The 57,671-nt window shown below is 59.7% G+C and carries 49 protein-coding genes and 1 pseudogene (1 of these 50 running past the window's edge); 25 read left to right on the plus strand and 25 right to left on the minus strand.

Going from position 1 to position 57,671, the window contains the following annotated elements:
- Positions 1-217 precede the first annotated feature (217 nt).
- The 3 genes and pseudogenes from KHQ26_RS08190 to KHQ26_RS08200 form a co-directional block, all read right to left on the minus strand.
- Positions 218-3,318, minus strand: a pseudogene (locus KHQ26_RS08190) (efflux RND transporter permease subunit).
- A 13-nt stretch (positions 3,319-3,331) separates the two neighbouring features.
- Entirely contained in the window at positions 3,332-4,411 is a 1,080-nt protein-coding gene (locus KHQ26_RS08195; protein ID WP_014907946.1) for an efflux RND transporter periplasmic adaptor subunit, read from the minus strand.
- Between the two features lie 52 nt (positions 4,412-4,463).
- Positions 4,464-7,187: a cation-transporting P-type ATPase gene (locus KHQ26_RS08200; protein WP_004152949.1), complete on the minus strand. Its 2,724-nt coding sequence runs from the start codon at positions 7,185-7,187 to the stop codon at positions 4,464-4,466.
- Between the two features lie 502 nt (positions 7,188-7,689).
- Here KHQ26_RS08200 and KHQ26_RS08205 point away from each other — a divergent pair.
- On the plus strand, positions 7,690-7,938 hold the full coding sequence (locus KHQ26_RS08205) for a DUF1158 domain-containing protein (protein WP_002893037.1): 249 nt from the start codon (positions 7,690-7,692) through the stop codon (positions 7,936-7,938).
- Between the two features lie 17 nt (positions 7,939-7,955).
- Here the strand turns inward: KHQ26_RS08205 and KHQ26_RS08210 are convergent, their stop codons facing one another.
- Together KHQ26_RS08210 and KHQ26_RS08215 are read right to left on the minus strand one after the other, a co-directional pair.
- On the minus strand, positions 7,956-8,297 hold the full coding sequence (locus tag KHQ26_RS08210; RefSeq protein WP_002893035.1) for a RamA family antibiotic efflux transcriptional regulator: 342 nt from the start codon (positions 8,295-8,297) through the stop codon (positions 7,956-7,958).
- A gap of 30 nt (positions 8,298-8,327) precedes the next feature.
- The gene (locus KHQ26_RS08215; RefSeq protein WP_020804106.1) at positions 8,328-9,443 is read right to left on the minus strand and encodes an MBL fold metallo-hydrolase; all 1,116 of its coding nucleotides are present in this window, start codon (positions 9,441-9,443) and stop codon (positions 8,328-8,330) included.
- 179 nt (positions 9,444-9,622) lie between these two features.
- Between KHQ26_RS08215 and KHQ26_RS08220 the strand changes: the two genes are divergently transcribed.
- The 9 genes from KHQ26_RS08220 (at position 9,623) to KHQ26_RS08260 (ending at position 16,235) form a co-directional block, all read left to right on the plus strand.
- Complete coding sequence (locus tag KHQ26_RS08220) at positions 9,623-10,204, plus strand: TetR/AcrR family transcriptional regulator (RefSeq protein WP_004176968.1); 582 nt, start codon at positions 9,623-9,625, stop codon at positions 10,202-10,204.
- Positions 10,204-10,572: an MmcQ/YjbR family DNA-binding protein gene (locus KHQ26_RS08225; protein ID WP_004142557.1), complete on the plus strand. Its 369-nt coding sequence runs from the start codon at positions 10,204-10,206 to the stop codon at positions 10,570-10,572. Before KHQ26_RS08220 ends, KHQ26_RS08225 begins: the two co-directional genes overlap by 1 nt.
- A gap of 119 nt (positions 10,573-10,691) precedes the next feature.
- Positions 10,692-11,345 (plus strand): oxygen-insensitive NAD(P)H nitroreductase, encoded by a 654-nt coding sequence (gene nfsB, locus KHQ26_RS08230; RefSeq protein ID WP_004178896.1) that lies wholly within the window; start codon positions 10,692-10,694, stop codon positions 11,343-11,345.
- Between the two features lie 247 nt (positions 11,346-11,592).
- Positions 11,593-12,027: a PTS sugar transporter subunit IIA gene (locus KHQ26_RS08235; protein WP_002893017.1), complete on the plus strand. Its 435-nt coding sequence runs from the start codon at positions 11,593-11,595 to the stop codon at positions 12,025-12,027.
- Positions 12,020-12,490, plus strand: coding sequence for a PTS sugar transporter subunit IIB (locus KHQ26_RS08240; RefSeq protein ID WP_002893014.1), 471 nt, complete (start codon positions 12,020-12,022; stop codon positions 12,488-12,490). The genes KHQ26_RS08235 and KHQ26_RS08240 overlap by 8 nt, the downstream gene beginning before the upstream one ends.
- Before the next feature lie 14 nt (positions 12,491-12,504).
- Positions 12,505-13,248 (plus strand): PTS mannose/fructose/sorbose/N-acetylgalactosamine transporter subunit IIC, encoded by a 744-nt coding sequence (locus KHQ26_RS08245; RefSeq protein ID WP_004183295.1) that lies wholly within the window; start codon positions 12,505-12,507, stop codon positions 13,246-13,248.
- Positions 13,249-13,250: 2 nt separating this feature from the next.
- Complete coding sequence (locus KHQ26_RS08250) at positions 13,251-14,105, plus strand: PTS system mannose/fructose/sorbose family transporter subunit IID (protein WP_020804109.1); 855 nt, start codon at positions 13,251-13,253, stop codon at positions 14,103-14,105.
- A 17-nt stretch (positions 14,106-14,122) separates the two neighbouring features.
- Positions 14,123-15,184 (plus strand): SIS domain-containing protein, encoded by a 1,062-nt coding sequence (locus tag KHQ26_RS08255; RefSeq protein WP_004183293.1) that lies wholly within the window; start codon positions 14,123-14,125, stop codon positions 15,182-15,184.
- A gap of 64 nt (positions 15,185-15,248) precedes the next feature.
- Positions 15,249-16,235 (plus strand): SIS domain-containing protein, encoded by a 987-nt coding sequence (locus KHQ26_RS08260; protein WP_004147471.1) that lies wholly within the window; start codon positions 15,249-15,251, stop codon positions 16,233-16,235.
- A gap of 52 nt (positions 16,236-16,287) precedes the next feature.
- Here KHQ26_RS08260 and KHQ26_RS08265 read toward each other — a convergent pair whose 3' ends face one another.
- From KHQ26_RS08265 to KHQ26_RS08275, 3 genes are all read right to left on the minus strand, one after another.
- Entirely contained in the window at positions 16,288-19,017 is a 2,730-nt protein-coding gene (locus KHQ26_RS08265) for a sigma 54-interacting transcriptional regulator (protein ID WP_020804108.1), read from the minus strand.
- Between the two features lie 96 nt (positions 19,018-19,113).
- Positions 19,114-20,148 (minus strand): DUF2157 domain-containing protein, encoded by a 1,035-nt coding sequence (locus tag KHQ26_RS08270; RefSeq protein WP_020804105.1) that lies wholly within the window; start codon positions 20,146-20,148, stop codon positions 19,114-19,116.
- A gap of 665 nt (positions 20,149-20,813) precedes the next feature.
- Entirely contained in the window at positions 20,814-21,680 is an 867-nt protein-coding gene (locus KHQ26_RS08275) for a helix-turn-helix transcriptional regulator (protein WP_004151823.1), read from the minus strand.
- 108 nt (positions 21,681-21,788) lie between these two features.
- Here KHQ26_RS08275 and KHQ26_RS08280 point away from each other — a divergent pair, with 108 nt between their 5' ends.
- Positions 21,789-23,216, plus strand: a complete 1,428-nt coding sequence (locus KHQ26_RS08280) for an MFS transporter (protein WP_020804834.1) — start codon at positions 21,789-21,791, stop codon at positions 23,214-23,216.
- A gap of 70 nt (positions 23,217-23,286) precedes the next feature.
- Positions 23,287-24,531 (plus strand): mechanosensitive ion channel family protein, encoded by a 1,245-nt coding sequence (locus KHQ26_RS08285; RefSeq protein WP_004142570.1) that lies wholly within the window; start codon positions 23,287-23,289, stop codon positions 24,529-24,531.
- Between the two features lie 3 nt (positions 24,532-24,534).
- Here the strand turns inward: KHQ26_RS08285 and KHQ26_RS08290 are convergent, their stop codons facing one another.
- A complete protein-coding gene (locus tag KHQ26_RS08290) occupies positions 24,535-25,515 on the minus strand; it encodes a LacI family DNA-binding transcriptional regulator (RefSeq protein ID WP_004176981.1) in 981 nt (326 codons plus the stop codon).
- Between the two features lie 248 nt (positions 25,516-25,763).
- On the opposite strand from KHQ26_RS08290, the gene KHQ26_RS08295 reads away from it, so the two are divergent.
- The gene (locus KHQ26_RS08295; protein WP_004183289.1) at positions 25,764-26,180 is read left to right on the plus strand and encodes an Exc2 family lipoprotein; all 417 of its coding nucleotides are present in this window, start codon (positions 25,764-25,766) and stop codon (positions 26,178-26,180) included.
- Between the two features lie 19 nt (positions 26,181-26,199).
- Here KHQ26_RS08295 and KHQ26_RS08300 read toward each other — a convergent pair whose 3' ends face one another.
- The 7 genes from KHQ26_RS08300 to KHQ26_RS08330 form a co-directional block, all read right to left on the minus strand.
- Positions 26,200-27,351 (minus strand): Gfo/Idh/MocA family protein, encoded by a 1,152-nt coding sequence (locus KHQ26_RS08300; RefSeq protein ID WP_032410173.1) that lies wholly within the window; start codon positions 27,349-27,351, stop codon positions 26,200-26,202.
- A 1-nt stretch (position 27,352) separates the two neighbouring features.
- Complete coding sequence (locus KHQ26_RS08305) at positions 27,353-28,375, minus strand: sugar phosphate isomerase/epimerase family protein (protein WP_020804837.1); 1,023 nt, start codon at positions 28,373-28,375, stop codon at positions 27,353-27,355.
- Between the two features lie 16 nt (positions 28,376-28,391).
- Positions 28,392-29,597 carry an MFS transporter gene (locus tag KHQ26_RS08310; RefSeq protein ID WP_004198867.1) on the minus strand — a complete coding sequence of 402 codons (1,206 nt, stop codon included), beginning with the start codon at positions 29,595-29,597 and terminating at the stop codon, positions 28,392-28,394.
- 187 nt (positions 29,598-29,784) lie between these two features.
- A complete protein-coding gene (gene pheP / locus KHQ26_RS08315; RefSeq protein ID WP_004151811.1) occupies positions 29,785-31,161 on the minus strand; it encodes a phenylalanine transporter in 1,377 nt (458 codons plus the stop codon).
- Positions 31,162-31,268: 107 nt separating this feature from the next.
- Positions 31,269-33,467: a TonB-dependent receptor gene (locus KHQ26_RS08320; RefSeq protein ID WP_004191460.1), complete on the minus strand. Its 2,199-nt coding sequence runs from the start codon at positions 33,465-33,467 to the stop codon at positions 31,269-31,271.
- Positions 33,468-33,526: 59 nt separating this feature from the next.
- A complete protein-coding gene (locus tag KHQ26_RS08325; RefSeq protein WP_004147457.1) occupies positions 33,527-34,609 on the minus strand; it encodes a YncE family protein in 1,083 nt (360 codons plus the stop codon).
- Between the two features lie 395 nt (positions 34,610-35,004).
- Entirely contained in the window at positions 35,005-36,489 is a 1,485-nt protein-coding gene (locus KHQ26_RS08330; protein WP_029497404.1) for an aldehyde dehydrogenase family protein, read from the minus strand.
- A gap of 158 nt (positions 36,490-36,647) precedes the next feature.
- Here KHQ26_RS08330 and KHQ26_RS08335 point away from each other — a divergent pair, with 158 nt between their 5' ends.
- From KHQ26_RS08335 to KHQ26_RS08350, 4 genes are all read left to right on the plus strand, one after another.
- Positions 36,648-37,949: an NAD(P)/FAD-dependent oxidoreductase gene (locus KHQ26_RS08335; RefSeq protein WP_004176990.1), complete on the plus strand. Its 1,302-nt coding sequence runs from the start codon at positions 36,648-36,650 to the stop codon at positions 37,947-37,949.
- 13 nt (positions 37,950-37,962) lie between these two features.
- Positions 37,963-38,328 (plus strand): cupin domain-containing protein, encoded by a 366-nt coding sequence (locus KHQ26_RS08340; protein WP_002892824.1) that lies wholly within the window; start codon positions 37,963-37,965, stop codon positions 38,326-38,328.
- Positions 38,329-38,700: 372 nt separating this feature from the next.
- A complete protein-coding gene (locus KHQ26_RS08345; protein WP_004183276.1) occupies positions 38,701-40,200 on the plus strand; it encodes an APC family permease in 1,500 nt (499 codons plus the stop codon).
- Complete coding sequence (locus tag KHQ26_RS08350; protein WP_016531823.1) at positions 40,178-40,771, plus strand: DUF3156 family protein; 594 nt, start codon at positions 40,178-40,180, stop codon at positions 40,769-40,771. Before KHQ26_RS08345 ends, KHQ26_RS08350 begins: the two co-directional genes overlap by 23 nt.
- Positions 40,772-40,777: 6 nt before the next feature.
- Here the strand turns inward: KHQ26_RS08350 and KHQ26_RS08355 are convergent, their stop codons facing one another.
- The 3 genes from KHQ26_RS08355 to KHQ26_RS08365 all read right to left on the minus strand — a co-directional run bounded on the left by KHQ26_RS08355 (position 40,778) and on the right by KHQ26_RS08365 (position 43,883).
- Positions 40,778-41,893 carry a class II histone deacetylase gene (locus tag KHQ26_RS08355; RefSeq protein ID WP_004176993.1) on the minus strand — a complete coding sequence of 372 codons (1,116 nt, stop codon included), beginning with the start codon at positions 41,891-41,893 and terminating at the stop codon, positions 40,778-40,780.
- A gap of 16 nt (positions 41,894-41,909) precedes the next feature.
- A complete protein-coding gene (locus KHQ26_RS08360; RefSeq protein ID WP_004151808.1) occupies positions 41,910-43,082 on the minus strand; it encodes an MFS transporter in 1,173 nt (390 codons plus the stop codon).
- 117 nt (positions 43,083-43,199) lie between these two features.
- On the minus strand, positions 43,200-43,883 hold the full coding sequence (locus KHQ26_RS08365; RefSeq protein WP_002892774.1) for a helix-turn-helix transcriptional regulator: 684 nt from the start codon (positions 43,881-43,883) through the stop codon (positions 43,200-43,202).
- A gap of 425 nt (positions 43,884-44,308) precedes the next feature.
- Between KHQ26_RS08365 and KHQ26_RS08370 the strand changes: the two genes are divergently transcribed.
- The 4 genes from KHQ26_RS08370 (at position 44,309) to KHQ26_RS08385 (ending at position 48,946) form a co-directional block, all read left to right on the plus strand.
- The gene (locus KHQ26_RS08370) at positions 44,309-45,496 is read left to right on the plus strand and encodes an anaerobic sulfatase maturase (protein WP_004176995.1); all 1,188 of its coding nucleotides are present in this window, start codon (positions 44,309-44,311) and stop codon (positions 45,494-45,496) included.
- Positions 45,497-45,540: 44 nt separating this feature from the next.
- Entirely contained in the window at positions 45,541-47,274 is a 1,734-nt protein-coding gene (locus KHQ26_RS08375) for an arylsulfatase (protein ID WP_004176996.1), read from the plus strand.
- A gap of 87 nt (positions 47,275-47,361) precedes the next feature.
- On the plus strand, positions 47,362-48,129 hold the full coding sequence (locus KHQ26_RS08380) for an SDR family NAD(P)-dependent oxidoreductase (RefSeq protein ID WP_211777873.1): 768 nt from the start codon (positions 47,362-47,364) through the stop codon (positions 48,127-48,129).
- Positions 48,130-48,154: 25 nt separating this feature from the next.
- Positions 48,155-48,946 carry a MoaF C-terminal domain-containing protein gene (locus tag KHQ26_RS08385; protein ID WP_004176998.1) on the plus strand — a complete coding sequence of 264 codons (792 nt, stop codon included), beginning with the start codon at positions 48,155-48,157 and terminating at the stop codon, positions 48,944-48,946.
- Positions 48,947-50,152: 1,206 nt separating this feature from the next.
- On the opposite strand, the gene KHQ26_RS08390 is transcribed toward KHQ26_RS08385, so the two are convergent.
- The 4 genes from KHQ26_RS08390 to KHQ26_RS08405 form a co-directional block, all read right to left on the minus strand.
- Positions 50,153-51,106 carry an aldo/keto reductase gene (locus KHQ26_RS08390; protein ID WP_004147443.1) on the minus strand — a complete coding sequence of 318 codons (954 nt, stop codon included), beginning with the start codon at positions 51,104-51,106 and terminating at the stop codon, positions 50,153-50,155.
- Positions 51,107-51,234: 128 nt separating this feature from the next.
- Positions 51,235-52,011, minus strand: a complete 777-nt coding sequence (locus tag KHQ26_RS08395; RefSeq protein ID WP_002892707.1) for an ABC transporter substrate-binding protein — start codon at positions 52,009-52,011, stop codon at positions 51,235-51,237.
- A 19-nt stretch (positions 52,012-52,030) separates the two neighbouring features.
- Positions 52,031-53,209: a M20 aminoacylase family protein gene (locus KHQ26_RS08400; protein ID WP_004142619.1), complete on the minus strand. Its 1,179-nt coding sequence runs from the start codon at positions 53,207-53,209 to the stop codon at positions 52,031-52,033.
- 215 nt (positions 53,210-53,424) lie between these two features.
- Complete coding sequence (locus KHQ26_RS08405; RefSeq protein WP_004217907.1) at positions 53,425-53,562, minus strand: hypothetical protein; 138 nt, start codon at positions 53,560-53,562, stop codon at positions 53,425-53,427.
- On the opposite strand from KHQ26_RS08405, the gene KHQ26_RS08410 reads away from it, so the two are divergent.
- On the plus strand, positions 53,525-53,650 hold the full coding sequence (locus tag KHQ26_RS08410) for a hypothetical protein (protein ID WP_002892703.1): 126 nt from the start codon (positions 53,525-53,527) through the stop codon (positions 53,648-53,650). The genes KHQ26_RS08405 and KHQ26_RS08410 overlap by 38 nt on opposite strands.
- A gap of 64 nt (positions 53,651-53,714) precedes the next feature.
- Here the strand turns inward: KHQ26_RS08410 and KHQ26_RS08415 are convergent, their stop codons facing one another.
- Both KHQ26_RS08415 and KHQ26_RS08420 read right to left on the minus strand, forming a co-directional pair.
- On the minus strand, positions 53,715-54,170 hold the full coding sequence (locus KHQ26_RS08415) for an RcnB family protein (protein ID WP_002892701.1): 456 nt from the start codon (positions 54,168-54,170) through the stop codon (positions 53,715-53,717).
- 168 nt (positions 54,171-54,338) lie between these two features.
- Positions 54,339-54,728: a hypothetical protein gene (locus tag KHQ26_RS08420; protein WP_002892699.1), complete on the minus strand. Its 390-nt coding sequence runs from the start codon at positions 54,726-54,728 to the stop codon at positions 54,339-54,341.
- Between the two features lie 271 nt (positions 54,729-54,999).
- On the opposite strand from KHQ26_RS08420, the gene KHQ26_RS08425 reads away from it, so the two are divergent.
- The 3 genes from KHQ26_RS08425 to KHQ26_RS08435 all read left to right on the plus strand — a co-directional run.
- Positions 55,000-56,118, plus strand: coding sequence for an ABC transporter substrate-binding protein (locus KHQ26_RS08425; protein WP_020803644.1), 1,119 nt, complete (start codon positions 55,000-55,002; stop codon positions 56,116-56,118).
- Positions 56,119-56,179: 61 nt separating this feature from the next.
- Entirely contained in the window at positions 56,180-57,208 is a 1,029-nt protein-coding gene (locus KHQ26_RS08430; RefSeq protein ID WP_020803645.1) for a FecCD family ABC transporter permease, read from the plus strand.
- A protein-coding gene (locus KHQ26_RS08435) for an ABC transporter ATP-binding protein (protein WP_002892698.1) crosses the window boundary here: on the plus strand, positions 57,205-57,671 show its 5' portion. 331 nt of this gene lie beyond the right edge of the window; 467 of the gene's 798 nt are visible here — the first part of the coding sequence; the start codon lies at positions 57,205-57,207; its stop codon lies off the right edge, out of view. Before KHQ26_RS08430 ends, KHQ26_RS08435 begins: the two co-directional genes overlap by 4 nt.

Consider the following 57,671-nt stretch of genomic DNA (forward strand, 5'->3'; position numbering starts at 1 on the left):
CGCTATGGTGTGGCTCCTGAAATCTACGGGCGTGCAGCAGGGCTGATTCCCGCTGAAATCGGCGAACCGAAGGTCGGCAGATAAGGCGGGGCTCACGCCCAAACGCAACGTGAACGCAAACCCCACCCTCACCCTACCCCTCTCCGAAAGGGAGAGGGGACCGCCCGGTAGTCGTTGCAGCCTGGAGTATCCCCGTTACCGACCGGTAGCGCCGCGCTTACCCCCGCCGATGCGCCCACTCGCGCATACGTTGAAACAGTACATACAGCGACGGGATAAACAGGATGCCAACCATCGTCGCCACCAGCATCCCGCTGAATACCGTGGTGCCGATGATCCGCCGGCTCTGCGCCCCGGCGCCGGTGGCGAGCATCATCGGCATGATGCCGATAATAAACGACACCGCGGTCATCATTACCGCGCGGAAGCGGCGGGTAGCCCCCTCGCGCGCAGCGTCGACTATCGACAGCCCCTCCTCGCGCCGGCTGCGGGCGAACTCAACGATCAGAATCGCATTCTTCGCCGCCAGGGCGATCAGCAGCACCAGCCCTATCTGAACATACACATCGTTGGCATAGCCCGCGGTCCACAGCCAGAGCAGCGCTCCGCCGATGGCGAACAGCACCGAGAGCATGACGCTCGCCGGCAGCGTCCAGCTCTCATACTGCGCCACCAGGAACAGCCACGCCATCGCCACCGCCGCCAGCACGATCCACACCGCCTGATTACCGGTCTGCTGCTCCTGCCAGGAGATCCCGCTCCAGGCATAGTCATATCCCGGCGGTAGATGGGCCTGCAAAATCTGCTCCATGGCCGCCATCGCCGTGCGGCTGCTGACCCCCTCGGCCGCTGAACCGCTCACCGACACGGACGGGAACTGATTGTACTGCTGAATAAACGGCGCCCCCACCGTCGGCGTAATGGTGACCAGATTGCTCAGCCGCACCCGCTCGCCGTCGCGGCTGCGGACGTACAGCTCGCTAATCTGCTCAGCCCGCTCGCGCCACTGCATCTCATTTTGCATCACCACATGATAGACACGATTGTTACGGCTGAAATCGCCGGCGCGCGTGCCGCCGAACGCCGTCTGCAGGCTGCTGAAGATCTGCGCCACCGGCACATCCAGCAGCGCCGCCCGGTCGCGGTCAACCGTCAGGGTCAGCTGCGGCACGTTGCTGCTCCAGGTGGTAAACACCCGGCTCAGCTGCGAATGCTGGTTCGCCAGTTGGAGGATCTCCCGCGTCACCTGCTCCAGCTCCGCCGACGACTGACCGGCCTGCGCCAGGATGCGCAGATCAAACCCCGAGGCATTGCCCAGGCCCGGCAGGGTCGGCGGTGCGAAGGTCATGATCGTCGCCTCCGGTAGCGACAGCAGCTGGCGCTGAATATCCGCCATCACCGCATCCAGCGGCGGCCGCTGATGCCAGTCCTTGAGCATTACCGAGATAAACCCGCCGTTAGAGGCGCTGGTGCCGTTGAGAATGTTGAACCCGGACACCTGAATCACATCCTCCACCGCCGGGTTAGCCATCAGCAGCTTGCGCGCCTGGGCCATCACCGCTTCGGTACGCTCCAGCGACGCCGCCTCCGGCAGCTGCACGCTGGCAAACAGGTAACCCTGATCTTCCTGCGGCAGGAAGCCTTTCGGCATCGAGGTGAAGCTGAACGCCACCAGCGCGCCTGCCGCCACCGTCGCCGCCAGCGCCAGCCAGGGACGGCGGTTCATCCTGCCTACCAGCCGGCCATAGCCGTCGCGGGTGCCGTCGAGAAGACGGTTAAACGCCCGCCACACCGCCGCCGGCCGGGCAGGACGCGGGCGCAGCAGCAGCGCGCAGAGGGCCGGCGTCAGGGTTAGCGCCACCAGGCTCGACAGGGCCACCGCGGTGGAGAGCGTCACGGCAAACTGCCGGTACAGCTCGCCGACGATCCCCGGGAGCAGCGCCACCGGCACAAACACCGCCAGCAGCACCAGGGTCGTGGCGATTACCGGCCCGGCGATCTGCCGCAGCGCCTGGGCGGTGGCCTGCAGGCGATCCAGCCCTTCCGCCATTTTGGTTTCCACATTCTCCACCACCACAATGGCGTCATCCACCACCATCGTCAGGGCGAGAATGATCGCGAACAGGCTGAGGGTGTTGGCGCTGTAGCCCAGCAGATAGAGCACCGCAAAGGTGCCGATCAGTGACACCGGGATCGCCAGCACTACGATCAGCGTCGCCCGCCAGCTCTGCAGAAACAGCGACACCACCACGACCACCGCCAGCAGGGTCAGCGCCAGCGAGACGCCGATCTCTTTGATCGTCGCCGCCACAAAGCGGGTGGTATCGAACTTCACCTCCCAGGTGAGATCCGCCGGAAAGCGAGTGTGCAGGCGGTTAAGCTCCGCACGCACTGCGCTGGCGACCTGCAGGGCGTTGGCGGTGGGCGTCGGATAGATCCCCAGATAGGCCGACGCTTTACCGTTCAGCTGGGCGCCGGAGCTGTAGCTGCGGGCGCCCAGCTCAATGGTCGCCACGTCGGCGAGGCGCACCAGCTGCCCCTGCGCGCCGCGGCGGATAATAATCTCGCCAAAGCTGGCCGCCTCGTTCAGACGCCCCAGCCCGTTGATGGTCAGCGTCTGCTGCTGGCCGTTAAATACCGGCGGGGTGCCCACCNNCCCACCTGCCCCGCCGCGCCCTGCACATTTTGCTCGCGCAGCGCCTGGGCGACATCATCCGTGGTGATGTTGAGCGCGTTCATGCGGTCCGGGCGCAGCCAGATACGCATGCTGTAATCCCGGGCGCCAAACATCTGCACCTCGCCGACGCCGGGCAGGCGGGCCAGCGCCTCGCGCACCTGGGTGCTGGCGTAGTTGCTGACAAACAGCGGCGTCAGTGTGCCCAGCGGCGAGTAGAGGCTTACCCCCATAAGCAGATTGCTGGCGCGCTTGCGCACCTGGACGCCATTCTGCTGCACCTCCGCCGGGAGCTGCGCCAGCGCCTGCGCCACCCGGTTTTGCACGTCGATCGCCGCCAGGTCGGCATCGGTGCCCGCCGCGAAGGTTATGCTCAGGCGGTACGTCCCCTCATCCGAGCTGGTGGACTCCATATACAGCATATGATCGACGCCGTTGAGCTGGGTCTCCAGCGGGGCGGCGATGGCTTCCGCCACGTCTGACGCGCTGGCGCCCGGCCAGCTGGCGCTGACGTTCACCACCGGGGGGGTGATCGCCGGGTACTGCTCCACCGGGATCAGCTTCAGCGACACCGCGCCGACAAAGGTCAGCAGCAGCGCGATCACCATGGCAAATCGCGGACGACGGATAAAAAAGGTCAGCATCCCTTCTCCTTAGCTAGTTCAGCACCTGCACCGCGGCGCCTTCGCGCAACCGCTGCGCGCCGTCGGTGATCACCTGCTCGCCCGCCTGCAGCCCTTTCTCGACCGCAAACTGCTGCCCCTGCTGCCCCGCGAGGGTCAGACGACGCTGCCCGGCGGTGTGGTCCGGCTTCAGCACCCAGCTGAAAAAACCCTGCGGATCCTGCTGCACGGCGGCGGCCGGGACCATCACTCGCGACGGCAGTTCCTGCGGACGGAACAGGATCGTCACGCTGCCGCCCGGCAGCAGACGGTGCTGCGGATTGGCGAACTCGGCCCGCACCGCTACGCTGCCGGTGCGGGCGTCGATCCGGTTATCGATAGAGGTCAACACCCCGTCGCGCCGTTTACCATCAACCTCAATCTGCGCCAGCCACGCCTGCTTCAGAGCGTGGATATCGGCGTGCTGGCCGGTTTTGCTGAAAAACGCGGCTTCGTCGAGGGCGAACGAGACCCGCACCGGATCCAACTGCACAATGTCCACCAGCACGCCGCTGGACGAATTGACCAGCGTCCCGACGTGAAAGGCGCTATGGCCCACGCGACCGGTCACCGGCGCCGCAATCTGAGTGTAGCTGAGCACAATCTGCTGGGCCTCGACGCGGGCTTTGGCCTGCTGTACGGCAGCGGCGGCGACGTCGCGCTGCATCCGGGCCGTATCGACGTCGTTGCGGCTGATGGAGTGATTGTTGATAAGCCGCTCGTAGCGAGTGAGCAACTGCTGCGACTGACGTAATGAGGCTTCGGCGCTTTTCAGCTCGGCCTGCGCCAGAGCCAGCGCCGCGCGGGGCTGCGCGTCGTCGAGGGTAAACAGCAGGTCGCCTTCGGTAACATACTGCCCGTCCTGGAAGTGGCGCTGAACAATCACCCCTTCGGTGCGCGCGCGAATGTCGACGGCGCGGATCGCCTCGACCCGCCCGGGGATAGCGCGTTCTTCAGCATGAGGAGCCAGTTCAACCGTGGCGACGCGGACCGGCACCGCCGGCGCGGCGGTCGCCGTCAGGGCGCCGCCGACCAGACCGCAGGCCAGCAGAGCAAAGCGGAAGGTTTTAATCATAGAGGATCCTTGCGACAGTAACGCGCGCCTGCAGCGAGGCGCGCGAGATTGTTCAGGCCGTTTTGCGGAACCGGCGCGTCAGACGCTTCTCGACTTCCACCACCAGGAACATGGCGACGCCGATGACCAGAGTGACAAACCAGTAGCGCAGCGGCAGCGCTTCCGTACCAAACATGCTCTGCATCAGCGGGACATAGATAATGACCAGCTGCATCAGCAGCAGGACGCCGGTCACCAGCCAGATGCCTTTGTTGCGCAGCAGGCCCATGCTCAGGGAGAAGCTGTCGCTGCTGCGGCAGTTGATCATGTAGACCCACTGCGCCGTCACCAGCATCTGCAGCAGCACGGTGCGGATAAACTCCGGACTGTGGCCGCGCGGCGCCAGCCAGGCCTCAAGGATAAAGGCGGCAATCGCGATCATCGACCCGACGAAAGCCACTCGCCACACGGCGAAACCATCCATCACATGCTGGCCGGTTTTACGCGGCGGACGGTTCATCACGTTGCGCTCTGCGGCCTCAAAGGCCAGGCCGAAGGAGAGCGTCGCCGACGTCGCCATGTTCATCCACAGGATCAGCACCGGGGTCAGCGGAATAATGTTCCCCGCCAGCAGGGCGATGATGATCAGCAACCCCTGCGCCAGGTTGGTCGGCATGATGAAGAGGATGGTCTTCTTCAGGTTGTCATAGACCCGACGGCCCTCTTTTACCGAGCTGGCGATGGTCGCGAAGTTATCATCGGTCAACACCATGTCGGCCGCCTCTTTGGTGACTTCGGTGCCTTTGATACCCATGGCGATACCCACGTCGGCCTGGCGCAGCGCCGGCGCGTCGTTAACGCCGTCGCCGGTCATGCCGACCACTTCGCCGTTATCCTGCAGGGCTTTAACCAGGCGCAGCTTATGCTCCGGGCTGGTACGGGCAAAGATGTCGTACTCCACCGCCGCCTTCGCCAGCGCCGCATCGTCCATGTGCTCCAGCTGGTAGCCGGTCATGGCCTGGCTGCTATTGGTGATCCCCAGCATCTGGCCGATGCTCATCGCCGTCTGCGGGTGGTCGCCGGTGATCATTTTCACGCGGATGCCGGCGGTCTGGCAGGCGTGGATGGCGTCAATGGCTTCCGGACGCGGGGGATCCATCATCCCGGCGATGCCGAGGAAAATCAGTCCCTCCTGCAGGTCCTCATGGTTGAGGGTGGTGGCATCAAGGCTGGCCGGCTTACAGGCCGCCGCCACCATCCGCAGTCCCTGACGGGCGAAGCGCGCCATCTCCTCTTCCCAGTACTGCGCCTCGAACGGCACCGCGCCGTGGCGGCTCATCTGCTCGCGGCACATGGCGAAGATAACGTCCGGCGCACCGGTGATCAGCACCCGGGCATTGCCATCGATGTGCTGCAGGGTCGACATATATTTGTACTGCGAGTCAAAGGGGATCTTGGCCACCAGACGGGCCTCCACCGCCGGGAGCTGCGCTTTCGCCGCCAGCACTTTAAGCGCCCCTTCGGTCGGCCCGCCGGTGATCCCCCACAGACCGCGCTCATCCTGGGTAAGCTGGCTGTCGTTACACAGGTCGATGGTGCGCAGCCAGGTCTCCAGCACGGTGCCGGGCTGAACCTGCACGGGCTCATCGCTCCCCTCGAGGAAGATCCGCCCCTGCGGCTCGTAGCTGTCGCCTTCCACCCGATAGCAGCAGTCGGCGGTGATGATCGCTTTGACGGTCATTTCGTTCATCGTCAGGGTGCCGGTTTTATCCGAGCAGACCACGGTCATGGCGCCGAGGGTTTCCACGGTCGGCAGCTTACGAATAATCGCCCGCTTGCGCGCCATCGTCTGCACGCCGAGCGACAGAATAATCGAGATGATCGCCGGCAGTCCTTCCGGTACCGCGGCTACCGCCAGGCTAATCAGCGACAGCAGCAGCTCGCCCATCGGGATATCCCGCAGCGCGAGGCTGAAGATAAACAGCGCCACCATCATGGCGAGAATAATGGCGAAAATCGCTTTGCCGAGCTTATCCATCTGCACCAGCAGCGGGGTACGGTGCTTCTCAATACCCGCCATCATCTGGTTGATATGGCCGAGTTCGGTCTGCGCGCCGGTGGCGGTCACCACGCCGACGCCGCCGCCGGCGCTGACGGTGGTCCCGGAAAAGACCATGTTCACCCGGTCGCCCAGCGGCAGATCGCCCTCCAGCGCGTCGGTGATTTTATCCACCACCGTCGACTCGCCGGTGAGGATCGCCTCTTCCACCCGCAGGTTGTGGGTTTCAATCAGGCGCATATCCGCCGGCACGCGGTCGCCGGCGCGCAGGATAACGATATCCCCCGGAACCAGGTCGCGCGTCGGGATAGTCTCATGCTTGCCGTTACGCTGGACGCGGGCATCGCTGGAGAGCATGTTGCGGATCCCCTGCAGCGATTTTTCGGCGTTGCTCTCCTGGATATGACCGATCAGGGCGTTAATCACCGTCACGCCGAGGATCACCAAGGTATCGACCCAGTGCCCCATGATGGCGGTCAGCGCCGCGGCGGCCAGCAGCACGTAAATCAGTACGTCGTTAAAGTGGGCGAGAAAGCGCAGCCAGCCCGGTTTGCCTTTCTTTTCCGGCAGCGCGTTCGGCCCACAGGTATTCAGGCGCTCGGCGGCGTCTGCGGAACTTAACCCAGCGGCCTGGCTTTTGGTCTGCGCCAGCACTGCGTCAACGGTCTGCTGCCAGACCTGCCGTGGCGCGGTGTCGCCCGAGGGCGTCGTAAACTTTGGGTTATTCATCTTGGTCAATTTACATTTTCCTTATAAATTCCGTGAGTCGGAAAGCCTGAAATCATTCCTGGCCAATGAAGTAAAAGAGGGCAAAAATGCCGATAAAAATGTGAACCAATACAAGTCTAAATTTTTCGCAAAATAAAAATTTTGTGATAAGTTAATTCCACAAACCAACTATTACAGAATATTAATAAACCAAAACTAAACGAGGTAAAATATGTTTGGAATCTACCGCGGGCGCCGACTGGCGCTGTACATCGCGCTAGCCATTATCATTGCTACGCTGGTGGGATATAGCACTTACAGTTTTGTAAAAGCGCTGGCATAATAATGACGTTAATTTACACCCGGCTGCAATTAACTTAATTACAAATTATTTCAGATTAATTAACATGAGAGCGAAAGGCAGGCGATAATATTTAAAATAGTCGTGTTATAGCGAGTAAAAAAACAAAGCATATTGCGTTAAGCATTATTTTACCGGACAATATGTTTTTTAACTGATGATTAACATGACATGAAACATCCACTGGAAACGCTGCTCTCCGCCGCCGGGATCTTACTGCTGGCCCTGCTCTCCTGTCTGCTGTTGCCCGCGCCTTCGCTGGGCCTGACGCTGGCGCAAAAGCTGGTTGAGACATTCCATATGATGGATCTCAACCAGCTCTATACGGTGCTGTTTTGTCTGTGGTTCTTAGCGCTGGGCGCCATTGAGTATCTGGTGCTGCGCTGGGTGTGGCGTCGCTGGTTTTCCCTCGAGCGGTAAACCAGGAGAGGCGCGCCTCAGTGGGCGCGACTGTGGTTCTCTTTGCGGTAGGCGCCCGGCGGCTGATTGAAGGTCCGGGTAAAGACGCGGGTAAAAGTCTGTTGCGAATCAAAGCCATACTTGAGGCAGATATCGTAGACCCGCTGATCGGTGTCGCGCAGATCGCGGGCGGCCAGCAGCAGCTTCCTTTCGCGAATATAGCGCCCCAGGCTCTCCCCTTTGTACTGTAAAAACAGCCGTTGCAGATGCCATTTCGAATACCCGGCATGGCGAGCGATATCATCAATACGCAGCGGTTGATGCAGGTTATCATCAATCCACTCGACGATAGTATCAATCACCTGAGCGGAAATCGTCATATGCTCTCTCCTCTGATACTGCACTGGCGCTTAGCGCCACCAGGCGTTAAATGATTGCGTCTTATCGGCGACCCACACCGGCTCGCCCTGCACAGGCGTCAGCAGACGCCAGGCCCTTCCTTCGCTGGCAGCCGCCAGCCGTTGATACGGTTCATCCCAGCTGTGTTTCGCCAAAACGAATCGTCCTGCATGCCCAGGCAGCACCGCGCGAGCGCGCAGGTCGTCGGCAGCCTGAGCCGTTTCATCCGGCATCATGTGGATATATTTCCAGTCCTGGTCATACTGCCCGTTCTCCATGATCGCCAGATCGACCGGACCGAACTCATTGCCTATTGCTTTAAAGTGCGGCCCATACCCGCTGTCGCCGCTGTAATAAATCTTTTGCTGCCGGGTAACAAACAGAAAACTGGCCCACAGCGTCTGGTTACGCTTCAGCCCACGGCCGGAAAAGTGCCGCGCCGGCAGCACGTGGACGGTGAGCTCGTCGCTGGCCGGTACCGCCTGCTGCCAGTCCGCTTCGGTAATCAGCGCCCCGTCCATTCCCCAGTAGCGCAGATGCGATCCGACCCCCAGCGGCGTAATGACCCGCTTAATTTTCGGCAGTAAGGCGCGAATGGTGGCGTAATCCAGATGGTCGTAGTGATCGTGGGAGATGATCAGCAGATCGATCTCCGGCATCCCTTCCGCCCGCCACGGATAGTCGCCGGGGAAGGCTTTATTGATAAAGGAGAACGGCGCCGCGTAATCGCTGAACACCGGGTCGATCAGGATGCGTTTTCCCGCCAGCTGCAGGTACCAGGAGGAGTGGCCGAGCCAGACCATCACGTCCTGCCCGAGGGGCAGCGTCGCCAGATCGGTCTTCACCAGCGGCAGCGGTTGCGCGGGACGGGCGTTTTCCCGTTTGGTCATCAGGAAATCCCACCACGCCGCCAGCATATTTTTCTGCCCGGTGAACCCTGGCGTGGGCAATTGGTTATGGAACTGGCCGTCCCGGTAGTGGGGAGACGCTTCCACCTGGCTAAGCTGTGCCCCCTGCGGCGCTTTACCAAAACCGGCATTAAGAACAAACGGCAATGTCGTTGCTGCTGCGAGTAACATGATGGCGACCACGCTGAAAGTGACACGGTTCATATCCTGACCAGACAAAAGCCCCCATCCCGGAGGCTTTATGATATAACTTGATTATGAGTGAGTACGCACTCATTATTAGGAAAGCGATGAAAGTCGTCAAGACGATTTTCAATTTTTGCGTTCCGCCGTTGCAGCGACCTGGTCAGACGTGCCAAGATCGGCGGTTTGTTTAAACCTGCGTGAGGAAAAAAGTAGTGGCTCGTCCAAAGAGTGAAGATAAAAAGCAAGCGTTACTGGAAGCTGCCACCGCGGCTTTCGCCCAGTCCGGCATAGCCGCCTCGACGTCGGCCATCGCCCGCAGCGCCGGTGTGGCCGAGGGAACGCTGTTTCGCTATTTCGCCACCAAGGATGAGTTGCTCAACGAGCTGTACCTCGCGATTAAGCTGCGCCTGGTGCGCACAATGATCGCCGGGCTGGATCCGGACGAGAAGCGCCCGAAAGAGAACGCGCGCAATATCTGGAACAGCTATATCGACTGGGGCGTGCGCAACCCGATGGAGCACAAAGCGATCCGCCGGATGGCGCTCAGCGAGCGCATCACCGACGAAACCCGCCGCCAGGTAAAAGAGAGCTTTCCGGAGCTCAACGAAATGTGCCAGCTGTCGGTGAAAGAGATATTCCTCAGCGAGGCGTACCGCGCCTTTGGCGACGCCCTGTTTCTGTCGCTGGCGGAAACCACCATCGAATTCGCCAGCCACGATCCGCAGCGCGCCCGGGAGATTATCGCCCTCGGCTTTGAAGCCATGTGGCACGCCCTGCATGAGGCGGACGCCTAATGACGCCGGAAACACTGCATCCCTGCGCTCACCGTATCGCCCTGACCTACCCGTTTACCGAACACTGCTGGCCCTTTGGGCCAGAGTACGACGTGTTTAAGGTCGACGGCCGCATCTTTATGATCACCATGACTATTCGCGGGCGGGCGCTGGTCAATCTCAAGGCCGAGCCGCAGAAGTCGCTGCTGAATCAGCAAATTTATCGCAGTATCGAACCCGGCTACCATATGAACAAGAAACACTGGATCACGGTGGTGCCAGGAGAGGATATCAGCGAGGATCTGCTGGCCGAGCTGATTGACGATTCGTGGCATCAGGTGGTGAACAAGCTGAGTAAAAAGGCGCAGCAGCGCCTGCGTCCGCGCTGATTTTCAGCCAAATGCGATAAGTGTTATCGCATTTTTCACCCTTATCATTTTGCGATCTTCGCTGTACTCTTCCTCTCCTGAACGCACCGGTAAGGTGCTGTAAACTGTGAGGAAGAGTTATGGATATCGTATCGGTCGCTTTGAAGCGCTATTCCACCAAGGCCTTTGACGCCACGAAAAAGCTGACTGCCGGGGAAGCGGAACAGCTGAAAACGCTGCTGCAGTACAGCCCGTCTAGCACCAACTCCCAGCCGTGGCACTTTATTGTCGCCAGCACCGATGAAGGGAAAGCTCGCGTGGCGAAAGCCGCCAGCGGCACCTACGTGTTCAACGAACGTAAAATTCTTGACGCCTCGCACGTGGTGGTGTTCTGCGCGAAAACCGCGATGGACGACGCCTGGCTGCAGCGCGTGGTGGATCAGGAAGAGGCCGATGGCCGTTTCGCCACCCCGGACGCAAAAGCCGCTAACCACAAGGGTCGCACTTTCTTTGCCGATATGCACCGCAAAGAGCTGAAAGATGACGATCAGTGGATGGCAAAGCAGGTGTATCTCAACGTCGGCAATTTCCTGCTGGGCGTAGCGGCGATGGGTCTCGACGCCGTGCCGATTGAAGGGGTCGATTTTGCGATCCTCGATGAGGAATTTGACCTGAAAGCCCAGGGCTACACCAGCCTGGTGGTGGTCCCGGTCGGCCACCATAGCGTAGAAGATTTCAACGCTACCCTGCCGAAGTCGCGTCTGCCGCAGTCGACGACCATTACCGAGATTTAATTCCCTTCTGCCGGGAACGCCCGGGCCATGGCGCAGCAGCGTCTCGCCCGGGACTTTCTTCACCCACTCTTTCCCCCTCTTTTCTGCCGTTTGTGCCAAGTTTCTGGCGCTCATAATCCCGCTTGTGCCAGGAATAACGACTTTAGTGTGAACCAGACGATTTAATTAATTGATAAATAATACTTTTCATTTCTGGCACGCCCTTTGCTCTTAACAGATACCGCTATCTGGATGAAGGAGAAACCGGGTGAAACATATCTATGTGGCCAGCCACGGCCATTTTGCTCGCGGACTGGTGAACAGTTTGTCGCTGCTGATTGGCGACGAACACGGCGTTATCCCGGTCTGCGCCTATGACGAAGATATCGTGACCACCGAACAGCTGGAGCAAACCCTGGAGCATCTCATCGTCCAGGCGAATGGTGATGAAGTGGTGATCTTCACCGACCTGCTTGGCGGCAGTATCAACAATAGCGCCGTGAGCGTCTTGATGCGACATCGCAACGTTTTCGTGGTCGCCGGCATCAATCTGACTCTGCTGCTGGAGTTTCTGCTGTGCGAAGAAGCCACTACCGAGGCCGCGATTATCTACGCCACCAGCGCGGCGCGTGAATCCATTGTTTTCATCAATCCTCTAATAACACAACCATCCTCTGACCCACAGGGAGAATCTCATGATTAAACTCGTGCGCATTGATTATCGGCTGCTGCACGGCCAGGTGGTTTTTGCCTGGACCCGAGCGCTGGATATCGACCATATCATCGTCGCCAACGCCAAAGCCGCGGCGGATGCCTTCATTACGATGTCGCTTAACCTGGCAAAGCCAGCGGGCGTCACGCTGGACATCGCCACCGTTGAACAGGCGGCGGAAAAGCTTAACAGCGGCAAGTTGGATCATAAAAAAGTCATGGTGGTCCTGGGCAATACTGCGGAAACCCTCGCGCTAGTGGAAAAAGTCCCAGGAATTAGCGCAATTAATTACGGCGGTCTGCCACAGAAGGAAGGGGCAAGACAATTCGGCAAGGCCATCTATCTGACCGAAGAGGAAATCGCCCATAGCAGAGTGCTAAAAGAAAAAGGTATTCGGCTGGAGATGCGTCAGGTACCCGCCCACTCGGCTGAACTCCTTAACGACCAACTTTAACTTCGGAGGTCACTATGTTGCTCACCGCAACGTTACTCGGACTGATCGCTGCCCTGGGGATACTTGATGGCCGCCTGCTTGGGGTATCAATGATCGATCGACCGCTGGTGATGTGCGCCCTCACCGGTCTGGTCTGCGGTAATTTACATGAGGGGATTCTGATTGGCGCTACGCTGGAGCTTATTTTCCTCGGCAACGTCGCCATCGGCGCCGCGCACCCGCCAGATATCGTGACCGGCTCCGTATTGGCCACCGCGTTTTCGATCATGTCCGGTCGTGGTCCAGAGGCTGCGCTCACCATCGCCATCCCTGTCTCAATGCTGGCGCAGACGCTGGGAATCCTGGTGCGCGTGGTGAACGCCCGCTTTGGTCATCTGGCGGACCGCTATGCGGCACAGGGTAATACCCGAATGGTCGGCCTGATGCACCTCGCCGGTCCGACGCTACTCTATTTTTTAAACGGATTTCTACCGGTATTTTTTGCCATTCTGCTTGGTTCTTCGGCGGTAAGCTGGTTCCTGGAGGCCATTCCGCCGGTGATAACCAATGGATTGATCGTCGCCAGTAAGATCCTGCCAGCGCTCGGCTTCGCCCTGCTGATCAGCATGATGCTCAGCAGCAAACTGATGCCGTACCTCGGTCTGGGATTTCTGATAGCGGCATATACCAAACTGGATATCATCGCCATCGCGCTGTTCGCTGTGGTGTTGGCATTTATCATCAGCCAGTTCCTTAATCTTAAGCAGCAGGAGAGCTAATCATGAGCGAAATGACGCAAACTGTGACTGGCGCTACCCAGCCGCAAAGCGATGATGCAAGCCGCATCACCGCCCGCGATTTACGCAGCGTGTTCTGGCGCTCCTTTACGCTACAGGGCTCCTGGAACTACGAGCGCCAGCAGCATATGGGCTATGCCTTCGCAATGTCGCCAGCCCTGAAGCGCATCTATCAGGACCCAACGGAGCTGGGGCGCGCCCTGCAGCGTCATCTGGTGCTGTTTAACACCACGCCCCATCTCTCGACCTTTATCTTCGGCCTGTCGATTGCCATGGAAGAAGAGAACCAGCGTAACCCCGAATTTAATGAGGAGTCGATAAACGCGATTAAAACCAGCCTGATGGGGCCGCTGGCGGGCATCGGCGACTCCATATTCTGGGGATCATTAAAGGTTATCGCCGCCGGGATGGGTATCTATTTCGCCCAGCAGGGCAGCCTGCTGGGACCGATACTGGCGCTGTTAGTTTATAACCTGCCGCATCTTTTGTGCCGCTGGTATGGCCTGAAGCTCGGCTACCGGGCGGGTACGACCTGGCTGATGAGAATTTACCAAAGCGGCCTTATGGACCGGGTGACCTATATCGCATCAATTGTTGGCCTCATGGTCGTCGGCGCGATGACCGCCAGCATGATAGATATCACCACCCCGCTCAGCTTTACCGCCGGGCAGACCACCATGAAGGCGCAGGAGTTTATTGACAAAATACTTCCTTCGCTGCTGCCGCTGCTTTTCACCCTTGGGATGTACAAGTTGATCCGCAAGGAAGTCAATATTAACTGGATCCTGCTAGGAACCGTCGCGTTTGGCATGGCGGCCAGCGCGCTAGGCCTGCTTTAAGAAGAGGAATATCACCCATGCACGTAGAAGACTATATGAATGAAACACCCGCCTGTCTGCTCGCTATGCTGACGCAGACGCGGGAAGATCTCTGGCAGGCGGCAAAAGCGCTAACGGAGCGCGGCGTCACGCGTATTATCCTGACCGGCTCCGGTACCTCTTATCACGGCGCGCTGACCGCCCGCTCGTTTATGCAGCAGTGGTGCGGGCTACCCGTTGATGTCTACTGGCCTTTTCTGCTGGATGATTCGGCGCTGACCCTCAGCGACAAAGCGCTGGTCATCGGTATTTCTCAGGGAGGCGGCAGCCTCTCTACCCTCGCCGCAATGGAACGCGCCCGGGCAGCCGGGCATCTTACCGCTTCCATGGCCGGGGAAGCGCCAGCCGTTATCGACCGGGCGGCAGATTTGGTCTTAACAGTACCCTGTGGAGAAGAGCGGGCTGGCGCCAAAACCAAAGGGTATCACTGCACCATACTTAATCTGATGCTGCTGGGGCTTGCTGTCGCCAGTCGCCAGCGGCGCCTGAGCGATGAGGAGCGCAAGGCGCTACTCATCCGCATGGATACCACGTTTAATCATTTGCCGACGCTCATTGAGGCCTCGCAGGCGTGGGTTCTCAATCATGCCCGACCGCTTATCGACAGCGCGGACATTCGCCTGACCGGTCCGGCAAGGCTGTTTGGCACCGTTCAGGAAGGTGCGCTAAAGATGCTTGAAACGCTACGCTGTCCGGTTGCCGGTTACGAATTTGAGGAGTTCATCCACGGGATCTATAACGCCTTCGACGAGCGCTCTACCCTGATCATGCTCGATCCGTTTCCCGATGAGCGTCAGGATCGCCTGGCGGAAATACTTGGCGGCTGGACTCAGCATATTTATCGCATTGGTCCACAAGTCGAAAATAACGGCAAAAATATGCCCTTCGCATTTATTAACGATCCCGACTTTGCGGTCTTTGAATATATTATTCCGTTACAAATGGTTTGTGCCCGACTGCCGCCAGTGAAGGGCATCGATCCCGCAATACCGAAGGATCCGCAGTTCCACCAGAAAATGAAAAGTAAACAACTCAATTAATTGACGCATAGTAAAAGTTATCCGCTATTCAGCGGAGGACCCGTTACATCCCAAGGAGACCAATATGTCTATAGCTCATCAAAACGCACATACTATTATTCGCGATATTTTATCTAAGCAGCACATTGAGCGCGTATGGTTTGTTGGCTGCGGTGGTTCATTAACCGGTTTCTGGCCGGGGAAATATTTTCTCGATTGTGAAGCTAAAAAGCTGGCCGTCGGCTATGTTACCAGTAATGAATTTGTCCATGCGACGCCGAACGCGTTAGGTAAAAACAGCGTAGTGATCCTCGCCTCGCAGCAGGGCAACACCGCTGAAACGGTGGAAGCCGCCCGCATCGCACGTCAGAAAGGCGCCGCCACTATTGGACTGGTATATACCCCCGGCACGCCGCTGTGCGAACACAGCGATTACACTATTGAATACTGCTGGGCGCGCTATCCCGAAACCGTCGATCCGACGCAGCAAAAAGCGGCATATAGCCTGTGGCTGGCGCTGGAAGTACTTGCGCAAACTGAGGGATACGCCCATTACGATGAGATGGTCAGCGCCTTTGCCAGTTTTGAATCCGTGGTACGCGGCGCTCAGCAGCAGGTTCAGGCGGATGCGCGCCATTTTGCCGAAGCCTGGAAGACCGAAAAGGTCATCTACATGATGGGCAGCGGCCCCTCATTCGGCGCCGCGCATCAGGAATCCATCTGTATTCTGTTGGAGATGCAGTGGATTAACTCCGCCAGCATCCACAGCGGCGAGTATTTCCACGGCCCCTTTGAGATTACCGAAACGGGAACGCCGTTTATTTTATTAAAAAGCAGCGGCCGCACCCGCCCGCTGGATGATCGCGCGATCCGCTTTATCGAACGTTACCAGGGAAAACTGCAGATTATTGACGTGGAAAAGGTGGGAATCGACGCACTGCACGCCAGCGTGCGCGAATATTTCTGCGGCCTGCTGCACAACTGCGTACTGGATGTTTACAACCTGGCGCTGGCCACCGCTCGCAACCACCCGCTGACCACCCGCCGCTATATGTGGAAAGTCGAATATTGATTCGCTAACCGCCTGCCAGCCCCGGCGTAATTCTCCGGGGCTGCGTTGAGGATTACCAGCTAAAATCTTCAATACGTAATTCAAAAATATCGTGAATATAGCCAATTTCCGCTACCGGTAGCGCCACGTTATAGAGTATTTTCAGGCGCTGGAACGAGTGATTCACCATGGCAATAAATTCGCCATGCTGGCTGGTAAATTGCTCAAGATCTTTATAATGGCTAATTTCATTACGCATTACCAGACGCTCAATCATACAGCTGAGATGCACATATAAACTGATAATTAAGTTATTATTAAAATGAAAATCAAGCGTATTTTGCCACTCAGCGATAATGGTTTCGATATGACCCATGGTTTTTCCAGCATTCAGTATCGTCAGAGAGTTGACAACGTTATGCAGTGAAAACTCACGAACCATATTTTTATTAATCAGCGCAATTTGCTTTTCATTAAGATAGCCGCTTAAGAGCTGACTCAGATGTCGATGCCCCTGCTCGCCAAGTAGTTCCTCAATGCCAACCCAGGGCACTCCGGCCAGCTGCGGGTCGTGGGTACCCACGACCGCAATAACTTCATACTGGTGGAGCAACGATACCGCCGTACGACTGTTTTTTAAGCGCGTATACTCGCAGGCGATGATGTTAATATCAAAATCGTTGAGCAGGCTCTTCTCCATCAGATTTTTAAATTTAAATGCGGTACCGATACCTGTAATACAGGTCACCAGCAGCACACGCTCTTTTTTTTCTGCGGGCCAGAACACATCCCAACGCGACTGATTAAGCGGCACGATCTCTTCGGCGATTTGTTCGATGTTTTTTCCCAACGCGATCTCGCTGGCAACGTTCAGCGCCATGCGGGTCGTGACGTTATCCACCACTACCAGCGGGCCGTTAATCACCGACAAAAGCGCATCGGCAATCTCCTTGGTGTAGCCCATATCAATAAGCACCATCACACCCGCACGCGTGTCCGTATGCTGGAGATAATCAACCACGGCGCGACTGACATCGTTAAACGCCACCTCCATCGGCATATCCATGGCCTGGTAGATCTTCTCGCCAATCAGGCGGTTGGCAACGCCGGCAATGCTGCTGGCGGTCGAATAACCGTGGGCGATTATCAGCGCTTTCACTTTTCCGCCGCTGGTCGCATCGATAGCATTACTGACAATGGCGGTAATCGCCAGACGGTCAAGCGTATCGATGAGCAGATCGTATTTATTATTGACGACATCCAGTAGTTTCTCCGCGATGCGTTGCGCCAGCCCCGCCGAGGAGTCCAGCCAGCGCTGCATCACCAGACGCACGGGCTCAGCAACGCTGCGCGGCGCCAGAGGGAGGCTGGTGAGGTAGCGGCCGGTAAGATAAGCCAATTCGACATTTAGCTGAAGGTCATAATTGACAGCGATTGCTTTGCCCACATCTTCAATAAAGCGCAGCCGTTTGTCCTGCAGAGAGACCGTACTCTCCTGATTCATCAGCGCATCAAGATAGAGCGTCACGTTCTGATAAATAAGCTTTTCAAAGGTCCGCACGCTAATATTATCCTGAGCCAACTCCTCGCACAGGCTACAAATATTTTCCGTTAGCCGTTGGTATTCATGGTGACGACCAGAAAAAAGAGGCTGCGCGTCGCCATCGCGGTAAATCATAACCCGCTCGCTATTTTGCTGAAGGGTAAAAGGCGCATCCGCCAGTAATCGGTCGGGCAGCAAACCCGCTTTTATATGTAAAAGACCGCTATCACGTTCGCCAAATGTCCAGGCGCTGGCGCAAATATTGCGAATCAAATTTTCCAGCCCACCGACATTTCCTTCAAGCGTTTCACGCATTAGCTGGCTGACGATTTCGCCATCCAGCTCCAGATCGTGGTTCAAACGCTGGGCTTCACGGCGGAAAAAGTGGTGGATAAACGCCAGCCGCTCGAATTGGCCGCGTTCAGCGATCGGCAGAATTTTTACAATCACCGGAATACGGCGAATAAAGGTCGCCAGGAAGTGTTTTTCCAGATCCTCGGTTGAAGCAAAAATTAGCCGCACCGTGGCGCTGCGCTCGTCGGCGCTCTCCCCCAGCCGGCGCCAGCTACCGTTATCCATAAAATGAAACAACTTTTCCTGGCCTTCGGGCGGCAGCCGATGAACCTCATCGATAAACAACACCCCGCCGTTGCTGGTCTCGATAAGACCAGGAACGGCCTTATCGGCGCCGGTAAAGGCCCCCTTCGCATGACCAAATAACTTCGAGGTCAGTAGTTCTGGATTATTCGCGTACTCGGCGCAGTTAAATACGGTAAAAGGCGCATCGGCAGGTAAAATACCTTCATCTATTGCGTAGTGCCAGAGCTGGCGAGCTAGAAAACTTTTCCCGGTGCCAGTAGGGCCCCGCAGCAGCAGCGGCAGACCTGCGCCAGGGTAGCTGATGGCAGCCTTGCACTGGCGCAATGCTTCCTGCAGGCTGCCCTGCGCGCCAATCAGCTGCGCCAGACTATCCTGACGATCCGCGCACAGCGCCTGAATGGAGGCGTATTCGCCGTGCCGAACCGCCAGGCGGTGATGATCGCGCAGAACGGTAACGGGTAAAAACAGCACCGGGCGACCGTTCACTTTGACCACCCGCTGCTCGCGATGGAGATTATTCAGATGATGGCTGATGATGCTGCGTTTTTGCTTCAAGCTATCGGCGATGGCCATAGCGTTAAACTCGCCCAGCGCTTCCGCCGTCAGCGCTCGCCCGGCGATCCGTTGTTCTAGTTGGCGAAAAATCGACTCCTTATTCATCTCGCTCCCCTGTCAAAAGCGTAAAATTCGCTTATACGACAATTCGCGCAGGACGTCGCTGCCGCCAGCCACACTTCTTTAAAAACGCTTAATTTTTCATGGCTTAACGTTCCCCGCATGCCAGATGCGCTCGGCATAGCGGCCAATCACCGCCAGCGAGACGGCAAGGATCAGGAAAAACAGCACCTTGTGCATCCCGTTCCAGAAAAACTCAAAGAAACGGGTATAGAGATTGATCGCCAGGAAGGTTAGTCCGAAGCCGCGCAGCATTCCGTCATCGGTTTTCAGGCTGATAAAAATGCAGACGCCGGCCGCTACGGCAAACAGCAGCCCCCACGGCAGGAGTCGCGCCTGGCTCACCTGGTACCAGCTGTCTGCGTCGTAATTGCCGAAAATCGACATGATCCACAGCGCAATAAACAGGTACGTGAGGCCCATCGCCTTGCTGACGGTAAACAGCTGCCGCTGGCGAAGCAGGGATTGCGCGCCGTAGCAGAGCGCCAGCAGCGCGCCGCCGAACAGGACGAAGCGAATCGGGTAGTTCATGCCCAGCCAGTAGGCGCCCCACCCCGAGACGTAGCCGGTTTCCGCGCCGAACCAGTTGCCCAGCGCCAGCAGAAAAAAGAGCCACACCAGCCCGGAGCGGGCAATATAGCCGATGGCGCCGTAAATCACGCATCCGGCCAGAAACAGCGGTGCGATATGGCCGCTGCCGTTATCCAGCCGTTCGCCAAGCTGCCATAGCGCCACGGCGGTAAAGACGACGCCCAGAAACAAAATCGCCTCTGTGCTGTAGTGCCACTGCGTCTCCCGCCGCTGGCGGCGAAAACCCCAGCCGTAGCAGGCGACTGCCAGCAGCGCAGGCAGCAGGATCCGCATCAGCGCCGAGTGGCTGAACAGGCTCAGCAGCCACGCCACCAGCTCGCTGTCGGCGAACAGACTACCCAGGGAAATCAGCACGCAGGCCAGCGCGGTCCAGAAGGCATAGCGGCTCAGGCGCCGCCAGTCGAAGGGGGAGACGCGCATCGTTTGCGCCAGCCGCTGGCTGTCCGAGGGGGTTAACTCCCCGCTGGCCTGCCAGGCCTTCAGCGCGCGCTGAATAATGCGCTGCTCTTTTCGGGTTACGTTCATAGGCATTCCTTGAGACTGATGACAAACCTGTTTTCGCTAATATGCTCGCCTTTCTGCCGGGCAGCGGCTGTCGCCCTCCCCGGCCTACTTAACCATTTATATATCAGATTGTTACTCCTTACCGTAAGCCCGCGTAAGCGCAGCGCCGCCGAGCATGATATCAGGCACGGAGCCGCTTTATTGCCGGGTGGCGGCTGGCGCCTTACCCGGCCTACGGTCCGTAGCAGCCAGCCGTTAACTTACCCACTTGTGCGACTGAAACTGCCGCTGTTGCGGCCTTAACATCGCTGAGTCGTTCCCGGCAGGCCGGGGCAGCCCGCATGGATGCGGGCTGAGGGCCGTGTTTTGCAAGGACGCTGCCTCGGCCCGACCCGAAGCCTGCAGGGATAAGTCGAAGGCACCGCGCAGCGGCGATGTTGCTGGCCGGAGCCCGGGGGTACAGGGGGCGGCGGCGACTGGCGCCCCCTGTGCGCTCCCTGCGCCATGACTGCCATAACGCAGAAAATTAACCGGGAGCGCAATGTGTGCTGAAGTCGTAAATCACATACAGGACTTCCCGACAGTGCTTTCCCTCCCCTACTCCCGGAGGGAGAGGGAAGCGTCCAGCAGCGCCGGCCGGGCAATACCCGAAGATGGCACATTGCCAGCCATCTGATTCCTTGTGATTAATGTTGGTCCAGCCACGCCAGCGCCTGCTCGCCCGCCTCGTCCATCGGCAGGTAGACCAGCAGGCGCGAGCCGTTGCGCGGCGCCGAATACCAGTACATCTGCTGCAGGCTGAATCGCCCGAGCTGCGGGTGGTTAAAATGTTTAATCTGGTTTTCCACGCCGCGCACCTCGTAGCGCTGATGCCACAGCGCTTCAAACTCCGACGAGGCGGCGAAAAAGCGCGCCAGTTTGTTTTCCCACGCCGGATCGCCGCGGTGCTCGGCCATCGCGGCGCGGAAATAGGAGACGAAGGTCGGCAGCACATCGCGATTTTCGATCCGGCTGCGCCAGGTCTCATGGGTCAGATAGAGATAAATGCAGTTGCGATCTTCTTCCGGGAGGGTGGCGAAATCGATGCCCATCAGGCGGCAGAAGCTGTCGTTCCACGCCACAATATCAAAGTTCGGTTTCTGAATGCTGGCCGGCTGCGGCATCAGGCTGTCCAGCATCCGGCGGGTCCCTGGGCTGATGCCTTCGCACACCGTCACCTGGGTGGCTTCCGGCGGGGTCAGCCCGGCGAGCACGAACAGATGCCGGGTCTCCAGCGGACTGCACTGCAGGGCATTCGCCACCCCCACCAGCACCGCCTCCGACGGATTCACCTCCCGCCCCTGCTCCAGCCAGGTGTACCAGGTAACGCCGACGTCGGCGAGCATCGCCACCTCTTCCCGGCGCAGACCCGGCGTGCGCCGGCGGCCCACCCGGGGCAACCCCAGGCGCTGCGGATCGAGGCTTTCACGGCGGGCGCGCAGAAAGGCCCCCAGCTGTTTGCGTCGATCGTCCGGCACGGCGATCGTCGACTCCCGTTGCGGCATCGTGGTCATCACCCCTCCAGCATAGTAGTGCCAATACCAGTATAGACAGGAACTGGTACCCGTTTAATTTATCGGTAATGCTACGTCGGTCTGCTGAATGACGCAATGGAGAATCCCATGAATACGTCTGCTGTTTCACCCGGCCGCGCCGGTCTGTTGCTGCTGCTGAGCGGCCAGATGCTGCCGCTTATTGATACCTCGATCACCAATGTGGCGCTGGACGCCATCACCCACACCCTGGCGGCCAGCGCCACGCAGCTGGAGCTTATCGTCGCGCTGTACGGCGTCGCCTTTGCCGTCTGCCTGGCGATGGGCAGTAAGCTTGGCGATAACTATGGCCGCCGGCGCCTGTTTATGTGGGGCGTCGCCCTCTTTGGCATCGCTTCCCTGCTGTGCGGGATAGCGAACAGCATCGGCGCCCTGCTGGCGGCCCGCACCCTGCAGGGCGCCGGGGCGGCGCTGATTGTGCCGCAGATCCTCGCGACCCTGCACGTCACCCTCAAAGGCCCCGCCCACGCCCGGGCCATCAGCCTGTATGGCGGGATCGGCGGGATCGCCTTTATCGTCGGTCAGATGGGCGGCGGCTGGCTGGTGTCGGCGGACATCGCCGGGCTGGGCTGGCGCAACGCCTTTTTTATCAATGTGCCGATCTGCCTGCTGGTGCTGGCTCTGAGCCGCCGCTATGTGCCGGAAACCCGTCGCGAGACGCCGTCGCGGATTGACTGGCAGGGCACCCTGTACCTCGCGCTGATCCTCTGCTGCCTGCTGTTCCCGATGGCCCTCGGTCCGGAGCTACACTGGCCGCTGTGGCTGCAGCTGATGCTGGTGGCGGTCCTGCCGCTGCTGTTCGCCATGCGTCAGAGCGCCCTGCGCCAGCAGCAGCGTGGCGACCATCCTCTGCTGCCGCCGCGTCTGCTGCAGTTGACCAGCATCCGCTTCGGGATGGCCATCGCCCTGCTGTTTTTCAGCGCCTGGTCCGGCTTTATGTTCTGCATGGCGCTGACCATGCAGGAGGGGCTGGGGATGGCGCCGTGGCAGTCCGGCAATAGCTTCATCGCCCTCGGCGTGGCCTATTTTATTTCGGCGCTGTATGCCCCGCGGCTTATCGCCCGCTACAGCATGGGGCGGATCCTGCTGACCGGTCTGGCGGTGCAGATCGCCGGACTCCTGCTGCTGTGCGCCACCTTCTCCCGCTTCGGCGTCGCCACCAGCGCCCTGACGCTGGTTCCCGCCACGGCGCTGATCGGCTATGGCCAGGCGCTGATCGTCAACAGCTTTTATCGGATTGGTATGCGCGATATCAGCGCCAGCGACGCCGGGGCCGGGAGCGCAATCCTCAGCACCCTGCAGCAGGCGACCCTCGGTCTCGGACCGGCTATCCTTGGTTCGCTGTTCCTGGCGCTGGCCCGTCGCGGCGGCGGAAACTATCCGCAGGCGCTGATTGATTTTCTGCTGGTCGAGGTGGCCATGATGCTGTTGCTGGGGGCGATAGCGCTGTGGCTGCGCCATCATCTCAACCGACAGCCGGCGACGGTGGCCTCGTAATACCGGCGGCGGTAATTTGCATAATAGCTATCCAGCGGTCATCATACCCGCTGGATATTCAGGAGACGTTATGCAGGAATTAATATCGCAAATTGCCGCCTTAGGAATCGAAATAACCCCCACCCGCTCGCTGATGATTATCTTCGGCATTATCTTGTTCACCGCCGTGGTCGTGCATCTGATATTGCACAAAGTGGTCCTGCGCGCATTTGAAAAACGGGCGCTGGCCAGCAGCCATCTGTGGCTGCAAATCATCACGCAGAATAAACTCTTTCACCGACTGGCCTTTACCCTGCAGGGGATCATCGTCAACGTCCAGGCGGTGCTGTGGCTGCAAAAAGGCAGCGAGGCCGCGGAAATATTAACCACCGTGGCCCAGCTGTGGGTGATGATATATGCCATGCTGTCCTTCTTCTCGCTGCTGGATGTCATTTTAAAACTGGCGCAGAAATTTCCCGCCGCCTCACAGTTGCCGCTGAAGGGCATATTCCAGGGAATTAAGCTGGTGACGGCGATTATTATCGGCATTCTGATTATTTCGCTACTGATAGGCCAGTCGCCAGCGATCCTGATTAGCGGGCTCGGCGCGATGGCCGCGGTGCTGATGCTGGTGTTTAAAGATCCGATCCTCGGTCTGGTGGCCGGTATCCAGCTCTCTGCCAACGATATGCTCAAGCTTGGCGACTGGCTGGAGATGCCGAAGTACGGCGCCGACGGCGCGGTGATCGATATCGGCCTCACCACGGTCAAGGTGCGCAACTGGGACAATACCATCACCACCATTCCGACCTGGTCGCTGGTCTCTGACTCGTTTAAAAACTGGAGCGGCATGTCGGCCTCCGGCGGCCGCCGCATCAAACGCAGCCTTAACATCGACACCACCAGCATTCATTTTCTTGATGAACAGGAGCAGCAGCGCCTGATCCGGGCGAAATTACTCAAACCCTATATGGATTCACGCCACGAGGAGATTAGCGCCTGGAACCAGCAGTACGCCGGGGAGCAATCGATCCTCAACGAGCGGCGGATGACCAATGTCGGCACCTTCCGCGCCTATCTGCAGGAGTATTTACGCCATCATCCGCGCATCCGCCAGGATATGACCCTGATGGTGCGCCAGCTGGCGCCGGATGCCAACGGCTTGCCGATCGAGATCTACTGCTTCACCAACACCGTGGTATGGGCGGAATATGAGGGGATCCAGGCGGATATTTTCGACCATGTCTTCGCTGTGGTGGATGAGTTTGGCTTACGCATTCATCAAACGCCCACCGGCAACGATATTCGCGCGCTGACCGGCGCCTTCTCCCGCTGATCCTCAGACGCTGGCGCGGTCTATCACGCGCCAGTCCATCATCACCCGCTCGACGGCAGCGTCGGGATCGTCGATGCGTTTCATCAGTAGAGACACCGCCGTACGGCCGATCGCCCGGGAGGGCTGTTCGACGGTGGTCAGCTGCGGGGAGACCACTTCCGCCAGCTCGGTGCCATCGAAGCCGATCACCGCGATATCCTCCGGCACCCGCAGTCCGGCCTGGGCGATAGCCCGCAGCGCCCCGGCGGCGAGGGAGTCCGAAACGGCAAACACCGCATCGGGCTTCTCGTCTTGCGACAGCAGTTGCTCCATCGCCCGTTTACCGGCCGCCGCGCTAAGATCCTGCGCGTAGGTCACCTGCTGATACGCCAGACCGTGCACGTGCAGCACGCTTTTATAGCCGCGCTCGCGCAGACGGGCATAGCGATAGCTGAGGTCGTGATTAATGAGCGCGATGCGGCGGCGGCCGCTATCGGCCAACCGGGATACCGCCCCCTGAGCCGCCTCAACGTCGTTAATCCCGACGCAGGAGATGCTGCCGGTGTCGGCATACTCCGCGCACTGCACCCAGGGCGCATCGCCAATCATGGTGGTCAGTTCCGGCAGGCTGGAGAGCGCGTTCATGGTAATAATGCCGTCGACCATTTTGCCGGAGAGCAGCTGCAGGCCCGAGGTCGAGCGGGCCAGATCCGACCCGGAGTTACACAGCAGAATGCGGTAGCCATTCTTCTCCGCCTCTTCTTCTATCCCCTTCACCACCTCGGCGCAAAAGGGGTTAGCGATATTGGAGACCATCACCAGGATCATATTGCTGCGGGCGGTTCGCAGCTGACGCGCCAGCAGGTTCGGCTGATAGTTGCTCTCTTTGATCGCCTGCAGTACGCGCTCACGGTTTTTGGCTTTTACCGTATCGCTGTTGTTCAGCACCCGCGACACCGTGGCCACCGAGACGCCGGCCAGACGAGCAATTTTCTGAATAGACATAAACCCTGCACTTCCTGCGATAGAGGTGGATCCTGCAGGCTATCATAAATGACCTCTGATTGGCCTGCCAGCCTGGCGCGAAAGCGTAGCTCAGCGAGACGGTGTCCCGGGAAACTATTAATAATCAGGGCTTCTCTCCCGCCCCGTTAACGCGCATCCTTTTGCCGTTTCATATTCTCATTAGCGCAGGAGGCGCAACAGACCGCCTGCGCCCCATTTTTTCTTTTATGATTAAGGATGATATCCCCATGAGGCTCTCCACCGCGGTTCTCGCCCTCAGCTGTGCCCTGGCAACGATCACCGGCTGCACCTCGTCAAAATCGTCACCGGAACGCCATGCCTACGCCTTCGTCGCCCACCGGTCCGATTTTGTCGGCGGCAACTTCACCGTCAACCGCCAGGAAAATTACCGTTTAAACCTGCCGACCTTTACGGCGATGTATGCCCGCGGACAGCAGGATAAAGCCGCTGGCATGAGCGAAAGCGATGCCCGCCGCACCGCGGAAGCCATCAAACAGCAGGCGGCGCAGGGCACCCGCACCGAGCACGCCTTCACCGGCAATGCCAGCGACAAATGGGATAATGCGATGGAAAATAAAGATGCCGTCCTGTTCGGCAACGAGCTCTCCGGTGCCTATCTCGACGGCTATCTTGGGGTGAAATAATCCTGCGCCCCACCTGCGCTCAGCGTTCAACGCTGACCCAGCGCTGTTCCTGATGGCTTTTGACGATCGCCTCGATGATGTACATCACATCGGCGCCGTCGTCGAAAGCGGCGAAGCGCCGGACCCCGGCCGCCGGCATCTTCCCGGCGCGCACCGCCTGATAAAAATGCCCCATCATATTCTTAAAGGCGTCCGGCCAGCCCTCAATATGGCCGCCGGGGTAATGGGCGCTGTCAGCGATTTCCGGCCGCAGCAGGCTCGGGTCATCGCTGAGCAGGCGATCCGGCTGCTCGCGGTGGCCGATCCACAGCCGCTGGGGCACTTCCTGATCCCAGGCCAGAGAACAGAGGCTGCCGTTAATCTCCACCGCCAGACGGTTTTTCCGCCCGGCGCTCACCTGAGAGACCATAAAGCTGCCTTTGCTGCCATCGTCAAAACGCAACAGCACCGAGCCAAAGTCCTCGGTATCGACAGGGCGCGTTTCATATGCCTGCGCCTCGTGAATGGCGCTGAAGGTCGCTTTGCCATTGACCGGCGCTTTACGCGTTGGCCAGACGATAGACAGATCCGCCATCACCTCGACAATCCGCCGACCGGTCATAAACTGCACGGTATCGCACCAGTGGGAGCCGATGTCGGCCACCGTCCGCGACGCGCCGCCCTGCGCCGAATCGACCCGCCAGTTGTAATCGGTCTCCAGCAGCATCCAGTCCTGCAGATAGCTGCCGTGGGCCGCGAAGATTCTGCCGACCTCGCCATGGCGGATCATCGCCGCCGCATGCTGGACCATAGCGAACTGGCGGTAGACGAAGCTGACGCCATGCACCACGCCGGCCCGGGCGGCAAGCGCCACCAGCTCCCGCGCCTCCTCCGCCGTCATACACAGCGGCTTTTCCGAGAAGATGTGCAGCCCGGCGGCGAGGATCTGCCGATTAATCTGGGCATGTAGATGGTTGGGCGTACAGTTATGCACCACCTGCAGCCCCGGATGGGCCAGCAGCGCCTCCACGCTGTCGTAGGCATGGGCAATGTTCAGCGCTCGCGCCTTGCGCTGCGCCGCCTCAAGGCGGCTGTCGCACAGCGCCACCACCTCGACATCTCCCAGCCGCCGCAGCGCCTCCAGATGCGCCGGGCCGATAAACCCTGCCCCGATAACCGCGACCTGAATCATGTTATTCCCTCCCGCCGGCGGCAAAGTCATCGAAGGCCCGTCCGGCAACGGGAATGATATGGCGGCGGATAAACTCGCTGCCCTCGCGCGCGCCGGTCTCACTATCCTTCAGGCAGCACTCCCACTCCAGCACCGCCCAGCCGGCAAAATCATATTCGGTCAGCTTACTGAACACCCCTTTGAAGTCGATCTGTCCGTCGCCGGGAGAGCGGAAACGCCCGGCCCGCTGCTGCCAGGGCTGGTATCCACCGTAGACGCCATTGCGCCCGTTGCGGCGAAATTCGGCGTCCTTGACGTGAAACGCTTTAATACGCGCATGATAGATATCGATATAGGTCAGGTAGTCCATCTGCTGCAGATGCAGGTGGCTCGGGTCATAGAGCATATTGCAGCGCGGATGGTTATCCACCAGCGTAAGAAAACGCTCAAAGGTCACGCCATCGTGCAGGTCTTCGCCGGGATGGATCTCATAGCAGACATCGACTCCCTGCTCGTCGAATAGGTCCAGCAGCGGCCGCCAGCGCCGGGCCAGCTCGGCAAAGGCCTCATCCAGAAGCGGCTGATTGTGCGGCGGCCACGGATAAAAAAAGGGCCATGCCAGCGCCCCGGAAAAGGTCGCGTGCGCCTGCAGCCCCAGGCGGCCGGAGGCTACCGCCGCCTGGTGCACTTTCTCCACCGCCCAGCGCTGGCGCGCCTGCGGATCGCCATGCAGCGCCGCCGGGGCAAAGGCGTCTAACGCCGCGTCATACGCTGGATGCACCGCCACCAGCTGTCCTTCAAGGTGAGTGGACAGCTCGCTGATCACCAGCCCATGCTCCGCCAGGATGCCGCTGACCTCGTCGCAGTAGGTCTGGCTCGCCGCCGCCCGCTCGACATCAAAAATCGCCGGGTGGTTGCAGGGGATCTGCAATGCCTTGTACCCCAGGCCGGCGGCCCACTGCGCTATCCCCGCCAGGGTGTTGAACGGCGCCTGCGGCCCGATAAACTGCGCCAGAAAAATGCCCGGTCCCTTAATCGTTTTCATACACCCTCCTGAAAAATTAGTGCGGCTCTTTCTCGTTGTACTGGAAAGAGAAAAGGAAAATCAGCGCGATAACCGCGGCGGCCACCGCCGGGATCCACCAGAAGGTCACCCAGGCCTGAGGCACGCTCTGGCCGGCCACCAGATGGTTATACAGCGCGCCGGAGATCTGCGAGCCCAGCAGCATGCCGATCCCGTAGGTGAACATCACAATCATGCTCTGCGCCTGGCCTTTTACCTTCTCGCCCGCCACGCGGTCGGTGTAGATAAAGCCAACGACAAAGAAAAAGTCATAGCACACGCCATGCAGCAAAATGCCCAGATAGAGCAGGAAGCGCCCCTCCTCGCTGACTCCGAGAGCGAAAAAGGCGTAGCGGACGAACCACGCCGCCATGCCGATGAGCAGCATGTATTTCACCCCGAGGCGACGGAACAGCAACGGGATCACCAGCATAAAGACGATCTCTGACATCTGGCCGAAGGACATCGCGGTGCTGACATCTTTGACGCCGGCATCCGCCAGATACGACGCGGTATAGGCGTAATAGGTGCCTAACGGCACGGAAATTAAGGTGGCGCAGAGGGAGAAAATCAGGAAATGGCGGGTTTTCAGCAGCGCGAAGGCGTCCGCGCACAGCAGGTCGCGAAACTGAACCGGCATGCCTTTGGCCGGCGCCGGGGTGTGCGGCAGCGTCAGGCTGTAGAGCGCCAGCGCGACCGAACAGAGCGCCGCCAGCGTGAAGATGCCGGTGGTATCAGAGATACCGGTCACCCCGATGCAGATCCCAGCGATAATCCAGCCGATGGTGCCGAACACGCGGACCACCGGGAAGGTTTTATCGACATTGGCCAGGCTGTGGAAGGCGATATTGTTGGTCAGCGCCAGGGTCGGCATATAGCACAGCGTATAGCCGAACAGCAGGCCAATCAGCAGGGCGCCGTTCTGCGCCACCAGCGCCTGCGGGACAAACCACAGGATCGCCGCCCCGGCCAGGTGCATCACCGCCATCACCTTCTGCGAGGCGAAAAAGCGATCCACCAGCATCCCCAGCACAAAGGGAGACAAGATGGAGGCGATCGGCCCGGCGGAGAACGCATCGCCGATCAGCAATGACATCTCATAGCGGGTCATCACCAGCCCCAGGGTCACCGACCAGCTGCCCCAGATAAAAAACTGCATAAACATCATTAACGACAGCCGCGGCACCAGAAAACGGTGGCTCACGCGGACACTTTCCCGACCTTCTGTTGTTGTGACCATGTTGCTCGCCCTCAGAAAAGTAATCGATTACAAAACAGCTCAAAACAAAAGTAATCGATTACAAAAAGAAGATCGCCAGGCAAATGCGCCGCCTGCGAAGAGGATCACAATAAAAAGGCAGGCAGCCCCGCCGGACGGCGGGGCATCTCGCTTACGCCGGGCGGCGCAGCAGTTTGAAGGCGATAAACAGGAACAGGATCCACACCGGCAGCAGGATCGCCGACAGACGCATGCCGTCGATAGTGCACATCAGCGCCAGGATCAGCCCAAGGAAAGCAATGCAGAAGTAGTTGCTGGCGGGCGCCAGCAGCGCTTTGAACTTCGATTCGCGCCCTTTGCGGCGCTGGGCGGCGCGGAACTTCAGGTGCGCCATACAGATCATGATCCAGTTCAGCAGCAACGTCGCCACTACCAGGGCCATCAGCAGCCCCAGCGCTTCATGCGGCAGCAGGTAGTTCAGCACCACCACCAGCGAAGTGATAATCCCGGAGAGCAGCAGGGAGTTCACCGGCACGCCGCGCTTGCTGACGCGGGCGAGAAATTTCGGCGCATTACCCTGCACCGACAGGCCGAACAGCATCCGGCTGTTGGAGTACACGCCGCTGTTATACACCGACAGCGAGGCCACCAGAATGACGAAGTTCAGCGCGGAGGCCACCAGGTTGCTGTCCAGATTATGGAAAATCATCACAAACGGGCTGCTGTCGGATTTGATCTCCACCCACGGGTAGAGCGCCAGCAGCACCACCAGCGAACCGATATAGAACAGCAGGATACGATAGACCACCTGATTGACCGCTTTGGGAATGCTCTTTTCCGGGTTTTGCGCTTCGGCGGCGGTGATGCCGATAAGCTCCAGCCCGCCGAAGGAGAACATGATCACCGCCAGCGACAGAATAAGTCCGTGCCAGCCGGTGGCGAGGAAGCCGCCGTGTTTCCACAGATTGTCGAACCCGGCTTTGCTGCCGCCGTGGCCGCCGAACAGCATCCACAGGCCGAAGGCAATCATGCCGATAATCGCCAGCACCTTGATCAGCGCGAACCAGAACTCCGCTTCGCCATACAAGCGTACGTTGACCAGGTTGACGGCGTTAATAATGATGAAGAAAGCCGCCGCCCAAACCCAGGTGGGCACGTCGGGAAGCCAGTACTGCATATAGATCCCGGCGGCGGTCAGCTCCGCCATCCCTACCAGCACGAACATCACCCAGTAGTTCCAGCCGGAGAGAAAGCCGGCGAACGGCCCCCAGTACTTATAGGCAAAGTGGGCAAAGGAACCGGATACTGGCTCTTCCACCACCATTTCGCCCAGCTGGCGCATGATCAGAAAAGCGACAATCCCGGCCACGGCGTAGCCCAGTAAGACCGCCGGGCCGGCCATTTGAATCGCGGGACCAATGCCGAGAAACAGGCCGGTGCCAATCGCGCCGCCAAGGGCGATAAGTTGAATGTGTCGGTTCTGTAAACCGCGATGAAGCGTCGGGCCACTTTCCGTGACGGTCTCCGACGACGTTGACGCGTCTTTCACGTCGTTCCCCTGTGTGTTTTTGTGAAGGGGCACCTTTTATCACTTAGGGGGGATTGTCGCAAGTTGCGTGGGGCGAGCGTCAGCCGCCCGCCCCGCTTTTTTTAGCGTCAGAAGTCGTAGCTCATTGAGACGCGGACGGTACGCGGATCGCCTTCGAACAGGTAAGTACCGGTATCGTCAATGCCAGACCAGTACTTCTCGTTGGTCACGTTGGTCACCCCGACGCGCCAGATCATTTCGTTCTGGTCGGCGTTCAGACGCATACGATAGCGCAGGCCTAAATCCAGGGTGGTGTAGCTATCCAGCTTCTTGGTATTGGCCGCATCGGCATACTGCGAGCCGCTATGATTGACGCGCGCGGTGGCGGTCAGGCCTTCCACCGGCTTGATGTCATATTCGGCGCCGAGTACCGCGTAGAAGTTAGCCACCCCGATGGCATCTTTACCGTCGGTTGCGCCTTCAGCGGTTTTAGTCTGTTTGGCATCCAGCCAGACGGTACTGGCGTTAAGACGCAGTCCCAGCATCGGCTCGCCAAAGACGTTCATCTCTACGCCGCGGTTACGCTGCTCGCCGTCGAGGCCGTAATTGCCAGCGGTATCGGAAATGGCGTTCGGTTTTTTGATTTCAAACAGCGCCAGCGATCCTCCGATCGTACCGTAGTCGATCTTGACGCCCACTTCGTCCTGCTTCGAGTGCGCGATCCCGGTACTCTGCCCGGCATTGGCCGCCGTCGTCGGCGCCACAGAGCCCGGCTGCAGCGCTTCGGTATGGTTAGCATACAGCGACAGCTGCTCCCACGGCTTGTACACCAGGCCAAACGTCGGCATCCAGCGGCTTTGGGTATAACGCGAAGAGGTATCTTCCAGCCCGGTGGCGTTGCTGTAGTTGCGCACAACCACTTTCTGATGACGAGCAGCGGCGGTAAACAGCACTTTATCGTTAAAGAAGCCGAGGGTATCACTCAGCAGCCAGCCCTGCGTACGGCTGCGCGAGGTGACCAGCGGATCGTGGTAGTTGCCGCCAAAATAGGCGTTATCCGGCATCGCCACATCATGGTTGTCATAGATATTAGTGGTCGGGTTCCTGGCCGACATCCGCCAGGCGGTCGCATCGGTATGCACCTGCGCCGCATAGCCGAGGTTCACCTTATGCGAAATCGCGCCGGTATTGAAATCGCCGCGTACCCCGCCCATGCCGCTGATCGCGTCGATAATGCGGTTAGTATCCAGGCGGCCCACCGTCGCATCGCCGTTTTTATTCAGAAGCTTCGGCGCGCTGTAGGTACCAATTTCATGCGAATGCTGGCCGCCGAGGGCGCTGTATACCGTCCAGCTATCGGTCAGGTCATATTCTGCCTTCGCCATGCCGAACTCGCTTTCAATATCGCTATAGCCCCACTTCTGGCTGTAGTTTTTGCTGTTGTCCGGCAGCGCCGGAACGAAATCCACGCCGCTGATATTGACGCCCATCGTACCACCGTGGAACGTTTTCTTCTGATAGCCGAAATCGAGCGAGGAGCGGAAACGGTCGCCGCGGTAATCAAGCCCCAGCGAAGCCAGCGTGGTACGGCGTTTATCATTATCGATAGCGCCTTCACCCTCGCGGTGCACCAGGTTGACCCGAGCGCCGAACTGGTTGTTGTCGCCGAAACGGCGCCCCAGGTCGAGGGTGCCGCCCACCTGAGAATCAGAGGTATAGTCGACGCCAACGCGTGCGGTCGGCAGATCTTCCGCCCGCTTCGGCTCGAGGTTAATCATCCCGCCGACGCCGCTGCTGGCCGCGCCGTTAAGCAGGCTGTTAGCCCCTTTGAAAATTTCAACGCGCTCCAGCATCTGGGTGTCCATCACCTGACGCGGCACCACGCCCGCCAGGCCGCCCATCGTCATGTCATCGCCATCGAGCTTAAACCCGCGGATTCGATAGGTCTCGGCGAAGTTGCCGTAGCCCTGTACGGCCTGCACGCCAGCGTCGTTACTGACGACATCGGCGATAGTTTTCGCCTGCTGATCCTGAATCAGCTTCGAGGTATAGCCGATGACGTTAAACGGGACGTCCATCGCTTTTTGTTCGCCAAGCATCCCCAGACGGCCGCCGTGGGCGATCTGGCCATCGAGGAATGCCGGAACCACCAGGTCGCCGCCGGATTTAAAATCGCTGGTTTCGTTAGCCTCGACGATGAGGGTCTCTTCGCCAGGCTGCTTCGCGGCGGCAGCGTCCGCGGCCATCACCGTTTGACTGGCGGCGCCGATGGCTAAGGCCAGCAGCGTTTTACGCAGCGGGAAGGATGAATAGTGCGTGGTGTGCATAATTTGCCCCATGGATGAGGATAAATGAATCAAAGGGCCCGTCGCCGGACCCGTTATTTTTATTGCGCGTTCAGGTCGATACGTACGACGCTGTCCGGGCCTTTAGTGGAGTGGTCTTTATTGAAGGGCTGTTTGACGGTGACAAACAGCGTCTGACCATCGGCGGAAAGCAGCAGGCTGTTGGGATTGGCCGGCAGCGCCCAGCTTTTCTTCAGCGTGTAGCGGCTGGCGTCAAGGCTGATGACCTTGCCGGATTCACGCTGTGAAATATAAATTTCGTGGCGTTTCTTATTGAACTGCACCGCCAGCGAATCGCCGACGTCGAGCTGTTTAAGCAGCTTGCCGCTGTGGATATCCAGCACCAGAGTGGTTTTCGCTTTCGAGTTGTCGGTCACGAACAGACGGCCGGTGTCGCTATCTTCGGCCATATTAAGCAGCAGCGCCGGCTTGTCGCCCAGCGGCTTCCAGCGCTGTTCAATGCGTTGGTTACGCGGGTTGATCACCAGAATTTCACCGCTGCCGTTAGCGGCGTACACGCGACCGGTTTGCGCGGAGTAGTGCAGGCCGGTCATCCATTTACCGGTATTTTTAATCCGCGTTTTCAGCTTCAGGGTAGTGGCGTCAACCACCCAGATTTGCGCCGGGTCGGCGACCGCGCCAACGTAGAGAGTATTATTCAGCAACAGCAGCTGACGGGCCCCATAAGGGCGACCTTTTTCATTGCGCTCGCTGAACAGCAGGCGGTTTTTTACCTTGCCGGTGGCGGTGTCGATAGCGCTGATGCCGCCGTCCAGCGAATTGCTGACATACAGCGTTTTACCCTCCGCAGAGAGCTGTAAAGCGAAGTTTTTCAGATCGGTATGCGTCAGGCCGATGGTATTGAGGGTGTGCGGATCCAGTGTGTAAACCGCCCCGCCCTGTACATTTTTAAAGCCTTCAGCGCTGGCGACGTACAGCGCATCACCCTGCGGGCTTAACGCCATCTCGTACAGCCCTTCCGCTAGCTGGCGCTGCAGCGGTTGCGCCACGTTAGGGACTGGCGAGTCGACAACCGGTTGGGAAACGGCAGAGGAATGAGGCGTCGCGCAGCCGCTTAACGCCGCGCTGATGGCCAGCGTCAACGCCGGAAGTGTGTATTTCATTGGATCAACCCTATAAAAAATCAATGACCCGATGGACGCGCAGCGGCCGATATTGTGTGTTTCCAGCCTGCTGTCTTTACGTCACCCTACGCCTTCGCGACTCTTAGTGAACGACTCACTGGCGCAGCTCGAACCTTGCCAAAATTACGAATGAAAAAGAGAATGAGAACTATACTCATTATCTAATGTCAAGCAAGTCCTGGCGGGCAAAAAAGATAATCTGCTGATTTTTTTTACGGCAATGGCGGATTACGAGGGGAAGAAAGGATCCGTGACGGGAAAAGCGTCCCGGAAGCGATGCCGTGCACCGCCCGGGTTGCAGGCCAGAAGGCACACAATGTGTTGCCTATCTGGCGCAAAGCGACACATGACAGCGCTATGTCGCTGAACGGCGATTAATAGCGCACCATCACCGACTTCAGCTCCGTATAATCATCGATAAACGCGCTGCCGAATTCGCGCCCGATGCCCGAGCCCTTCATACCGCCGAACGGTACCGCCGGGTCGAGGAAGGTATGCATATTGACCCATACGATGCCGGCCTCAATCGCCTCCGAGTAGCGTAGCGCCTGACGAATATTATCCGACCAGACGCTGGCCGCCAGGCCATACGGCGAAGCATTAATTCGTGCCAGCGCCTCTTCTTCACTGCGATAGCCGATAAAACTGCACACCGGACCGAAGGTCTCCTCGCGCATCAGGGTGCTCTCTTCGCTGCGCACTTTGACCGCGGTCGGCTGCAGGAAATAGCCCTCCCCCGGCAGCGCTTCGCCGCCGCAGACGATGGTATCGCCCTCGTCGCGGGCGGTCTGAATGAGCCGCAAAACTTTGTCATACTGCTGGCGGTTGGCCAGCGGCCCCATCAGCGTCCGTTCATCCAGCGGCGACCCCGGCGCAAAAGCGCTGAGCTTGTCTTTCAGCAGCGCCAGTACCGCATCCAGTTTTCCCTGCGGCAGATAAAAACGTTCCGCAGCGGCGCAAATCTGCCCCTGGTTCAGGTAGCCAGCTTCAATAATGCCGTTGACCATCGCCTCCGGCGTCAGGTCATCGAGGAACAGCGCGGCGTTTTTCCCCCCCAGCTCAAGGGTCACCCGTTTACCTGACGCACTGGCCGACTGCTGGACTTTTTCACCGGTGGCCACCGAGCCGGTGAAGCTCACCTTGGCGCAGGCCGGATGCGTAATCAGCCGCTGGGCAATCTCGCCGCCGGCGCCGTTGACCACGTTAATCACCCCATCCGGGATACCCACCGCTTTTGCCAGCTCCGCCACGCGCAGCAGCGTCAGCGGCGTATATTCGCTCGGCTTGAGGACGATGGTGCAGCCGCAGACCAGGGCCGCCGCCAGCTTCCAGATGGCAATCATGATGGAGAAGTTCCACGGCACGATGCCAACCACCACCCCCAGCGGCTGGCGGCGGGTAAAGGCGGTATATTTCTCCCCGGCCATCGATGGCAGCGAGACATCCAGCGTTTCACCGGTGACTTTCCCCGCCCAGCCGGCGAAGTAGCGCAGGAACGCCACCGACTGGTCCAGTTCGAGCATCCGCACCAGCGTGATAGTTTTGCCGGAACAGAGACTTTCCAGCTGCGCCAGCGCTTCGCGATGCTCTGCCAGCGTGTCCGCCAGCTTCAGCAGCAGCGCGCCGCGCGCCAGCGTCGGCATCTCGCGCCACTGACTTAACGCCTGGCGGGCGCTCTCCATAGCGCGATCCGCCTGGTCACTATCCGCCGCGGTGACCTCGGCAATCGCCCGCCCGGTCGCCGGGTTGATCACCGCGAACGGCGCGCCGCGGCCCGCCTCACGTTGACCGGCAATAAACTGCCCGTGCGGCTGGCGTAAGAAGGCGGTCACTTCCGCCAGTAAGGTTATCTCGCTCATCGTCAGCACCCGTTTTTCAGCAAAGTTAACCCATCACAGCACGGCTTCCCGCCGCAGCCTATCGTTCTAAAGAACGTCATTCTTCCGGACGATATTCAACGCCCGCGCGGCGTGCTGTGATGAGGGTCTTGAGCCAGGCAAGACCACAGGGTAACGCGATGAACATCAAGATCGATGCGCTGAACTACTACGGCGCGACGAAGAAATATCACCTCCATTTCCCGGCGCTACGGGAAGATATTGAAGCCGATGTGGTAATTATCGGCGGCGGCTTCTCTGGCATTAACACCGCCCTTGAGCTGGCGGAACAGGGGATCACCAACGTGGTGGTGCTGGAGGCGCGCCATCTCGGCTACGGCGGCACCGGGCGCAACGGCGGCCAGGTGATGGCCGGTATCGGCCACGATATCGAAGCGGTAAAAAAGCACGTCGGCAAAGAGGGGCTGGAGACGCTGTTTAAAATCGCCAACCTCGGCGCGGGCATCATTCGCGAACGCATCCGCAAATACAACATCGACGCCGATTTCGTGCCCGGCTACGGCTATCTCGCCTATAACCAGCGACAGCTTAAAACGCTGCGCCAGTGGGAGAAGGAGTTTAAAGCCGCTACCCCGGATGAAGAGATCGAACTGTATACCGGAAAAGAGGTGCAGCAGGTGGTGGGCTCCGAGGTCTACTGCGGCGCGCTGAAACATATGGGCGGCGGCCAGATCCATTCACTCAATATGCTGCTCGGTTCGGCGCAGGCCGCCCATTCGCTGGGGGTGAAGATTTTCGAATCCTCGCCGGTGGTGGAAGTGAATTACGGCAAACAGGTGCGGGTACGCACCGCGATGGGCAGCGTCAAAGCCGCCAAACTGCTGTGGGCCTGCGACAGCTTCCTCAACAATATGGAGCCGGAGATCTACAACAAGACGCTGGTCACTTACTCCTACCAGGTGTCGACCGAGCCGCTCTCCGATGAACTGATCGAACGCATCAGCCCACTGCGCGGCGCCTTCAGCGATATTCGCCCGGTAATTAACTACTACCGCGTCACCCGGGAAAACCGCCTGCTGTTCGGCAGCGCCACCCGCTTTGTGGAGTATACGCCGAACGATTTCGCCGCCTGGAACCGCACCTTGCTGGCGGAGGTCTTCCCCTATCTCAGGGATGTGAAGATCGATTTTGCGTGGGGCGGGCCGATGGCCTGTAGCGCCAATCTGTTCCCGCAGATCGGCACCTTACGCGACCATAACAACGTCTTTTACGTCCAGGGGTACTCCGGCTTCGGCGTCACCCCGTCGCACATCGTGTGCAAAATCCTCGCCGAAGGGATCAACGGCGGTTCCGACCGCTATCGTCTGCTAAGCAGCATCCCCCACGCGACCATCCACGGCCGTGACAGCCTGCGTCTGTTATTAGTCACGGCCGGAAAACTGATGCATCAAACCGCCGGTTTCTGGAAAGGCCGGAGTTAACCAGGAGAACGCTATGCACGCTTTTAAACTTAAACACCCGGTACCTGATCTGCAGCCGATCGGCAGCGTCAGCCTGCTCGGCGCGACGCCGACCGCTGGCGACCCGCAGGTAGCGGGCGCGATGATCTACGGCGAGCCGCAGGACGCCTTTACCTGCGGACTGTTTTCGTCCACTGAGGGGAGCTTTACCATGACCTATCCGTTTACCGAGCACGCCACCGTGCTGGAGGGCGAAGTGGAGCTGACCGTCGCCGGCGGCGAGCCGCAGCGCTTTGCGCCGGGCGACAGCTGGTTTGTTAAACAGGGCACCGAAGTGGAGTGGAAAATTCTGACGCCGCGCTTTGTGAAGCACTACCTGGCGAACGTCGAGACCCGCTAACAAACTGATAATGCCCGGCGGCGCATTACGCCTTCTCCGGGCTACCAAATCGCGCAGCGCTGTAGCCCCGGTAAGCGGCAGCGCCACCGGGGGGTTTGAGGCCAAATTAAAGGCAGGCCGCACGGACCGTAGGCCGGGTAAGGCGCAGCCGCCACCCGGCAGAAACAGGCGCAATGTGACAGGACGGATGGCCCCGGTTTTCGGGGTCATATTGTTTATCCGCCGCGACATTCATCGACTGCGTCACAGAATCATGCGCCGCCCTCCACCTTCCGGACGATATTCGTTGAGCAGGATGCCCGCCTAAATTATGACTATCCGGGAGTGGCGCTGGCTATTCCCTGCTACCCCATTATTGTGCAGAGGTTGACTATGTTTAGTAACAGACTCGCCAGCCATCTTGAGCGCGGCGTCGTCGGCTTCCCGACCACCCTCGCCAGCTCCGTCGGGCTGATCATGGCCAGCCCGGTGATCCTGACGGTCACCAGCGGCTTCGGCATGGGCGGCGATACCTTCGCGCTGGCGGTGCTGCTGGCCTTTATTATGATGCAGGCGCAGGTCACCACCTTTGCCGAGGCGGCGACGCTCATTCCCACCACCGGTTCGGTGTACGACTATATCTCCTGCGGCATGGGCCGCTTCTTCGCTATCACCGGCGCGCTGTGCGCCTATCTGATCGTCCATATCTTCGCCGGGACGGCGGAGACGATCCTGGCGGGCATTATGGCGCTGGTGAACTTCGAGTCGATTAACGCCCAGATGGCCGCTCACCAGAACACCTGGATGGTGGGCGTCGGCATGGTGGTGATTTTCGGCTTGCTCAACGCCATCGGCGTGGAAATCTTCGGCAAGGTCGAAGTGGTGCTGACCTTCGGCATGTGGACCACGCTGACTATTTTCGGCCTGTGTGGCATTTTTATGGCGCCGGTGACTCATCTTTCCGGCTGGTTCGGCACGCCGCTGAACATCAGCGATATCAACGGTCTGTTCGGCTATATCGGCATGGCGATGTTTATGTTCGTCGGCTGCGAACTGGTGACGCCGATGGCGCCGGAGATTAAACAGGCCCACCGAACTATTCCGCGGGCGATGGCGCTGGGCCTGCTGGGAGTCGCCAGCTGCATGTTTATCTACGGCGCGGCGATCAACCGCCAGGTGGAGAATACCGTGCTCGACGCGGCCAACAACGTCCATCTGCTGGATACACCGATGGCGATCCCGGCCTTCGCCGAACGGGTGATGGGCCACGCCGGCCAGTACTGGCTGGGGGTCGGGCTGCTGTTGGCCGGCTGCGCCACCATCAATACGCTGATGGCCGCCGTGCCGCGTATTATCTACGGCATGGCGCTGGACGGCGCGCTGCCCCGTTTCCTGACCTGGCTGCATCCGCGCTTTAAGACGCCGGTGATCGCCATTGCCATCGGGGTGGCGATCCCTTGCCTGCACGCCTGGTATCTGAACGGCGATCTGGACCGCATCGTGCCGCTGATCCTCGCCGCGGTCTGCGCCTGGGGCGTCGCCTATCTGCTGGTTACTCTGTCGGTGGTGATGCTGCGCATTCGCCGCCCGGACCTGCCGCGCGCCTACCGCTCGCCGTGGTTCCCGCTGCCGCAGATTATCTCCAGCGTCGGGATCATCATCGCTATCGTCAATATCACGCCGCCCGGGATGGACAGCCGCCAGGTGCTGGTGCCTTTCGGCATAATGCTCGGCCTGACCGCCGCTTACGCCCTGTTCTGGACGGTGTGCGTGCAGCGCGTCAATCCGTTCAAGCCGCTGGTAGTGGAAGAGGTGGTGGAGCGCGCCATCAACAATTATGAAAAACAGACCCGCGGGGAGATGACGCCAGATGTCCTCCGTCCCCTGGTTTGAAACGCCGTTAATGAACGCGGTGCAGCGCGATCTGGCGGGCTGGCCCAGCGAAAAGCTGAGCGAACGCAGCGCGCTGCTGCGCTTGAACGACGCCACCGCCGTCACCTTCAGCGTGCGTCAGAAGCGGCTGTTTATGGCCAGCATTCACAGCTGCGAGTTTGTCGTCGAGGGGCCGGTGACCCGGCCCGCTCGCGGCAAGATCCGCGCCCACCAATCCGGCTGGCTAAAACGCCTGCCGATCCGCTTTATCGGCAGTAAAGAGAGCGCGGAACTCGCCGGCTATCTCAACGGTTTTCCTAATCTCCAGCAGACCTTAAGCGAGCTGGATTACCGCCGCTTTTCGCTGACCTTTGATAGTAGCGGCTGGCGCTGCAGCATTGAACCCTGGGCCGCCAGCGAAGTGGTCTGTAAAATGCCGCCGCTGCGCCGTTATCTGCGGCTGGAAGCGCAGCAGCGGATGCTGCTGCTCAGCGTGCTGGCGATGGTTAATCAGGCGGTAAGTCAGTGGATGCGCGGTGAAATCGCAGAAGAGAAAGCATTGACTTCCCCGCCATCACCGCGGGGAAGCTGAGGTGGTTTATAGCAGGCCAAACTGCTGCGCCAGCCGATCGATGGCCTGGCGCTGGAACTGCGCGAATGCGGCGCGCGGCTGCTGCTGCTGAATAAATTCCAGCAGCGGATCCTGGACCTCGGTGCGGATGCCGCTCAGGGCTTCCATCACCGCCAGGCCGCAGAACGGCACGTAGGATTCGGCGTAGCCGCCCTCGTGCACCATCACCAGTTTCCCGCCGCACAGGCGATCCGCCGCCTGCTGGACCTGTTCGGTCATCGCCCGGAAGCTATCGCTGTGCAGCTGCATCCGCGCTAATGGATCCATGGCGTTGGCGTCATAGCCGCAGGCGATGATGATCAGCTCCGGCTCAAAACGCGCCAGCGCCGGAATAACGATAGTTTCCAGCGCATAGCGCCAGCTGTCATCCCCCGCCCCGGCCAACAGCGGAATATTGATGTTGTAACCTTCGCCCGCGCCCACGCCGCGATCGTCCTCGCCGGCGTAGCCCGGCGGGAAGCAGCCGTCCTGATGCAAGGAGATAGTCAGTACGTCGTCGCGCTGCAGGTAGATATGCTGGGTGCCGTTACCGTGGTGAACATCCCAGTCAATGATCGCCACCTTGCCCAGCCCCAGCTGCGCTTTCGCTCGCTCGACGGCAATGGGAATATTGGCGAGGAAACAAAATCCCATCGACTGATCCGGCAGGCAGTGGTGTCCGGGCGGGCGCGACAGCGAATAGGCGTTATCCAGCTCCCCCTTCAGCACCGCTTCCACCGCCGCACAGGCCAGCCCGGCGGAAAGACAGGCAATTTCATAACTGCCCGGCCCCAGCGGCGCCTCTTTGCCGAGCATGCCGCCGCCGTTATCGCTTATCGCCTTGAAGCGCTCCAGATAGCTGTCGGGGTGGATCCGCCGCAGGTCCTCAAGGCTCGCCGGCGCCGCGCTGCGCAGCGCCAGCTGCGGCGTCAGCCCGGAGACATCCATCAGGTTTTTCATCCGCCGTTTGGTCTCTGGCGATTCAGCATGACCGCCGCCGGCGGGCGGCTGTACCCACCCGCCCACCGGCAGCGTCACCGCGTGCAGACCGGTACTGTGCCAGAAACAACGTTCATCAAAGAAGAAACCGGTTTTTCTTTTCACTCTATCCTCCCGTGGGCTAAGCCTTCCCGGCGGCGGACGCCGCCACAATTAAAATCAGTGACAGCAGCGCGCAGACGCCTGCCGCCGCCAGCAGCGGGTCGGCGCTGGCGAAGTGTTGCAGTAAGGCCCCCGCAAGCGCCGGGCCAGCCGCCATGCCGCCGCCGATCACCAGATTGATGCTGTTCATTAGCCGACCGCTGTTATCGAGCCCGGCCACGCGGGCGAGAATAAAGGGCAGCACGAAGGTCCAGGTGAACTTAAACAGCAGCGCCGCGATGGCGTAACGCACCAGCAGCGGCTGGCCGATCAGCAGCCCAACGCTGACGATCAACAGGCCGTAGCCCAGCCACACCGGTAAACGATCGGCCCGCCGGGTGCCGCGCAGGGCCGCGCCGCCGGCGCCGATAATGCCGCAAACCGTCGCCGCCGCCAGCACCAGACCGACCTGCGTCGGGCTCAGCCCCGCCGCGCTGCCGATGGTGCCGATAAAGGTCCACACGGCGCTAAGGCTGATATAGAAAGTGAGCACCGCCAGCACCGCCAGCGCCTGACGCCACAGCGCCGTCGACGGCTGCTGGCGGGAGACTGAAAGCGGTTGAAAGCGCGGAGGGAAAGCGGATACCAGCGGCAAACAGCAGAGCATGATGGCGGCGAGGATCAGATACACCACCTTCAGGCCAAAGGTCGCGAACAGGCCGGGCAGCGCCAGCAGGCCAAGCATCCCTAACAGCAGTTGCCCGAGCACCCAGAAGGCGTAGACCCGCGACGGGTTCGGCGTTCCGGCCGCGCAGCTGATGCACAAAATCATCAACGTGCCGCCCGCCAGCGAGGCGATAAAGCGCGCCGCCAGCAGCGTCTCGTACTGGGTGACCACCGCCGAGGCGAGGTTGGCGGCCAGAAACACCACCCCGGCCGTCAGGGCAACCCGCCGCCAGTCGAGGCGGCTCATCCACCACCACGCCGGGAGCGTCGCCAGGCTCATCGCCCCCAGCTCCGCTGAGAACAGCCAGCCGATCTGCCCGGGTTTTAGCTGCCATTCGCTGGCCAGCTGCGCCGCTACCGCCGGCGCGGTCATCAGAATACCCGGCGCAATAGCGGCAAAAATCACGATCGCCGCCAGCAAACGCAGGGACACCACCAGCCCGGCGGGCCGGGAAAGCGCATTATCAGTGAGAGGTGTACTCGACATCGTAGGGCGTGCTCCGGTCAAAAAAGCCTCCCCCCGGGGGATCCTCCAGGGAGTGATACCCACAGGCATCAGGAAAACGCCGTGCTGCCACGGCGCGCGCGGGATGCGAAAGTCAGATTACAGATGCAGCGTACGCTGAGCGGCCGGCATCCAGGTTCGGGAAACCAGTTCGGTACGATTGACCACTTCGGTCTTGGCGAAAATATTGCGCAGGTGCGTTTTTACCGTCGAGAGCGAGATATCCAGCTGGCGGGCAATCAGCTTATTGCTGGCGCCTTCGCGCACCATGCCGACGATTTCCCGCTCTTTCGCCGTCAGGATGGCGGGCAGATCATCTTCTTCCTGCAGGCAGTCGCGAATGGCCAGCTCTACCAGCGGCAGCACCGCCTGGGCCCGCTGGCGCTCTTCGCTGGAGAAAGGCACGTCGCGCATCAGCGAGATACCGGCGACGATCCGCCGCTCGCGGCGGATAAAGATCTCGGTCATGTCGCGCACGTTATTCGGCAACATAAATTCATGATAGTAATGCCGGTTGCGGTCGCAGAGCCGCGGCGTCATCGCCGCCACGGTGGTGTTCTGGTGGCTAAAGTGCGACGGTAGCAGCGGATCCAGCGGCTGGAAGTTTTCCAGATATTGTTGGTGCGTATTATCGGAAATATTATGCAATATATAGTTTTCGGGTTTTAAACGATTATTTACTCGATAAAACACCGCTGAAGTTAGTGGAATTAACTGGGAAATAGTCTGTAAACAACGTGCTATTATCGCATCATTACGGCTGGCTTTTAACAAAGCAGACATGATAGGGCCTCCCCGTCGAGATGATGGTACATGACACATGGATGACTACTGATAATTGAAGCATACATTTCACATTTAAGTAACACAATCATTAACATATTAACAATGTGATAGCCGTTACAAAATTTTCAGCAATACATTGTTATATAAAGCATTTAAAAAACACCCCAGCCATGCTTTACGATAGCGGCGTTAAAACATAAACAAATAAGATTAACACCCGGCGTACCTGCCCCTGGTGATAAAAAAACCCTATTCCCGACGCGTGATTCTCATCCTAAAGAACGATGGATTTTTGTTTTTTTTCACTTATACCCTTAACAGGATGCATTTAATTTTCGCCGCGGCTTAATCATGTGATTACGCCTGACCCGCTGTTGCCAAAATAATATCAACAGTACCGGTCATTAACCGAGGATAAGCCGATGCTGAATATCGCCGCCCTGCGCCAGCAGCAAATTCCGCTGGCCGCTGAGCCGCGCTCGCCGGTGCCGTTTCATATTCTGATGAAGCCGATTGGCCCCGCCTGCAATCTCGCCTGCCGCTATTGCTATTACCCGCAGGACGAAACGCCGGTCAACAAGATGGATGACGCGCGGCTGGAGCAGTTTATCCGCCGCTATATTGCCGCCCAGCCCGCCGGCGCGCGGGAAATCAACTTTGTCTGGCAGGGGGGCGAGCCGCTGCTGGCCGGCCTGAGCTTCTACAAAAAAGCGCTCGCCCTGCAGGCACGCTATGCCCCCGACGGCGTGACTATCAGCAACAGCCTGCAGACCAACGGGACGCTGATCAACGACGCATGGTGCCGACTGTTCCGCGAACATGGCTTTATTATCGGGTTGAGCCTCGAAGGCAACGAAGCGCTGCAGGACTACCATCGTCCGGATAAACGCGGCCGGTCGACCTGGTCGGCGGCGCTGCGCGGCATTGACCTGCTCCATCAGCATCAGGTGGACTTTAATCTGCTGGTGGTGGTGCATAACGAGATGGCGGCCCACGCGGCGGCGATTTATGACCGGCTGGTCAGCCTCGGCGCGCGCTATCTGCAGTTTCAGCCGCTGATGAGCGAAGGCGCGGCCCTGCGCGAAGGATACCAGCTCAGCGCCGATAACTGGGGACGTTTTATGGTCGGCATCTGGCGACAGTGGCGGAAGCGCTGCGATAGAGGGCGGGTGTTCGTTATCAATATCGAACAGGCGTGGGCGCAGTATTTCACTCATACCAGCGGCAGCTGCGTGCACAGCGCCCGCTGCGGCAGCAACCTGGTGATGGAGCCCGACGGACAGCTCTACGCCTGCGATCATCTGATCAACGCCGAACATCGGCTGGGTCGCCTTGACGAGCAGACGCTTGCCGCCGCAGTTGACGCCTCGGTGCAACTGCCTTTCGGTCAGCAGAAAAGTCTGCGCCGCGAATGCCAGACTTGCTCGGTAAAAATGGTCTGCCAGGGCGGCTGCCCGGCGCATCTCAACGCCGCAGGCAACAACCGCCTCTGCGGAGGCTACTACCGCTTCTTTAGCGACATCCTCGCGCCATTACGCCCCTTTTCCCGCGACCTTAATGGCCTGAAGGCCTGGCGGGCCGCGTTTGTTGGGACTGCGCATACTGCGTAGCACCTTACCCTGATGATATCCCCCTCTGAACAGGAGAGTCAGTCGTGAACAAAAAAGCCATGGCCGCGGCGGTCAGCATGATCCTCGCCGGTGGCGCGCACGCCGCGCAGCAGGAGCGTCCAAACGTCATCGTGATTATCGCCGATGATATGGGCTACTCGGACATCAGCCCCTTTGGCGGCGAGATCCCCACCCCCAACCTGCAGGCGATGGCCGAGCAGGGAATGCGCATGAGCCAGTATTACACCTCGCCGATGTCGGCCCCGGCGCGCTCAATGCTGCTCACCGGCAACAGTAACCAGCAGGCTGGGATGGGCGGCATGTGGTGGTACGACAGCACCATTGGCAAGGAGGGCTACGAGCTGCGGTTGACCGACCGCGTCACCACCATGGCCGAGCGCTTTAAAGACGCGGGGTATAACACCCTGATGGCCGGTAAATGGCACCTCGGTTTTGTTCCCGGCGCCACGCCGAAAGATCGCGGCTTTAATCACGCCTTCGCCTTTATGGGCGGCGGCACCAGCCACTTTAACGACGCGATACCGCTGGGGACCGTTGAAGCCTTCCACACCTACTACACCCGCGACGGCGAGCGCGTCTCCCTACCGGATGATTTTTACTCCAGCGAAGCCTACGCCCGCCAGATGAACAGCTGGATTAAAGCGACGCCGAAGGAACAGCCGGTCTTCGCCTGGCTGGCCTTCACCGCCCCTCATGATCCCCTGCAGGCGCCTGACGAGTGGATTAAGCGCTTCAAAGGCCAGTATGAGCAGGGTTACGCCGAGGTCTATCGCCAGCGCATCGCCCGCCTGAAAGCGCTGGGAATTATCCATGACGATACCCCGCTGCCGCATCTGGAGCTGGATAAAGAGTGGGAAGCGCTAACGCCAGAGCAGCAGAAATATACGGCGAAAGTGATGCAGGTGTATGCGGCGATGATCGCCAATATGGACGCGCAAATCGGCACCCTGATGGAGACGCTGAAACAAACCGGGCGCGATAAAAATACCCTGCTGGTCTTTTTAACCGATAACGGCGCCAACCCGGCGCAGGGTTTCTACTACGAATCTACCCCGGAATTCTGGAAGCAGTTCGATAACAGCTATGACAACGTCGGCCGCAAAGGATCATTTGTCTCCTACGGCCCGCACTGGGCCAACGTCAGCAACGCCCCCTACGCCAATTATCACAAAACCACCAGCGCCCAGGGCGGCATCAATACCGACTTTATGATCTCCGGTCCCGGGATCACCCGCCACGGTAAAATCGACGCCTCGACGATGGCGGTGTATGACGTGGCGCCGACGCTATATGAATTCGCCGGCATCGATCCGAACAAGTCGCTGGCGAAAAAGCCGGTGTTGCCGATGATCGGCGTCAGCTTTAAGCGCTATCTCACCGGCGAAGTACAGGAGCCGCCGCGCGGCAACTACGGGGTTGAACTGCATCATCAGGCGGCCTGGGTCGATGGCGAATGGAAGCTGCGACGGCTGGTGCCGCGCGGCCTCACCGCCGGCGACGCGCCGTGGCAGCTATTTAATCTGCACGACGACCCGCTGGAGACGCATGATGTCGCGGCCGAACATCCCGATCGGGTCAAAGCCATGAGCGAGGCCTACGAGGCATTTGCTAAGCGCACCATGGTTACCAAAGCGCAGGGCAAAATGATCGACTACGTCGGTATCGATAGCAAAACCGGGCGCTATCTGGCGGTCGACCCCGTCACCATGAAGCCGGTGCCTGCGCCGCAGGCGATCCCTGTGAGCGAGATCCATTAACCACCACGGCTATCGTTCTTCCGGGCGATAGCCGGGACCTGACGCGCTTTTTAAGGTAATCGGAAACCCCATTACAGGAGAGTGCGGATGGCGAGAGTCGTGGTAATTACCGGCGGTGGAACCGGAATTGGCGCTGCCTGCGCGCGGCTGATGCGCGCCGCGGGCGAACGGGTGTTTATTACCGGACGGCGCGAAGCGCCGCTGCAGGCTGTCGCCAATGAGACCGGCGCCACGGCGCTGGTGGGCGATGCCGCCGACGGCGAGGTGTGGCGCCAGCGGCTGCTGCCGGCCATCCTCGACCAGACCGGCGGGNNCGCTGGTCTCGGCGGCGGGATGGGCAACAGCCCCGCCGCCGAGACCAGCGACCGCCAATGGCGCGAGGCGCTGGACGGCAATCTCACCAGCGCCTTCGCCAGCGTTCGCGCCTGTCTGCCTTCGCTGATTGCCCGCCGCGGCAATGTGCTGTTTGTCGCCTCCATCGCCTCTCTGGCCGCCGGGCCGCAGGCCTGCGGCTACGTCACCGCCAAACACGCTTTAATCGGCCTGATGCGCTCCGTCGCCCGCGATTATGGCCCCCAGGGGGTACGCGCTAACGCTATCTGTCCCGGCTGGGTCACGACGCCGATGGCGGATGAAGAGATGCACCCGCTGATGCAGGCGGAAGGGCTATCGCTGACTGAGGCTTATCAGCGGGTGTGCCGCGACGTTCCGCTACGCCGCCCCGCCAGCCCCGAGGAGATAGCCCAGGCCTGTCAGTTTCTCTGCTCTCCGCAGGCCGCCATCATCAGCGGCGCTACGCTGGTCGCCGACGGCGGGGCCAGTATCGTCGATGTTCCCACTCTGGCGTTTGCCTAACGCCCTACTCTGTTCAGGAGCCCCTATGACTTCAGAAGCCGTATTTATCCAGGTCGGCGCGCTGGCCGATGGTTTTGCGCCGCACGGTAACCTGCTGGCTACCGCCAGCCTGCCCGCCGGCGAAAACTTTACCTTTTATGTCGCCGGGAGCGAGCCGCAGCAGCTGGTTATCGAAGATGAGCAGACGCTAAGCTGGAACGGCAAGCGCGCCCCCTGGCGAGCGACCGCCCTGCGCCCGGACATTCTGTTTATCGACTTCCTTGACCCGGAGCGGGATAACGCCAGCATTAGCGCGGTATGCAACCTGACGCAGCGCAATGCCACGCTGGTATACGGCCAGCTGCCGGACGAAGCCGCCGCGCGGCTGGACGCCTTCAGCCGGGTAGAACAAGGGTTGCCGCTGACCGCGGTTGAGGTCCGTTTCGTCTTCGCCCGCCTGGATGCCCAGCCGGGGCCGCTGCCGGGCTTTACCGATGCGCTCATTGGCATGCGCAATCAGTACACCTACAGCCCGACCGAGCGCTATGAGCACATCTATCTCAACGACAATTTTTACGCCTGGCAGTGTCTGGACGGCGTGGAAAAGGGGCTGGCGGATGTCGATCGCTGCCACTATGTGCAGGTGGCTGAGGATCTCTATCTGTTCGTCTGGCGGGAGAAAATCATTCCCACGCTGGGGGTGATCCTCATCGATCTGCAGCAGATGCGCACTGACGGCAAGATCATGGGCTATCAGGGCAGCGATTTCGGCGCCCTCAGCAATTTTCCGGTCGGCGCCAGCGCGAAGATCCTCAACGTCACCCGCCATCAGGAATAGTAGGGCGCCGCCGGGCACGCTTTCAGGCACCGCACCCGTCATTTCGCCGGGTGGCGGCTGCGCCTTACCCGGCCTACCGGGGCCTCTCACAGGCTCACACCTCGCAGGCCCGGTAAGCGCAGCGCCACCGGGCGATGCTATCAGGCACAGAGCCGCTTTATTGCCGGGTGGCGGCTGGCGCCTTACCCGGCCTACGGTCCGTAGCAGCCAGCCGTTAACTTACCCACTAGTGCGACTGAAACTGCCGGTGTTGCGGCCTCAACATCGCTGAGACGTTCCCGGAAGGCCGGGGCAGCCCGCATGGATGCGGGCTGAGGGCCGTGTTTTGCACGGACGCTGCCTCGGCCCGACCCGAAGCCTGCATGGATAAGTCGAAGGCACCGCGCAGCGGCGATGTTGCTGGCCGGAGCCCGGGGGTACAGGGGGCGGCGGCGACTGGCCGCCCCCTGTGCGCTCCCTGCACCATGACTGCCATAACGCAGACAATTAACCGGGAGCGCAATCGGCCCGGAAGTAACATAGAAGCTGTAGCCCTGCTAAGCACAGCGCGAACAGGGACATTTCCGGTTGCGCCGTTATTTTGCCGGGTGGCGGCTGGCGCCTTACCCGGCCTACCGGGGCCTCTCACAGGCTCACACCTCGCAGGCCCGGTAAGCGCAGCGCCACCGGGCGATGCCATCAGGCACAGAGCCGCTTTATTGCCGGGTGGCGGCTGGCGCCTTACCCGACCTGGGATTCGCGCAACCTGTCGTTAATTTATTCACCAGTCTTGCTGAAACTGCCGGTGTTGCGGCCTCAACATCGCTGAGACGTTCCCGGAAGGTCGGGGAAGCCCGCATGAATGCGGGCTGAGGGCCGTGTTTTGCAGGGACGCTGCCTCGGCCCGACCCGAAGCCTGCAGGGATAAGTCGAAGGCACCGCGCAGCGGCGATGTTGCTGGCCGGAGCCCGGGGGTACAGGGGGCGGCGGCGACTGGCCGCCCCCTGTGCGCTCCCTGCACCTTGACTGCCATAACGCAGACAATTAACCGGGAGCGCAATCGGCCCGGAAGTAACATAGAAGCTGTAGCCCTGCTAAGCGCAGCGCGAACAGGGACATTTCCGGTTGCGCCGTTATTTTGCCGGGTGGCGGCTGGCGCCTTACCCGGCCTACGCTCCGCGTCATGTTTAGCCCTCCCCCCTCTCCCCGCCGGGAAGAGGGATTGCCTCAGGCGCTGGCGCCGTCCAGCCGCGCCACTTGCTCCGCGCTCAGGCTCAGCGCCGCCGCGCGGGCAAAACTCTCCACCTGAGCCACGCTGGTGGCGCTGGCGATCGGCGCGGTCACCCCTTCGCGGCCGATCAGCCACGCCAGGGCAACCTCAGCCGGCTTCGCGCCCTGCTCGTCCGCGACCGCCGCCAGGGTATCGATAATCCGCATGCCGCGCGGATTCAGGTACTTACCAATCCCGCTTCCGCGCTGGCTCTGTGTCAGATCCGACGGCTGGCGGTACTTACCGGTTAAGAACCCCGAGGCCAGGCTGTAGTAGGTCACCACCCCGATATCGCGGCTGACGCAGAGATCGCACAGCGCGCCTTCAAACGCAGAGCGGTGGTAGAGGTTATATTCCGGCTGCAGCACCTGCCACGCAGGCAAGCCGCCCTTACGCGCCACCTCCAGCGCCCCCGCCAGCTGCATCGCATCGAGGTTAGAGGCCCCCATCGCGCGGATTTTTCCGGCCTGCTGCAGGCTGTGGAAGGCCTCCAGCGTTTCCGCCACCGGGGTTTGCGGATCCGGCCAGTGGGAGAAGTAGAGGTCGATATAATCGGTATTCAGGCGACGCAGAGAGTCGTCAACCGCCTGTTGGATCCAGGCTTTGCTGAGCCCTTTATGGCCGGGGAGGCCGAGATCGGAGCCGACTTTGGTGAAAATTTTGACTTTATCGCGCATGCCGGGGCGCGCCTGTAGCCAGCGGCCGATTATGGTTTCAGATTCGCCGCCCTGGTTGCCCTCCGCCCAGCGGGAATAAACATCCGCCGTATCGATAGCATCAAAACCGTGGTCAACGAAAGCATCAAGAAGAGCAAAACTGGTTTTTTCATCGATGGTCCAGCCAAAGACGTTGCCGCCAAAGACTAATGGGGCGATGGAAAATCCGGTTTTGCCCAAAGGACGTGTCATCATGCCGAGTACTCCTTAGCTTATATTCTGCTTCCCTCAGGTAACCACAGGGGTCAGGAGAGGAGGTCGATTGGATAATCAGAAAAGGAATCTTACGGCGGGCGCTCCACGCCCGCAGGTACACTCTGACATTATGTCCCGGAATAAACATCAAAGCTAAAATATTTGCCAGCTAATTTTTTATAGGTGCCGTCGGCAAGAATCTTCGCAATCGCGCCGTTAATTTCCTGACGCAGCGCCTCATCGTCTTTACGCAAACCTATCGCCGCCCCGGCGCCAAACAGCGTATCGTCCTGCAGATGGCCGCCGACAAAGGCGAATTCCTTACCCTGCGGCTGCTGCAGGAAGCTGTAGTCGGCCATCATCCCGGAGAGCACCGCGCCGTCGATGCGCCCCGACTCCAGGTCACGCACCACGCTATCGGCCCCCTGGTAGGCCACAATGTTTATCCCCTGCGGCCGCCAGTGCTGGTTAACATACGTCTCCTGCGCCGAGCCCTGCTCCACGCCGATGGTTTTGCCCTTCAGCTGTTCCGGCGTATTGCCTTGCAGGGTATTTTTACGCGCCACGAGGAACACCGGCCCGTTATACAACTTGTCGCTAAAGGCAATCTGCGCTTTGCGCTTCTCGGTCATATACATCCCGGAAAGGATCGCGTCGAATTTACGCGCCTTCAGCGCCGGGATAATGCCGTCGAAATTGCTTTCCACCCACACGCATTTCGCCTGCAGCTGCTGACAAATGGCGTTGCCTAAATCGATATCAAACCCCGCCAGCTTGCCCTGCGGATCTTTCCATTCAAACGGCGCGAAAGTCGGGTCGACGCCGAAGCGGATCTCCTTTCCCCCTTCGGCCAGCGCCGACGTCGACGCCATTAAGGCCAGCCATAGCAACAGTGATTTTTTCATTCGCGTTCTTCTCCAGAGATTAGCGACAGTGTTTTTCCACCAGACGGGCGAACAGCGTCGCGCCGGTGGTGATAATGTCATCGTTAAAGTCGTAGCCGGGGTTGTGCACCATGCAACCGCCCTTCTCCCCTTTCTCGCCATTGCCGAGCAGGAAGTAGCTGCCCGGGCGTTCGCGCAGCATAAAAGCGAAATCCTCGCTGGCGTTCATCGGCGAGACCGACTCCAGGACCCCTTCGCGGCCAAACACCTCCAGCGCCAGCGCCCGGGCGAAATCGGTCTCTTCAGGACTGTTGGTTAATACCGGATAGGAGTCGTAAACCTCCACTACGCTGCTGGCGCCATAGCTTTTGGCGGTAAAGTCAGCGAGCTCGTGAATACGCTTGATCAGCAGGTCGCGGATTTCCGGCTTCATCGCCCGCACGCTCAGCTCCATCACCGCGCTCTCCGGAATGACGTTGGAGGCGATACCGGCCTGGAAGGTGCCGACGCTGACCACTGCCGTTTCCCCCGGCGGCACGTTGCGCGCCACAATGCTCTGCAGGGCCATCACCAGCGCCGCACCGGCGACGATCGGGTCGACGGTGCGCTCGGGGTGGGCGCCGTGGCCGCCGTAGCCGGTAATCGTGATTTTGACGGTGTCCGCCGAGGCCATGAAGTTGCCGGCGTAGAAGCCCAGCTTGCCTACAGGCAGGCCTGGCATGTTGTGCAAGCCAAAGATGCGTTCGCAGGGGAACTGCTCGAACAGGCCGTCTTTAATCATTAAATCCGCGCCGCCGATAGCCTCTTCCGCCGGCTGAAAAATCAGATGCACCGTGCCGTTGAACTGACAGGCCGGCGAGGCGATATATTTCGCCGCCGCCAGCAGAATGGTGGTGTGACCGTCATGGCCGCAGGCGTGCATTTTTCCTGGCGCCGTGCTGGCCCAGGGTAAACCGGTGGTTTCCTCGATCGGCAGGGCATCCATATCGGCGCGTAAACCGATGGTGCGCGGAGAATCGCCTTTGCTCAGGCTGCCGACCACGCCGGTCTTGCCGAGACCGCGCGTCACCTGATAGCCCCATTCCGTCAGCTTGCTGGCGACCAGTTCGCTGGTATTAAACTCTTCAAGACTTAATTCCGGATTGGCATGTAAATAATGACGGATAGAAATCATTTCCGCTTCCGTCGCTTTAATTTCTGGAATTACATAATCACTCATGCCGCTCTCCGGGAAATAAATTAAGGACTTATCACGGTATCGCGATGAAAAGTTTATGCAAGCAGCATTTCTAATACCTGGAATGGACGCATCTTATTTAATAATTCACTCATCACAGCGCAATGAATAATAAAAATAGTGCAATTAAAAAATAAAAGTTTATTTTTTTGAGGATTTCCCGTTATTTACCCTACCCTGCACGGCCACATCCAGCGTTATATAAAATAAACGGGCAGGCAATTACAGAGGCTTTTCCTTCTCGCAATCGTTGCGCTGGCGGGCTGCAGCGCGCCGATCGCCGCCGCTTCCAGCGGCGTGGCGTCAGATACCGCCTCGTTGTCCTCGAAGGTCAACGTTTATCATCTGACCGAAAAAGAACTGTCCACCCAGGCAACGATCAATGGTTATAAATACTGGCCGGATGCTGCGCTGGATCCGTAGCTTTCCGCGAGTGCGCCATCGCCGGATCAGGCTTTTCCTGACCCGGCGTCGCGGAGCAGCGCATTTAGTGGCCGAGGGCGCCGCTCACCAGAATCGAGGTGATGATCCCGGTCGCCGCGGCGATCAGCACATAGTTACCGTCGATATAGGACCAGTGATGGCCTTCCGGCGGGGGCGGCAGGCCGCGGTCGCTCCAGTCGCGGACGCGATATTCATCGCCACGGAACGGCGCCGGAGCCGGGTGGCCTTTGCGGAAATCGTTCCCGCGCCAGGCGAAATGGTCCTGCTCATGACGTGCCAGATCGCGTTTGTCATGGCCGTCGCGATCCGGGCCACGCTGGTCATGGTCGCCCTGATGATGCGCGTCAGGTCCGCCCTGCGGTGCATGCCCGTCATGGTCCGGACCGTTCTGCCACACCGTGGGTTGCCCCGGACGATGGCCGTCGTTCGGGCCATCGGCAAAGGCCGGGACGCTCAGCACACAGGATAAAATTACTGCCAGAGAAATCATCTTTTTCATGGTACACCTCCTGATTCAGCTCCTTTGTACCGGGCAAATGTGAAGAAAGAGTGAGTAACTGGTTAACCAGGACGATTCCTGGCATCGGCTGTCGGGAAGAGGTTGTGCTGATGGCGGGGCAATAAAAAAGGCCGCTTTCGCGACCTTTATTCAGACAGGTAAAAGGACTTATTCAGTCACTTTATTTTTTAACTCTTCGGCGCCGGTTTTGGTTTTATCCCAGCCCTTTTCCGCACCGGATTTGGTGGCGTTCCAGCCTTTTTCACTGACCTCTTTGGTCTTATCCCACCCCTTCTCGGTGCCTTCTTTGGTCTTGTTCCAGGTTTTCTGCGCGCCTTCGCTCACCTGGCTGCCGACGCTGTCCTGCTTGCCTTCGGCGGCGTGTTTCGCCTTCAGCTGCTGCTCTTCGCCCTCGTGCTGGGCCTGATGCAGCTTCTCTTTAGCGGTGTTGGCGTTGGCATTCGCCGCCGCGACGGTATCATCTGTTGCATGTGTTGTCGCAGCAAAAACCGGAGCCGCAACCAGAATAGCCGATAACGCAATCATTGCTTTTTTCATAATATCCTCTCTCACGTGTCGTGTTATGAGTCGCATTCAGGATGGCACAACGAACCGGGGATGACATTAGGAATTAGCCTGAAAAACGTCTTCGACCTCCAGCCTTGGCAGAAAATGCTGCCGCCGCGCGCGCCCTGTCGGCGTTGGCATAATTTCCAACATGTTTGTTACATTTTATGAAATTTGCCCTTGATATACTTGCCGTTGACGTTTACTCGAGAATAATTCTCAGAATCATTATATTTATAAATTGGCAAACGGAACTCATTTTATGGCAAGAAAATCAGTAAGATCGCTGTTACTTACTGCGCTGCTCGCGACGCCCCTCCTCAGCTATGCAACCCAATATCCCCTGACGGTCACGGACCTCGACGGCCGGCAGGTCACCCTCGCCAAAGAGCCGCAGCGTATTATTTTGCAGGATGGCCGCGACATTATGACCCTCGCCCTGCTGGACCGGGACAATCCGTTTAAACGGCTGGTGGCATGGAATAATCTGGCGAAAAAGCAGGATGTTGCCACCTGGCAGATGCTGAAAACGACGTGGCCGCAGTCGGCCACGATCCTTGACATGGGCTTCAGCGATAAAGGGAACGTCGATCTTGAAAGCGTCATCGCCCGTCAGCCGGATCTGATGATCGCCCAGCTGCGCGCCAGGCCAGCGCTGATGGAGAGCGGCGTCATCGACAAGCTCAGCGCCCTGCACGTTCCGGTGCTGTTTGTCGACTATGAGATCGACCCGGCGAAAGATACCGCCCCCAGCATCGACCTGCTGGGCAAAGTCCTTAACCGCGAGAGCCAGGCCAAAGCCTTTACCGATTACTATCGTCAGCAGCTGCAGTCGATTCGCCAGAAGACCGCGACCATCACGCCGAAGGCCAACGTCTTCGTGGAAGCGCTGGCCGGCAACAGCGACGCCTGCTGCTTTACCCACGGCCACAGCGGCTGGGGCGGGCTGGTGGAGGCGGTCGGGGCGAACAATATCGGTTCGCAGCTGCTGCCGGGCGCCTCCGGGTTCGTTTCGCTGGAGAAAATCATCAGCATGAAGCCCGACGCCTGGATCATGACCGGCTCGAAGCGCGGCAACAGCCAGGTGTTGCCCCTCGGCTATGAGGTTAAGCCGGAGGCGGTGAAGGCCCAGGCGCAGACGCTGCTGGCGCGACCGGGGGTCAGCCAGATCCCGGCGGTACAGGAAAAGCGGGCCTATGGCGTTTATCACCACTTCTATAACCACCCGTGGAATATTGTCGGCATGGAATACCTGGCGAAAGATATCTACCCGCAGGCCTTCGGCGATCTCAACCCGGATGAGACGTACCATTATATCGTGCGCCATTTCACCGACCTGCCGGACCAGCCGTTCGTCTTCTCCTGGCAGCAGAGCGAGTAAATATAGCATGCGTTTAACCTCCGACTCCGTGCTCGACGGGCTGCCCGCCGGGACCTCTGGCATGATGAATGATTATCGCCGTATCGTGCGTCGCCGTCTGCTGCTGATCCTCCTGCTGGCGCTGTTGATTGTCGCGTCGCTGCTGTTCGATTTTATGCTCGGCCCCTCCGGTCTGCCGCTGCAGAGCCTGTGGCAGACGTTAACCGATCCGGCCAGCGCCGATCCGGGCACGCGCGCCATCGTCTGGGATATCCGTCTGCCCTATGCGGTGATGGCGATTATCGTCGGTCTGGCGCTGGGACTGGCCGGCGCCGAAATGCAGACCATCCTCAATAACCCGCTGGCCAGCCCGTTTACCCTCGGCGTCTCCTCGGCTGCGGCGTTTGGCGCCGCGCTGGCGATTGTGCTGGGTATTGGTCTGCCCGGTATTCCCGGCCAGTGGTTTATCTCGGCCAACGCCTTTATCTTCGCCCTGCTGGCGGCCCTGCTGCTGGACGGCATCACCCGCTGGACCCAGGTGGCCACCTCCGGCGTCATTCTGTTCGGCATCGCGCTGGTCTTTACCTTTAACGCTCTGGTCTCGATGCTGCAGTTCATCGCCAACGAAGACACGCTGCAGGGGCTGGTGTTCTGGACCATGGGCAGCATCGATCGCGCCTCCTGGAGCAAAGTCGCCATCCTGCTGGTCGCCCTGGCGCTGGTGATGCCCCTGTCGCTGCGCAGCGCGTGGAAGCTGACCGCCCTGCGGTTGGGCGAGGACCGGGCCATCAGCTTTGGCATTAACGTTCGCCGTCTGCGCCTGACCACGCTGCTGCGGATCAGCATTCTGTCGGCGCTTTCGGTGGCCTTTGTCGGGCCAATCGGCTTTATCGGCCTGGTGGCGCCGCATATTGCGCGGATGCTCTTCGGCGAAGACCATCGCTTTTACCTGCCCGCCAGCGCGCTGATCGGCGCCCTGGTGCTCTCCCTGGCCTCCATCGCCTCGAAAAACCTGATCCCCGGGGCCATTATTCCGGTGGGGATCGTCACTTCCCTGGTCGGGGTCCCGTTCTTTTTGAGCATCATTTTACGTCATCGGGGGCAGGTATGAGCGACCAGACATTATCCGGGCTGTCGCTGTCTCACTTCAGCGCCGGCTACCCCAGACGCAAGGTGATCGAGAACCTGACGGTTCCCCATCTGCCGCGAGGGAAAATCACCGCGCTGCTGGGGCCAAACGGCAGCGGTAAATCAACGTTAATGCGGGCGATGGCGGGTCTGGGCCCCTGCCGCGGCGAGCTGCTGCTGGAGGGGGAAAATCTGCTGACGCAGCCGTTCTCACGTCGCGCAGAGCAGGTGGTCTATCTTCCGCAGACGCTGCCCGCCGGCGTGCATCTGCATGTGCTGGAGTCGATTATCGTTGCCCAGCGCGCCGCCGGAGGACGCCACAGTCCGCAGCGCCAGGAGGAAGTGATGGCGCTGCTGCGACAGCTGGGGATTGCCCATCTGGCGATGAGCTACCTCGATCAGCTCTCCGGCGGGCAAAAGCAGCTGGTGGGTCTCGCCCAGTCGCT

The organism is Klebsiella sp. 10, from assembly GCF_018223925.1.
GTDB lineage: Bacteria > Pseudomonadota > Gammaproteobacteria > Enterobacterales > Enterobacteriaceae > Klebsiella > Klebsiella pneumoniae.

Bases quoted from the DNA above. Each gene is read 5' to 3' on its own strand.
- KHQ26_RS08195 (WP_014907946.1), bottom strand. From the start codon at position 4,411: ATGATTAAAACCTTCCGCTTTGCTCTGCTGGCCTGCGGTCTGGTCGGC.
- KHQ26_RS08205 (WP_002893037.1), top strand. From the start codon at position 7,690: ATGAAACATCCACTGGAAACGCTGCTCTCCGCCGCCGGGATCTTACTG.
- KHQ26_RS08210 (WP_002893035.1), bottom strand. From the start codon at position 8,297: ATGACGATTTCCGCTCAGGTGATTGATACTATCGTCGAGTGGATTGAT.
- KHQ26_RS08225 (WP_004142557.1), top strand. From the start codon at position 10,204: ATGACGCCGGAAACACTGCATCCCTGCGCTCACCGTATCGCCCTGACC.
- nfsB (WP_004178896.1), top strand. From the start codon at position 10,692: ATGGATATCGTATCGGTCGCTTTGAAGCGCTATTCCACCAAGGCCTTT.
- KHQ26_RS08240 (WP_002893014.1), top strand. From the start codon at position 12,020: ATGATTAAACTCGTGCGCATTGATTATCGGCTGCTGCACGGCCAGGTG.
- KHQ26_RS08245 (WP_004183295.1), top strand. From the start codon at position 12,505: ATGTTGCTCACCGCAACGTTACTCGGACTGATCGCTGCCCTGGGGATA.
- KHQ26_RS08250 (WP_020804109.1), top strand. From the start codon at position 13,251: ATGAGCGAAATGACGCAAACTGTGACTGGCGCTACCCAGCCGCAAAGC.
- KHQ26_RS08255 (WP_004183293.1), top strand. From the start codon at position 14,123: ATGCACGTAGAAGACTATATGAATGAAACACCCGCCTGTCTGCTCGCT.
- KHQ26_RS08260 (WP_004147471.1), top strand. From the start codon at position 15,249: ATGTCTATAGCTCATCAAAACGCACATACTATTATTCGCGATATTTTA.
- KHQ26_RS08265 (WP_020804108.1), bottom strand. From the start codon at position 19,017: ATGAATAAGGAGTCGATTTTTCGCCAACTAGAACAACGGATCGCCGGG.
- KHQ26_RS08270 (WP_020804105.1), bottom strand. From the start codon at position 20,148: ATGAACGTAACCCGAAAAGAGCAGCGCATTATTCAGCGCGCGCTGAAG.
- KHQ26_RS08275 (WP_004151823.1), bottom strand. From the start codon at position 21,680: ATGACCACGATGCCGCAACGGGAGTCGACGATCGCCGTGCCGGACGAT.
- KHQ26_RS08280 (WP_020804834.1), top strand. From the start codon at position 21,789: ATGAATACGTCTGCTGTTTCACCCGGCCGCGCCGGTCTGTTGCTGCTG.
- KHQ26_RS08285 (WP_004142570.1), top strand. From the start codon at position 23,287: ATGCAGGAATTAATATCGCAAATTGCCGCCTTAGGAATCGAAATAACC.
- KHQ26_RS08290 (WP_004176981.1), bottom strand. From the start codon at position 25,515: ATGTCTATTCAGAAAATTGCTCGTCTGGCCGGCGTCTCGGTGGCCACG.
- KHQ26_RS08295 (WP_004183289.1), top strand. From the start codon at position 25,764: ATGAGGCTCTCCACCGCGGTTCTCGCCCTCAGCTGTGCCCTGGCAACG.
- KHQ26_RS08300 (WP_032410173.1), bottom strand. From the start codon at position 27,351: ATGATTCAGGTCGCGGTTATCGGGGCAGGGTTTATCGGCCCGGCGCAT.
- KHQ26_RS08305 (WP_020804837.1), bottom strand. From the start codon at position 28,375: ATGAAAACGATTAAGGGACCGGGCATTTTTCTGGCGCAGTTTATCGGG.
- KHQ26_RS08320 (WP_004191460.1), bottom strand. From the start codon at position 33,467: ATGCACACCACGCACTATTCATCCTTCCCGCTGCGTAAAACGCTGCTG.
- KHQ26_RS08325 (WP_004147457.1), bottom strand. From the start codon at position 34,609: ATGAAATACACACTTCCGGCGTTGACGCTGGCCATCAGCGCGGCGTTA.
- KHQ26_RS08330 (WP_029497404.1), bottom strand. From the start codon at position 36,489: ATGAGCGAGATAACCTTACTGGCGGAAGTGACCGCCTTCTTACGCCAG.
- KHQ26_RS08335 (WP_004176990.1), top strand. From the start codon at position 36,648: ATGAACATCAAGATCGATGCGCTGAACTACTACGGCGCGACGAAGAAA.
- KHQ26_RS08340 (WP_002892824.1), top strand. From the start codon at position 37,963: ATGCACGCTTTTAAACTTAAACACCCGGTACCTGATCTGCAGCCGATC.
- KHQ26_RS08345 (WP_004183276.1), top strand. From the start codon at position 38,701: ATGTTTAGTAACAGACTCGCCAGCCATCTTGAGCGCGGCGTCGTCGGC.
- KHQ26_RS08350 (WP_016531823.1), top strand. From the start codon at position 40,178: ATGTCCTCCGTCCCCTGGTTTGAAACGCCGTTAATGAACGCGGTGCAG.
- KHQ26_RS08360 (WP_004151808.1), bottom strand. From the start codon at position 43,082: ATGTCGAGTACACCTCTCACTGATAATGCGCTTTCCCGGCCCGCCGGG.
- KHQ26_RS08365 (WP_002892774.1), bottom strand. From the start codon at position 43,883: ATGTCTGCTTTGTTAAAAGCCAGCCGTAATGATGCGATAATAGCACGT.
- KHQ26_RS08370 (WP_004176995.1), top strand. From the start codon at position 44,309: ATGCTGAATATCGCCGCCCTGCGCCAGCAGCAAATTCCGCTGGCCGCT.
- KHQ26_RS08385 (WP_004176998.1), top strand. From the start codon at position 48,155: ATGACTTCAGAAGCCGTATTTATCCAGGTCGGCGCGCTGGCCGATGGT.
- KHQ26_RS08390 (WP_004147443.1), bottom strand. From the start codon at position 51,106: ATGATGACACGTCCTTTGGGCAAAACCGGATTTTCCATCGCCCCATTA.
- KHQ26_RS08395 (WP_002892707.1), bottom strand. From the start codon at position 52,011: ATGAAAAAATCACTGTTGCTATGGCTGGCCTTAATGGCGTCGACGTCG.
- KHQ26_RS08400 (WP_004142619.1), bottom strand. From the start codon at position 53,209: ATGAGTGATTATGTAATTCCAGAAATTAAAGCGACGGAAGCGGAAATG.
- KHQ26_RS08415 (WP_002892701.1), bottom strand. From the start codon at position 54,170: ATGAAAAAGATGATTTCTCTGGCAGTAATTTTATCCTGTGTGCTGAGC.
- KHQ26_RS08420 (WP_002892699.1), bottom strand. From the start codon at position 54,728: ATGAAAAAAGCAATGATTGCGTTATCGGCTATTCTGGTTGCGGCTCCG.
- KHQ26_RS08425 (WP_020803644.1), top strand. From the start codon at position 55,000: ATGGCAAGAAAATCAGTAAGATCGCTGTTACTTACTGCGCTGCTCGCG.
- KHQ26_RS08430 (WP_020803645.1), top strand. From the start codon at position 56,180: ATGATGAATGATTATCGCCGTATCGTGCGTCGCCGTCTGCTGCTGATC.